General features: G+C 73.4%; 55 protein-coding genes and 1 pseudogene. 28 read left to right on the top strand and 28 right to left on the bottom strand.

The window, feature by feature from the left end:
- The first annotated feature begins 86 nt into the window (after positions 1–86).
- From ABFY03_RS12805 to ABFY03_RS12770, 8 genes are all read left to right on the top strand, one after another.
- Positions 87–905 carry a helix-turn-helix transcriptional regulator gene (locus ABFY03_RS12805; protein WP_386723579.1) on the top strand — a complete coding sequence of 273 codons (819 nt, stop codon included), beginning with the start codon at positions 87–89 and terminating at the stop codon, positions 903–905.
- Positions 906–932: 27 nt separating this feature from the next.
- On the top strand, positions 933–1,295 hold the full coding sequence (locus tag ABFY03_RS12800; RefSeq protein ID WP_031005048.1) for a cytidine deaminase: 363 nt from the start codon (positions 933–935) through the stop codon (positions 1,293–1,295).
- 199 nt (positions 1,296–1,494) lie between these two features.
- Positions 1,495–1,977: a hypothetical protein gene (locus ABFY03_RS12795; protein ID WP_346169941.1), complete on the top strand. Its 483-nt coding sequence runs from the start codon at positions 1,495–1,497 to the stop codon at positions 1,975–1,977.
- 235 nt (positions 1,978–2,212) lie between these two features.
- Positions 2,213–3,550, top strand: a complete 1,338-nt coding sequence (locus ABFY03_RS12790; RefSeq protein ID WP_319013911.1) for a beta-xylosidase — start codon at positions 2,213–2,215, stop codon at positions 3,548–3,550.
- A 90-nt stretch (positions 3,551–3,640) separates the two neighbouring features.
- The gene (locus ABFY03_RS12785; protein WP_319013912.1) at positions 3,641–4,585 is read left to right on the top strand and encodes a WxL protein peptidoglycan domain-containing protein; all 945 of its coding nucleotides are present in this window, start codon (positions 3,641–3,643) and stop codon (positions 4,583–4,585) included.
- A 41-nt stretch (positions 4,586–4,626) separates the two neighbouring features.
- Positions 4,627–5,586 (top strand): GTPase Era, encoded by a 960-nt coding sequence (gene era, locus ABFY03_RS12780; RefSeq protein ID WP_319013913.1) that lies wholly within the window; start codon positions 4,627–4,629, stop codon positions 5,584–5,586.
- Between the two features lie 2 nt (positions 5,587–5,588).
- Positions 5,589–5,981: a hypothetical protein gene (locus ABFY03_RS12775; RefSeq protein WP_319013914.1), complete on the top strand. Its 393-nt coding sequence runs from the start codon at positions 5,589–5,591 to the stop codon at positions 5,979–5,981.
- 394 nt (positions 5,982–6,375) lie between these two features.
- Positions 6,376–6,987 (top strand): hypothetical protein, encoded by a 612-nt coding sequence (locus ABFY03_RS12770; protein WP_346169940.1) that lies wholly within the window; start codon positions 6,376–6,378, stop codon positions 6,985–6,987.
- A 1-nt stretch (position 6,988) separates the two neighbouring features.
- Here the strand turns inward: ABFY03_RS12770 and ABFY03_RS12765 are convergent, their stop codons facing one another.
- Positions 6,989–7,237 carry a protealysin inhibitor emfourin gene (locus tag ABFY03_RS12765; protein ID WP_319013916.1) on the bottom strand — a complete coding sequence of 83 codons (249 nt, stop codon included), beginning with the start codon at positions 7,235–7,237 and terminating at the stop codon, positions 6,989–6,991.
- Between the two features lie 21 nt (positions 7,238–7,258).
- Complete coding sequence (locus tag ABFY03_RS12760; RefSeq protein WP_319013917.1) at positions 7,259–8,296, bottom strand: M4 family metallopeptidase; 1,038 nt, start codon at positions 8,294–8,296, stop codon at positions 7,259–7,261.
- Positions 8,297–8,590: 294 nt separating this feature from the next.
- Between ABFY03_RS12760 and leuA the strand changes: the two genes are divergently transcribed.
- Together leuA and ABFY03_RS12750 are read left to right on the top strand one after the other, a co-directional pair.
- Positions 8,591–10,354, top strand: coding sequence for a 2-isopropylmalate synthase (gene leuA / locus ABFY03_RS12755; protein ID WP_319013918.1), 1,764 nt, complete (start codon positions 8,591–8,593; stop codon positions 10,352–10,354).
- A gap of 327 nt (positions 10,355–10,681) precedes the next feature.
- Positions 10,682–11,374, top strand: coding sequence for a TerB family tellurite resistance protein (locus ABFY03_RS12750; protein WP_319013919.1), 693 nt, complete (start codon positions 10,682–10,684; stop codon positions 11,372–11,374).
- A 17-nt stretch (positions 11,375–11,391) separates the two neighbouring features.
- On the opposite strand, the gene ABFY03_RS12745 is transcribed toward ABFY03_RS12750, so the two are convergent.
- From ABFY03_RS12745 to ABFY03_RS12730, 4 genes are all read right to left on the bottom strand, one after another.
- A complete protein-coding gene (locus tag ABFY03_RS12745) occupies positions 11,392–12,852 on the bottom strand; it encodes a LuxR family transcriptional regulator (RefSeq protein ID WP_346169939.1) in 1,461 nt (486 codons plus the stop codon).
- 76 nt (positions 12,853–12,928) lie between these two features.
- Complete coding sequence (locus ABFY03_RS12740) at positions 12,929–14,296, bottom strand: FAD-dependent oxidoreductase (protein WP_346169938.1); 1,368 nt, start codon at positions 14,294–14,296, stop codon at positions 12,929–12,931.
- A gap of 125 nt (positions 14,297–14,421) precedes the next feature.
- The gene (locus tag ABFY03_RS12735; protein ID WP_346169937.1) at positions 14,422–15,240 is read right to left on the bottom strand and encodes a hypothetical protein; all 819 of its coding nucleotides are present in this window, start codon (positions 15,238–15,240) and stop codon (positions 14,422–14,424) included.
- Between the two features lie 33 nt (positions 15,241–15,273).
- On the bottom strand, positions 15,274–15,693 hold the full coding sequence (locus ABFY03_RS12730; RefSeq protein ID WP_319013923.1) for a hypothetical protein: 420 nt from the start codon (positions 15,691–15,693) through the stop codon (positions 15,274–15,276).
- Positions 15,694–16,340: 647 nt separating this feature from the next.
- On the opposite strand from ABFY03_RS12730, the gene ABFY03_RS12725 reads away from it, so the two are divergent.
- From ABFY03_RS12725 to ABFY03_RS12710, 4 genes are all read left to right on the top strand, one after another.
- Positions 16,341–16,556, top strand: a complete 216-nt coding sequence (locus ABFY03_RS12725) for a hypothetical protein (protein ID WP_319013924.1) — start codon at positions 16,341–16,343, stop codon at positions 16,554–16,556.
- 65 nt (positions 16,557–16,621) lie between these two features.
- Positions 16,622–17,371: a DNA repair protein RecO gene (gene recO, locus ABFY03_RS12720; RefSeq protein ID WP_031005024.1), complete on the top strand. Its 750-nt coding sequence runs from the start codon at positions 16,622–16,624 to the stop codon at positions 17,369–17,371.
- Between the two features lie 12 nt (positions 17,372–17,383).
- Positions 17,384–18,208 carry an isoprenyl transferase gene (locus ABFY03_RS12715; RefSeq protein ID WP_319013925.1) on the top strand — a complete coding sequence of 275 codons (825 nt, stop codon included), beginning with the start codon at positions 17,384–17,386 and terminating at the stop codon, positions 18,206–18,208.
- 43 nt (positions 18,209–18,251) lie between these two features.
- On the top strand, positions 18,252–18,803 hold the full coding sequence (locus ABFY03_RS12710; RefSeq protein WP_319013926.1) for a YcxB family protein: 552 nt from the start codon (positions 18,252–18,254) through the stop codon (positions 18,801–18,803).
- A 56-nt stretch (positions 18,804–18,859) separates the two neighbouring features.
- Here ABFY03_RS12710 and ABFY03_RS12705 read toward each other — a convergent pair whose 3' ends face one another.
- The 4 genes from ABFY03_RS12705 to ABFY03_RS12690 form a co-directional block, all read right to left on the bottom strand.
- Positions 18,860–19,270, bottom strand: a complete 411-nt coding sequence (locus ABFY03_RS12705; RefSeq protein ID WP_030494160.1) for a Fur family transcriptional regulator — start codon at positions 19,268–19,270, stop codon at positions 18,860–18,862.
- 72 nt (positions 19,271–19,342) lie between these two features.
- Positions 19,343–20,239 carry a metal ABC transporter permease gene (locus ABFY03_RS12700; RefSeq protein WP_319013927.1) on the bottom strand — a complete coding sequence of 299 codons (897 nt, stop codon included), beginning with the start codon at positions 20,237–20,239 and terminating at the stop codon, positions 19,343–19,345.
- Between the two features lies 1 nt (position 20,240).
- On the bottom strand, positions 20,241–21,005 hold the full coding sequence (locus ABFY03_RS12695; protein WP_319013928.1) for a metal ABC transporter ATP-binding protein: 765 nt from the start codon (positions 21,003–21,005) through the stop codon (positions 20,241–20,243).
- 26 nt (positions 21,006–21,031) lie between these two features.
- Positions 21,032–22,042, bottom strand: coding sequence for a metal ABC transporter substrate-binding protein (locus ABFY03_RS12690; protein WP_346169936.1), 1,011 nt, complete (start codon positions 22,040–22,042; stop codon positions 21,032–21,034).
- A gap of 165 nt (positions 22,043–22,207) precedes the next feature.
- Between ABFY03_RS12690 and ABFY03_RS12685 the strand changes: the two genes are divergently transcribed.
- Positions 22,208–23,590, top strand: a complete 1,383-nt coding sequence (locus tag ABFY03_RS12685) for a glycine--tRNA ligase (RefSeq protein WP_031005011.1) — start codon at positions 22,208–22,210, stop codon at positions 23,588–23,590.
- A 73-nt stretch (positions 23,591–23,663) separates the two neighbouring features.
- Here the strand turns inward: ABFY03_RS12685 and ABFY03_RS12680 are convergent, their stop codons facing one another.
- The 3 genes from ABFY03_RS12680 to ABFY03_RS12670 form a co-directional block, all read right to left on the bottom strand.
- On the bottom strand, positions 23,664–23,867 hold the full coding sequence (locus tag ABFY03_RS12680; RefSeq protein WP_346169935.1) for a hypothetical protein: 204 nt from the start codon (positions 23,865–23,867) through the stop codon (positions 23,664–23,666).
- 120 nt (positions 23,868–23,987) lie between these two features.
- Positions 23,988–24,581, bottom strand: coding sequence for a TetR/AcrR family transcriptional regulator (locus ABFY03_RS12675; RefSeq protein ID WP_346169934.1), 594 nt, complete (start codon positions 24,579–24,581; stop codon positions 23,988–23,990).
- Between the two features lie 17 nt (positions 24,582–24,598).
- On the bottom strand, positions 24,599–25,606 hold the full coding sequence (locus tag ABFY03_RS12670) for an aldo/keto reductase (protein WP_346169933.1): 1,008 nt from the start codon (positions 25,604–25,606) through the stop codon (positions 24,599–24,601).
- A 281-nt stretch (positions 25,607–25,887) separates the two neighbouring features.
- On the opposite strand from ABFY03_RS12670, the gene ABFY03_RS12665 reads away from it, so the two are divergent.
- Entirely contained in the window at positions 25,888–26,070 is a 183-nt protein-coding gene (locus tag ABFY03_RS12665) for a DUF6243 family protein (RefSeq protein ID WP_319013933.1), read from the top strand.
- 71 nt (positions 26,071–26,141) lie between these two features.
- Here the strand turns inward: ABFY03_RS12665 and ABFY03_RS12660 are convergent, their stop codons facing one another.
- Positions 26,142–27,626, bottom strand: a complete 1,485-nt coding sequence (locus tag ABFY03_RS12660) for an MFS transporter (RefSeq protein WP_386723573.1) — start codon at positions 27,624–27,626, stop codon at positions 26,142–26,144.
- A gap of 53 nt (positions 27,627–27,679) precedes the next feature.
- On the opposite strand from ABFY03_RS12660, the gene ABFY03_RS12655 reads away from it, so the two are divergent.
- The 4 genes from ABFY03_RS12655 to ABFY03_RS12640 all read left to right on the top strand — a co-directional run bounded on the left by ABFY03_RS12655 (position 27,680) and on the right by ABFY03_RS12640 (position 34,312).
- On the top strand, positions 27,680–28,552 hold the full coding sequence (locus ABFY03_RS12655; RefSeq protein ID WP_319013935.1) for an MmyB family transcriptional regulator: 873 nt from the start codon (positions 27,680–27,682) through the stop codon (positions 28,550–28,552).
- A 32-nt stretch (positions 28,553–28,584) separates the two neighbouring features.
- Positions 28,585–29,721 (top strand): tRNA dihydrouridine synthase DusB, encoded by a 1,137-nt coding sequence (gene dusB / locus ABFY03_RS12650; RefSeq protein ID WP_319013936.1) that lies wholly within the window; start codon positions 28,585–28,587, stop codon positions 29,719–29,721.
- Positions 29,722–30,079: 358 nt separating this feature from the next.
- A complete protein-coding gene (gene ppdK / locus ABFY03_RS12645) occupies positions 30,080–32,791 on the top strand; it encodes a pyruvate, phosphate dikinase (protein ID WP_319013937.1) in 2,712 nt (903 codons plus the stop codon).
- A gap of 492 nt (positions 32,792–33,283) precedes the next feature.
- On the top strand, positions 33,284–34,312 hold the full coding sequence (locus ABFY03_RS12640) for an ArsR/SmtB family transcription factor (RefSeq protein WP_346169931.1): 1,029 nt from the start codon (positions 33,284–33,286) through the stop codon (positions 34,310–34,312).
- Here the strand turns inward: ABFY03_RS12640 and ABFY03_RS12635 are convergent.
- Positions 34,282–35,442: an alkaline phosphatase PhoX gene (locus ABFY03_RS12635; RefSeq protein WP_319013939.1), complete on the bottom strand. Its 1,161-nt coding sequence runs from the start codon at positions 35,440–35,442 to the stop codon at positions 34,282–34,284. The genes ABFY03_RS12640 and ABFY03_RS12635 overlap by 31 nt on opposite strands.
- A 166-nt stretch (positions 35,443–35,608) precedes the next feature.
- Here ABFY03_RS12635 and ABFY03_RS12630 point away from each other — a divergent pair, with 166 nt between their 5' ends.
- The 3 genes from ABFY03_RS12630 to ABFY03_RS12620 all read left to right on the top strand — a co-directional run bounded on the left by ABFY03_RS12630 (position 35,609) and on the right by ABFY03_RS12620 (position 37,690).
- Positions 35,609–36,655: a hypothetical protein gene (locus tag ABFY03_RS12630; RefSeq protein ID WP_346169930.1), complete on the top strand. Its 1,047-nt coding sequence runs from the start codon at positions 35,609–35,611 to the stop codon at positions 36,653–36,655.
- 58 nt (positions 36,656–36,713) lie between these two features.
- Positions 36,714–37,181 carry a group III truncated hemoglobin gene (locus ABFY03_RS12625; RefSeq protein WP_346169929.1) on the top strand — a complete coding sequence of 156 codons (468 nt, stop codon included), beginning with the start codon at positions 36,714–36,716 and terminating at the stop codon, positions 37,179–37,181.
- A 95-nt stretch (positions 37,182–37,276) separates the two neighbouring features.
- The gene (locus tag ABFY03_RS12620) at positions 37,277–37,690 is read left to right on the top strand and encodes a VOC family protein (RefSeq protein ID WP_319013942.1); all 414 of its coding nucleotides are present in this window, start codon (positions 37,277–37,279) and stop codon (positions 37,688–37,690) included.
- A gap of 15 nt (positions 37,691–37,705) precedes the next feature.
- On the opposite strand, the gene ABFY03_RS12615 is transcribed toward ABFY03_RS12620, so the two are convergent.
- The 6 genes from ABFY03_RS12615 to ABFY03_RS12590 all read right to left on the bottom strand — a co-directional run bounded on the left by ABFY03_RS12615 (position 37,706) and on the right by ABFY03_RS12590 (position 44,613).
- Entirely contained in the window at positions 37,706–38,473 is a 768-nt protein-coding gene (locus ABFY03_RS12615) for an SDR family NAD(P)-dependent oxidoreductase (protein WP_346169928.1), read from the bottom strand.
- 23 nt (positions 38,474–38,496) lie between these two features.
- Positions 38,497–39,864 (bottom strand): MFS transporter, encoded by a 1,368-nt coding sequence (locus ABFY03_RS12610; protein WP_346169927.1) that lies wholly within the window; start codon positions 39,862–39,864, stop codon positions 38,497–38,499.
- 90 nt (positions 39,865–39,954) lie between these two features.
- Positions 39,955–40,539, bottom strand: a complete 585-nt coding sequence (locus ABFY03_RS12605; RefSeq protein ID WP_319013945.1) for a TetR/AcrR family transcriptional regulator — start codon at positions 40,537–40,539, stop codon at positions 39,955–39,957.
- A gap of 38 nt (positions 40,540–40,577) precedes the next feature.
- Positions 40,578–40,907: a nitrite reductase small subunit NirD gene (gene nirD / locus ABFY03_RS12600; protein WP_319013946.1), complete on the bottom strand. Its 330-nt coding sequence runs from the start codon at positions 40,905–40,907 to the stop codon at positions 40,578–40,580.
- Entirely contained in the window at positions 40,904–43,426 is a 2,523-nt protein-coding gene (gene nirB / locus ABFY03_RS12595; protein ID WP_346169926.1) for a nitrite reductase large subunit NirB, read from the bottom strand. The genes nirD and nirB overlap by 4 nt, the downstream gene beginning before the upstream one ends.
- Positions 43,423–44,613, bottom strand: coding sequence for an NAD(P)/FAD-dependent oxidoreductase (locus ABFY03_RS12590; RefSeq protein WP_319013948.1), 1,191 nt, complete (start codon positions 44,611–44,613; stop codon positions 43,423–43,425). The genes nirB and ABFY03_RS12590 overlap by 4 nt, the downstream gene beginning before the upstream one ends.
- 181 nt (positions 44,614–44,794) lie before the next feature.
- On the opposite strand from ABFY03_RS12590, the gene ABFY03_RS12585 reads away from it, so the two are divergent.
- The gene (locus ABFY03_RS12585; RefSeq protein WP_031004964.1) at positions 44,795–45,580 is read left to right on the top strand and encodes a sulfite exporter TauE/SafE family protein; all 786 of its coding nucleotides are present in this window, start codon (positions 44,795–44,797) and stop codon (positions 45,578–45,580) included.
- Positions 45,581–45,589: 9 nt separating this feature from the next.
- Here the strand turns inward: ABFY03_RS12585 and ABFY03_RS12580 are convergent, their stop codons facing one another.
- The 4 genes from ABFY03_RS12580 to ABFY03_RS12565 form a co-directional block, all read right to left on the bottom strand.
- A complete protein-coding gene (locus ABFY03_RS12580; RefSeq protein ID WP_319013949.1) occupies positions 45,590–46,210 on the bottom strand; it encodes a class F sortase in 621 nt (206 codons plus the stop codon).
- A 97-nt stretch (positions 46,211–46,307) separates the two neighbouring features.
- Positions 46,308–46,832: a hypothetical protein gene (locus ABFY03_RS12575; protein WP_319013950.1), complete on the bottom strand. Its 525-nt coding sequence runs from the start codon at positions 46,830–46,832 to the stop codon at positions 46,308–46,310.
- Positions 46,833–47,143: 311 nt separating this feature from the next.
- Positions 47,144–47,956, bottom strand: coding sequence for a sporulation protein (locus ABFY03_RS12570; RefSeq protein ID WP_319013951.1), 813 nt, complete (start codon positions 47,954–47,956; stop codon positions 47,144–47,146).
- A 9-nt stretch (positions 47,957–47,965) separates the two neighbouring features.
- Positions 47,966–48,778: an aminotransferase class IV gene (locus tag ABFY03_RS12565; RefSeq protein WP_319013952.1), complete on the bottom strand. Its 813-nt coding sequence runs from the start codon at positions 48,776–48,778 to the stop codon at positions 47,966–47,968.
- Between the two features lie 88 nt (positions 48,779–48,866).
- On the opposite strand from ABFY03_RS12565, the gene ABFY03_RS12560 reads away from it, so the two are divergent.
- The 3 genes and pseudogenes from ABFY03_RS12560 to ABFY03_RS12550 all read left to right on the top strand — a co-directional run bounded on the left by ABFY03_RS12560 (position 48,867) and on the right by ABFY03_RS12550 (position 50,294).
- Positions 48,867–49,475 carry an NADPH-dependent FMN reductase gene (locus tag ABFY03_RS12560; RefSeq protein ID WP_346169925.1) on the top strand — a complete coding sequence of 203 codons (609 nt, stop codon included), beginning with the start codon at positions 48,867–48,869 and terminating at the stop codon, positions 49,473–49,475.
- 99 nt (positions 49,476–49,574) lie between these two features.
- Positions 49,575–49,883: pseudogene (cutA, locus tag ABFY03_RS12555) on the top strand (divalent-cation tolerance protein CutA); the annotation flags it as partial.
- 48 nt (positions 49,884–49,931) lie between these two features.
- Positions 49,932–50,294 carry a gamma-glutamylcyclotransferase family protein gene (locus ABFY03_RS12550; RefSeq protein WP_319014042.1) on the top strand — a complete coding sequence of 121 codons (363 nt, stop codon included), beginning with the start codon at positions 49,932–49,934 and terminating at the stop codon, positions 50,292–50,294.
- A 3-nt stretch (positions 50,295–50,297) separates the two neighbouring features.
- Here the strand turns inward: ABFY03_RS12550 and ABFY03_RS12545 are convergent, their stop codons facing one another.
- From ABFY03_RS12545 to ABFY03_RS12535, 3 genes are all read right to left on the bottom strand, one after another.
- Entirely contained in the window at positions 50,298–52,385 is a 2,088-nt protein-coding gene (locus ABFY03_RS12545; protein ID WP_319013954.1) for a molybdopterin oxidoreductase family protein, read from the bottom strand.
- A gap of 73 nt (positions 52,386–52,458) precedes the next feature.
- On the bottom strand, positions 52,459–53,160 hold the full coding sequence (locus tag ABFY03_RS12540) for a SanA/YdcF family protein (protein WP_346169924.1): 702 nt from the start codon (positions 53,158–53,160) through the stop codon (positions 52,459–52,461).
- Positions 53,161–53,193: 33 nt separating this feature from the next.
- Positions 53,194–53,916: an aquaporin gene (locus ABFY03_RS12535; protein ID WP_346169923.1), complete on the bottom strand. Its 723-nt coding sequence runs from the start codon at positions 53,914–53,916 to the stop codon at positions 53,194–53,196.
- A gap of 75 nt (positions 53,917–53,991) precedes the next feature.
- On the opposite strand from ABFY03_RS12535, the gene ABFY03_RS12530 reads away from it, so the two are divergent.
- Positions 53,992–54,690: a hypothetical protein gene (locus tag ABFY03_RS12530; protein ID WP_319013957.1), complete on the top strand. Its 699-nt coding sequence runs from the start codon at positions 53,992–53,994 to the stop codon at positions 54,688–54,690.
- The last annotated feature ends 168 nt before the right edge of the window (positions 54,691–54,858 follow it).

The raw sequence follows: 54,858 nt of genomic DNA, 5'->3' as shown, positions 1-54,858 counted from the left end.
ACCAGGGGGAGGACGCTCACGTGGCGACGGCGAGCGAGAGCGAGGCGTCCAAGCGGCACCGGCTGGGCGAGCTGCGCGAGTTCCTGATGAGCCGTCGGGCCCGGGTCAGCCCGGCCGACGCGGGCCTGCCGGACGGCGGTCGGCGGCGGACGCCGGGACTGCGCCGCGAGGAGGTCGCGGTCCTCGCCGGGGTCGGGGTCAGCTGGTACCAGTGGCTGGAGCAGGGCCGGGACATCTCCGTCTCCCCGCAGGTGCTCGACTCGGTGGCGCGGGTGCTCCGGCTGAGCCCCGCCGAGCGGCGGCACCTGTACGTCCTGGCGGCGCTGAACCCGCCGGCCCTCGAACCCGCCCCGGAGGACCGGGACATGTGCCACGGGCTGCGCCGGCTGATCGAGGCGTGGATGCCGTTCCCGGCGCACATCATGGACGTGTACTGGAACACGGTGATCTACAACGAGGCGGCGGCCGCGGTGTTCGGGATGCGCCCGGACGTCAGCCGGAACTGCCTGATCGACTTCTTCACCGACGAGGTGTACCGGGGGCGGACGCGGGGCTGGGAGGAGCTGGCGCCGAAGGTGGTGGCGCAGTTCCGGTCGGCCTGCTCGGAGTGCCCGGACGACGACGGCTTCCGCGCGGTGGTCGAGGAGGCGAAGGCGGCGAGCGCCGAGTTCGCGGAGCTGTGGGAGCGCCGGGACATCCGTCCGGGCGGCCTGAACCGCAAGGAGATCGACCATCCGGTGGCCGGTCTCCTCGTCATGGAGGCCACCCAGCTGCGGGTGCCGGCCCGGCCGGACCTGGTGATCGTGATGCACACCCCGCTGCCGGAGACCGGCACCGCGGAGCGGCTGGAGCGGCTGGTCTCGCCGGAGGGCCGGCGGGGGGCGATGTACCCGCTGGCGGGCTGATCCGGCGCCCCGACCTATGCTCGGTCCATGACACTCAGCAGTGAGCACGGCGACCTCGGCGCCGAGGACCTGAAGATCATCACGCTGGCGCGGAGCGCCCGCGCCCGCAACGGCGTGCCCGAGGGCGCGGCGGTACGGGACGAGACCGGCCGCACCTATGTGGCGGGCACGGTGGAGCTGGAGTCGCTGAAGCTGAGCGCCCTGCGGACGGCCGTCGCGATGGCCGTGGCGAGCGGCGCGCAGTCGCTGGAGGCGGCGGCCGTGGTGTCCGCCGCCGAGGCCGCGTCGGACGAGGACCGGGCGGCCGTCCGGGACCTGGGCGGGCCGGAGACGCCGGTGCTGCTCGCGGGCCCGGACGGGCAGCTGCGTTCGGCCGTCACGGCGGGCTGAGCGGCGTACGCGCGGGGCGCGGGGTCCGGCCACGGCCGGGCCCTTGCGCGTTTGTGAAGGATCTCCGCGACTTCTCTTGCCTTCCCATGCCGACTGCGCGTCAATAGGCGGCGGACGGTCCGACGGGCCGTCAGATCTCCGCCATTCCACGCAGTGCCCGCACCCCTGCGTTCTCCATCGGAAGGGGTACGAACTCGCCATGAGAAGAAGCACCTTGGGGGCGGCCGGAACACTCGCCGCGGGCCTCGCCGCAGTCTCGCTCGCCTTCGCCCCCACGGCCTCCGCCGCCGTCTCGCCGGGCTCGGTCACGGCGTCGTACGACTGCGGCTCGTGGGGCGGCGGCCCCGCCACCCTCACCATGACCCACTCGGGGACCACCGCCCAGGTGTGGATCGACTCGCCCGTGACCTCGCCGATCTCGGTCGGCGCGGACACGATCAGCTCCACGCTGATCCTGGACAACACCACCGGTCCCGACCGGGTCTTCACCGGCAAGAAGAACCCGGCGATCCCGGCCGGCGGCGCCGCGAAGCTGGGCCCGCTGACCGCCACGAACGTGGTGGCCGGCGACCGCCTGAACTCGTACTTCGCCGGGGTCGCCCTCAAGCTGGTCATCTTCGGCGTCACGGTGAACTGCGACGCGGTCACGTCGCAGTCCCCGGGTCCGTTCGTCATCAGCTGATCCACCGGCTGACCCACCGCTGATCCACCGCTGATCCACCGCGCCCGTCACGACCGGTGCTGCCGAGGGCGGCACCGGTCCCCGGCATGCCCGCCGACATGCCGGAGAAGTCGGCAGATCGGCCGATCTTGACACGATCTGATGGGTCATCAGTCGATGGGTTCCGTCGTTCTTGACTTCTCTCGCCCCCCAGCCGTCAATGGCGCCCTCTCGACCCTCAGGAGGGGGCACTCACATGGCATTCACCCGAACCCGGGCGGCGGCCCGAAGACGGCGCTGGACCGCCGTCCTCGGCGCCACCGCCCTCGCGTTCGCGGCCGGCGGCGCGCTCGCCGCCCCGGCGCAGGCGTCCGGCACCGGGCAGTCGGTGGAATTCCCCACCCGCTGCGTCCCGCCGCCCATCGCCGGCATCCCGCCCATCGAGGGCGTCACCACCGCCGTGATCTCGGTCGACAACGCCAACCCCCAGGTCGGCGACACGGTCGCCGTGACCTACTCGATCACCAAGCCGGCCGCGTCCAACCCCGTGGACCTCGCGCTCCCGGCCGACATCCTCACCCCCACCGGCAAGGTCGTCCTCGGCGGCGCCCAGACCGGCACGGTCAGCGTCACCGGCCCCAAGAAGAACCCGCCGGTCCCCGGCAAGGGCGCCTTCCCGGGCTTCTCCATGACCGGCAGCTTCACGGTCACCGCCCCCGGCGCGATCACCCTCTCGCCGGGCGACTACAACATCCACACCAGCTACATCATGGAGCTGGACACCCCCTGCACGGTCCTCAACCCGCCCGCCCCCGTCTCCGAGACGGTCCAGGCCGGCGACCAGACCGTGCCCAACGAGCGGACCCTCGAACTCGGCGCCACCTCCGGCGCCCCCGGCGTCCGGGTGACCGTCACCGGCGCCAAGTTCACCCCGCTCACCGAGGTGACCGTGGCCGCCCGCGCCGGAGCCGCCGAGACCGCCGACCGGATGACCGTCACCACCGACAGCGCGGGCGGCTTCGTCGCCCGGCTCAAGGTGAACGACCTCGCCACCACCGGGATCGTGGCGTACGAGGGCGGCGGCTGGAACGCCGAGAAGGGCGCCGGCCCGATCGCGTACCAGGTCGTCGACGACACCCCGACCCCGCCGAACAGCCAGAAGATCACGGCCACCGTCCAGGCGGGCGAACTGTCCATGACCCAGGCCGGTGACGCCGTCGCGCTCTCCGCGGTCGACTTCGGCACGGGCGGCGCGGCCACCGGAGCCCTCCGGACGGTGACGGTCAAGGACTTCCGCGGCGGCCCCGCGGGCTGGTCCGTGACCGGCAAGGTCACCGACTTCACCGGCCCCGGCGGCGCCATCGGCGCGGACCGGCTCAGCTGGACCCCCGCCTGCGTCGCCAAGCCGGGCAGCCCCAGCGCCTGCACGGCCGGCTCCGCCGGACCCGTCGGCGCCGGCGCCACCCTCGCCTCCACGGCGAACGGCACGCTCACCGGCGGCGAGTTCACCCTCGACGCCCAGCTCGCACTGGACGTCCCGGCGTTCACCGCCCCGGGCAGCTACGCGGGCGTCCTGACGCTGACCCTGTCCTGACCGCGGCCGACGGGCCGGCCGGGCGCACCCCCGGCCGGCCCCGAGGCCGTCTCCCGTCCCTCCCGACCGCACCCCCGGGGGTTCCGCACCGTGCGACGCAAGCTGTACGTCCTCCTCCTGAGCGCCGCCCTGCTGCTCCTCGGGGCGCCGGCCGCCCAGGCCGCCGAGAACGGCGAGTGGGCCGTCTACCCGGCCGCCGCCCGCCTCGGCGAACGCCCCTACTTCTTCCTCACCGCCGACCCCGGCGCCACCCTGCGCGACAAGGTCACCGTCACCAACAAGACCGCCGCCCCGCTCACCTTCCGGCTCTACGGCGCCGACGCCTACAACACCGAGCGCGACGGCGGCTTCGCCCTGCGCACCCTGAAGGAGAAGCAGACCGGCGCCGGCGCCTGGATCAAGCCCGCGCGCACCAGGATCACCGTCCCGGCCCGCTCCGCCGTCACCGTCCCCTTCACCCTCACCGTCCCCGCCGACGCCGACCCGGGCGACCACCCCGGCGCCGTCGTCGCCCTCGACGAGCGGATCACCCCCGGCGGCGGCTCCGTCGCCATGGGGATCCAGCGGGCCGTCGGCGCCCGCGTCTACCTCAAGGTCAGCGGCCCGGCCGTGCCCGCGCTCGCCGTCGAGGACGTCACCCTGGAGCAGGACCGGCCGGTCGTCCCCGGCACCCGGGACTCCACCGCCGTCCTCTCCTACACCCTCCACAACCGGGGCAACGTCACCCTCGACCCCAAGGTCGTCCTCACCGCCGAGGGGCTCTTCGGCCGCACCCTGCTCGACCGCGACCTCGCCCAGGTGCCGTCCGAGCTGCTGCCCCGGCAGCGGATCCGGCTGACCGAGCGGTGGATCGGATCGCCGCAGCTCGACTGGGGCGAGCTGACCCTCGTCGCCACCGCCGAGGACGTCCGGGTGAGCGCCGGCGTCGGCTTCCTCGCCCTGCCCTGGCTCGCCGCCACCGTGCTGCTCCTGGGCGCCGCCGGAGGCTTCGCCGGATGGCGGATCCGGCGCCGCCGGACCCGCCCGGGACGGTGAGCCGGGCACTGAGTACGTGACGCGGCCCGTCATCGGGGACAATGGCCCCCATGAGCGTGCGCAGTGAAGAGACCGATGAGAACACCGCCCCCCACCGGGCGGGCTTCGCCTGCTTCGTCGGGCGCCCCAACGCGGGCAAGTCCACCCTCACGAACGCTCTGGTCGGCCAGAAGGTGGCGATCACCTCCAACCGGCCGCAGACCACCCGGCACACCGTGCGCGGCATCGTGCACCGCCCGGACGCGCAGCTGATCCTGGTCGACACCCCCGGCCTCCACAAGCCGCGCACCCTCCTCGGCGAGCGGCTCAACGACGTCGTCCGCACCACCTGGGCCGAGGTCGACGTGATCGGCTTCTGCCTGCCCGCCGACCAGAAGCTCGGCCCCGGCGACCGCTTCATCGCCAAGGAGCTCGCCGAGATCAAGAAGACCCCCAAGGTCGCCATCGTCACCAAGACCGACCTGGTCGACTCCAAGACCCTCGCCGAGCAGCTGATCGCCATCGACCAGCTCGGCCGCGAGCTCGGCATCGAGTGGGCCGAGATCGTGCCGGTCTCCGCCGTCGGCGACAAGCAGGTCCAGCTCGTCGCCGACCTGCTCATCCCGCTGCTGCCGAAGTCCCCGCCGCTCTACCCGGAGGGCGACCTCACGGACGAGCCGGAGCAGGTCATGGTCGCCGAGCTGATCCGCGAGGCCGCGCTCGAAGGCGTACGGGACGAGCTGCCGCACTCCATCGCGGTCGTCGTCGAGGAGATGATCCCCCGCGAGGGCCGCCCCGCCGACCGGCCGCTGCTCGACATCCACGCCAACGTGTACATCGAGCGCCCCAGCCAGAAGGGCATCATCATCGGCCCCAAGGGCAGCCGCCTGAAGGAGGTCGGGATGAAGTCCCGCAAGCACATCGAGGCCCTCCTCGGCACCCCGGTCTTCCTCGACCTGCACGTCAAGGTCGCCAAGGACTGGCAGCGCGACCCCAAGCAGCTCCGCCGCCTGGGCTTCTGACGGTGCTCGACGCCGCGACGGAACGCTTCGCCGACGCGGCGGCCGCCCTGCCGGCCGCCGCCCTCGCCACCGCCTGGGACCGCATGGTCGACGACCGGTCCCGGGGCGGCCGGGAGGCGAGTCGCGCGGCGCGGCCGTCGGCGGCTCAGGACTCGGCGCTGGTGTACCGGGTCCGCTCGGCGCTGCTGCCCCGAGCCGACGAGCTGAACGGTCACCTCGACGGGCTCCACTCCGACGCCAAGTCCGCGATCTGCATCGCCTCCCGCGCGGTCCTCAAGCGCGGCCGGCTCACCCCGGAGCAGTACGCCCTCCTCGTCGCCCCCTTCACCGACCTGGGCGTCCCGGCCCCGCCGCACCCGACCGTCGACCGTCCGGGGGACGGCGTGTCAGCATGACGCCGTGACGCAGATCAGCAAGGGGGAGGACCTGCCGGACCCCGGGCAGACAGGGCAGGCCGGACCCGTTCCGCTGGACATCCCGGGCGTCGGCAAGTCGTCGGGCGCGGGTACGGATACCGGCGCGGGTACGGATACCGGCGCGGGTACGACCCCGGGCTCGGGTACGGGCTCCGCCGTGGGCGGCGCACCGGCCGTCGGGGCCGGCTCACCGGGGGAGGACCGTGCGCGGCCCCCGCACCGCGTCGACCTCGCGGCAGGCGGATGGTGGACAGACCTGATCGCCGTCCCGCCCGCCTCCTCATCCTCGCCCGCCTCCTCTTCCTCCCCACCCGCTCCGTCCCCCGGGAGGACCGCGGTCGCCGGGATCCTCGGCGGGGAGTTCGAGGACATCGTGTACACCGGCAGGGGCGACGCGAAGTTCGCCATGGAGGAGACGGTCCCGCCCGGCTACGTCCTGGTCGACGTCGCCCGGAAGGGTTCCGGCATCTTCTGGATGGACTCCCTCGACTGGAACGGCAAGGAGGCCGTCCAACTCGCCAGGAGCTTCCCGCCCCACCGGGTCGACCGGCGGGTGATGTGGTGCGACAACCTGTACCCCCTGCGCTTCACCGTCGTGTGCCAGGACTCGGACGAGTGGGTGGTCGTGATCCGGCCCCTCAGCGCGGCGCGCATGCTCGGCGAGGCGGCCGCCGGGCAGGGCTCCGATGTCCTCCTCCACACCGGCCCCGCGGGCGAGCTGGTCTCCCGGATGCGCCCGGACGAGGGGACCGGGTGGCTGCGCATCGAGGGCCACAAGCCGCGCCGCCCCGGCGCCCCCGCCCCGTACCCGGCCGTCCTGGCGAGCGAGACGGGCCGACGCCCGAAGGAAGCGAAGCCGCTCCCCGAGGGGCCCCTGGTCCTGGGCGTCGTCATGGGGGACGGCGCGTGGGAGCTCGAAGTCGGGCCCGCCCGCCCCCCGGAGGAGCGGAAGTCCGGCTTCCTGGGCCGTCTCTTCGGGCGCTAGCTCACGCGCCCTCCTTGAGGACCCTCGTCACGAGGGTCCGCTGGGCGTCGGTGAGGTGCGGGTCCGCGCACCGCACCGTCCGTCCGTCGACGGTGATCTCGTACGCGAAGCCGTCCGGGACGACCCGGACGGCCTCCGGGGCCGCGAGGGCGGCGGAGGCCAGGGACTCCCACTCGGGACCCGAGACCTCCACCTCCGCCGACCGCTCGATGCCCGCGAAACCACCTGTGCGCCGCACTCGAATCCGCATGGGCCCTGTCTACCAGCCGGCTCAGTCGACCGGCAGGCCCACGGCCGCCCACGCCTTCGTGACCGCCTGGAGCTCCGCCGCGTCGCCGTACCGCGCCTTCGCCGCCGCCACCGTGGCCGCCGCGAACTCCGCGAAGCCGGTGTCCGGCGCCAGCGCGCCGCCCGTCATGACGTCGTACCAGATCAGCCCCGCGCGCTCCCAGGCGTTGCCGCCCAGCTCGGTCGCCAGCAGGTGGAAGGCGCGGTTGGGGATGCCGGAGTTGATGTGGACGCCGCCGTTGTCCCGGCTGGTGCGCACGTAGTCGTCCATGTGGCCGGGCTGCGGGTCCTTGCCGAGGACGTCGTCGTCGTACGCGGTTCCGGGCTCCTTCATGGAACGCAGCGCCACGCCCCGGTCGACGCCCGGGCCGAGCAGTCCGGCGCCGATCAGCCAGTCCGCCTCGGCGGCGCTCTGCCCGAGGGCGTACTGCTTGACGAGCGCGCCGAAGACGTCGGAGACGGACTCGTTGAGCGCGCCGGACTGGCCGTAGTACTCCAGGTTCGCCGTGTGCTGGGTGAAGCCGTGGGCGAGCTCGTGGCCGATGACGTCGACGGGCAGGGTGAAGTCGAGGAAGAGGTCGCCGTCGCCGTCGCCGAAGACCATCTGGCTGCCGTCCCAGAAGGCGTTGGCGTAGTCGACGCCGTAGTGGACGGTGGCGATCAGGGGCATGCCGCTCCCGTCCATCGAGTCCCGCCCGTAGACCTTCATGAAGAGGTCGAAGGTGGCGCCGAGACCCGCGTGGGCGCGGTTGACGGTCGCGTCCCCGACCGGTGCGTCGCCCTCGGCGCGGACCTCGCGCCCGGGCAGGGTCTCGGTGTGCTCGGCGTCGTGGACGGCGCGCCGCGGGGTCCCGGTGAGCGCGGACGCGGGCGCGGACTGCGCGGCCCGCAGGGTGGTCACCCGGCGGCGGGTGCGGAGGGCGGAGTCGGCCTGCAGGGTGCGCTGCGCGGACTCGCGGCCGTCCGCGGCCAGCTTCTCCAGGAGGTGGGGCGGCACGATCGTGCAGAAGGGTGAGGTCATACCCGGCAATGTGGCACTGTGCGACGTGACTGTCACGAGAAGTGACGGGGATTGCCGAAATGGAGTGATGAGTCACCTTTCGGGCTTGACGACACCGCCGTCCCGCATACTGGAACAGGACGTCCGCCTTCCCCGGGCCTGGGCTATGGTGACGCACATCATGCGTTTCGGGCTGCTTCTCCTTAGCTGCCGCGGCGAGGGCCTGTAGTCGTAGGCCGACCCCCTCCCCGCGGGTTTCGGTGTTGCGTTCGACAGTCGGCCGTCCCCCGTGAAGGACCCGAGGAGCCCTACGCAATGTCCCAGTCTCCCTTCGTCAGCCGTCCGACGCCGATCACCAACGCGACGCACACCCAGAAGCCGTCCGGCATGCCGATCCACAAGTACGGCCGGTACGAGGCCGTCGAGATCCCGGACCGCACCTGGCCCGAGCGGCGCATCACCAAGGCGCCCCGCTGGCTCTCCACCGACCTGCGCGACGGCAACCAGGCCCTGATCGACCCGATGTCCCCCGCCCGCAAGCGGGAGATGTTCGACCTGCTGGTACGCCTGGGCTACAAGGAGATCGAGGTCGGCTTCCCGTCCTCCGGAGAGACCGACTTCGCCTTCGTCCGCTCCATCATCGAAGAGGGCGCGATCCCGGACGACGTCACCATCTCCGTCCTGACCCAGGCCCGCGAGGACCTGATCGAGCGGACCGTGGAGTCCCTGAAGGGCGCCAAGCGCGCGACCGTCCACCTGTACAACGCCACCGCGCCGACCTTCCGCCGGGTCGTCTTCCGCGGCTCCAAGGACGACATCAAGCAGATCGCCGTCGACGGCACCCGCCTGGTGATGGAGTACGCCGAGAAGCTGCTGGGCCCGGAGACCACCTTCGGCTACCAGTACAGCCCGGAGATCTTCACCGACACCGAGCTGGACTTCGCCCTGGAGGTCTGCGAGGCCGTCTGCGACGTCTGGCAGCCCGGCCCCGGCCGCGAGATCATCCTCAACCTGCCCGCCACCGTGGAGCGTTCGACGCCGTCCACGCACGCGGACCGTTTCGAGTGGATGTCCCGCAACCTGACCCGCCGCGAGTACGTCTGCCTGTCGGTCCACCCGCACAACGACCGCGGCACCGCCGTCGCCGCCGCCGAGCTGGCCATCATGGCCGGCGCCGACCGCATCGAGGGCTGCCTGTTCGGGCAGGGCGAGCGGACCGGCAACGTCGACCTGGTCACCCTGGGCATGAACCTGTTCAGCCAGGGCGTCGACCCGCAGATCGACTTCTCGCAGATCGACGAGATCCGCCGCACCAGCGAGTACTGCAACCAGATGGAGGTCCACCCGCGCCACCCCTACGCGGGCGACCTGGTCTACACCGCCTTCTCCGGCTCCCACCAGGACGCCATCAAGAAGGGGTTCGACGCCATGGAGGCCGACGCGGCCGCGAAGGGCGTCACCGTCGACGACATCGAGTGGGCCGTCCCGTACCTGCCCATCGACCCCAAGGACGTCGGCCGCTCCTACGAGGCCGTCATCCGGGTCAACTCGCAGTCCGGCAAGGGCGGCATCGCCTACGTCCTGAAGAACGACCACAAGCTGGACCTGCCCCGCCGGATGCAGATCGAGTTCTCCCGGATCATCCAGGCCAAGACCGACGCCGAGGGCGGCGAGGTCACCCCGGCGCAGATCTGGTCCGTCTTCCAGGACGAGTACCTGCCCAACCCGGACAACGCCTGGGGCCGCATCCAGCTGCGCTCCGGCCAGTCCACCTCGGACACCGACGGCACCGACACCCTGCGCGTCGAGGCGGTCGTCGACGGCGTCGAGACCGTCCTGACCGGCGCCGGCAACGGCCCGATCTCCGCCTTCTTCGACGCCCTGCAGTCGGTCGGCGTGGACGCCCGCCTGCTGGACTACCAGGAGCACACCATGAGCGAGGGCGCCTCCGCGCAGGCCGCCTCGTACATCGAGTGCGCCATCGACGGACGGGTGCTGTGGGGCATCGGCATCGACGCCAACACCACCCGCGCCTCCCTGAAGGCGGTCGTCTCGGCGGTCAACCGCTCGGCCCGCTGACCTCGCGACCTCGCGTACGCACGGCGCCCCGCCCCTCCGAGAGGGGCGGGGCGCTTCCCGTGTCGCCCGCGACCACCCCGGAGGGTGATCTCGCCACGACCGGTTCGGCCATCGACCCCGCCGTCCTCGGGGCCGCCGCCGGCGCCCTGCCGCTCGGCGGAGGCTTCCTGGCCTTCGCGAAGTGCCGCCGCCGGGCCCGAAACCCCGGTGTCGTGTCTCGGCCAGATCCGGTGCGAAGTACGGACGAGGTGCTGACGCCACATCACGGATGTGGCTAACATCACGCCAACGCACCGGCAGTGCAGCCGGGCCGTTGAGGAGGTGCGCGTGCGTTCTGCCCGGAAAACACGTGGTGGGAAGCTGACCGTCTGCGGCATCCGCACTTCCTGGAACACCATCGGCGACGGAGAGTTCTTCTGCGAGGAGTGCGGCGGCGACCGCAACTACCGGCGGCGCACCGGCCGCCGCCGGTTCGCCGTCCTCGGCGTCCCGCTGCTGCCCCGGGGCTGTACCGGGCCGGTCGTGGAGTGCGCCTCCTGCCACACCCACTTCGGCACCGAGGTGCTGGAGCGGCCGACCACCGGCCGCTTCTCGGCGATGCTGCGGGACGCCGTCCACACCGTCGCCCTCGCCGTCCTGGCGGCCGGCGGCACCGGCTCCCGCGAGGTCCTGGACCGGGCCGTGCACGCCGTCCGGTCCGCCGGCTACGCCGACTGCACGGCCGTCCAGCTCGTCGACCTGGTCGAGGCGCTGGAGGCCGACACCGGGCGGTTCATGCCGGAGATCAACCCCGAGGGCACCCTCCTCGCCATCGAGATCCACGAGGCCGTCGCCCCCCTCACCCCGCACCTGGAGCCCGCCGGCCGGGAGTCGCTGCTCCTCCAGGCGGCCCGGATCGCGCTCGCCGACGGCGGCTACAGCCCGGCCGAGCAGGAGGTCCTGGGCACCGTCGGGACCGCCCTCGGCCTGCCGCCCGAGGACGTCCTGCGCCTGCTCGCCACGGCCCGGACGGTCTCCTGACCCGACGGAGTCCCGTCCTACGGGACGCCGTTCACCGTGTGCCCGCCGATGGCAGGCCCGCGGGCGTCCGGACCGGCACCGGCGCCGAGCCGTGCGAAGCCGTCCCGGGCGAGGGCCTGTTCCCGCCGGGCGGCCTCGTGGTCCCCGGCCGCCCGGGCGGCCGCCGCGAGCAGCGTCCGCACCCGCGCCGCCTCGTACGGCACCCGCAGCCGGAGCCAGCCGTCGAGGGCCCGCCGCAGCGCCGCCGGCGTCGCGTCGGGCTCCGTGACCAGGGCGACCGCGCCGGCCGCGGTGTCGGCGAGGGCGCGCAGCAGCGGCACGTCGCCGGCCAGCACGTCGAGTTCGGCCGCCGCGTCCGCCGCCTCCCGTACGGCTCCCGTGGCGAGGGCGACCTCGGTGGCGGCGGCCAGCAGCCGGGCCCGGGCCATGGGGCCGTGGCGGGCGTCCTGGCAGGCCAGCGCGAGCCGCAGCCCGGCCGCCGCCGTTTCCGCGCGGCCCTGCGCGAGCCGCAGCAGGGCGAGGCCGGGCTGGGGGAGCCGGCCCAGTTCGTGGGCGTGGGCGTAGGAGCGGGCGGCCTGGTCCAGGCGGCCCTGGCGGCGCTGGACGTCACCGACGGCGCAGTACGCGGCGGCGGCCGACTCCAGGCTGTCCGGCGGCACCTCCCGGCAGGCCCGCCGGGCCTCCTCCTCGGCCGCGGTCCACTCCCCGAGGAGGTCCAGGACCGCGACCCGGTGGGCCCGGATGATCCCGCGGAAGGGGTTCTCGCCGTCGCCCGTGGTGGCGCACCACTCCATCGCGGTACGGGTCCACTCGACGGCCCGTCCGAGGTCGGCCGCCTCCTCGCACCGGGTGAGGGCCAGCCCGTACAGCCGGCCGGTGCAGAGGACGCTCAGCTCGCCGGCGGCGGCCGCGCGCACGGCCTCGTCGAGGAGGGCGAGCCCCTCGGCGCGGTGGCCCCGGGCGAGCAGCGCGGTCGCGCCGGCCTGCCGGCCGAGCGCCCGCAGGTCGGGGCTGCCGGAGTCCTCGGCGAGGCGGGTCATCCGGGCGGCGGCGGCCAGGGCGGCGGGTCCGTCGCCGCGGGCGGTGGCCTCCTCGACGTCGGTCCAGGCGAGGAGGGACTGCTCGGGGCAGGGCGGCAGTTCGTCCAGGTGGTGGTGGGCGCGGTGCAGCCAGCCGGCCGCGACGGCGGGCCGGCCCAGGCCCGCGTACTCGTGGTGGAGCCACCAGGCGGCCGCGCCCGCGCCGCGGTGGTCGCCGGCGGCGACGTGGGCGGAGTGCGCCCGCAGCCGGGCCGCGACGGACTCGTCGAGGTGCCCGGACCACCAGGCGGCGTCGGAGAGCGCGTCGAGCTCGCCGGCGGTCAGCGCCCGGTCGGGGTGCCGGTCACGGGCGTGCAGCAGCGTGTACGCCTCGGCCCACCGCTCGTGGGCCACCGCGTCCCGGGCCCGGCCGGCGCGGTCGACGACGGGTGCGGACACGGCCCTCACCCCTTCCGGTCCTTCCAGCGTAGGACCGGGCGGGGGAGGGCCGCTCGTCGGCGGGGGTCCGCCGGGGTCAGTCGATCGCGCCGCTGGCGCGGAGCATGTCCTCGCGCTCGACGATCTTCACGCGCTCGCGGCCCTGCGGCTCGCCCAGCGCCTTCTCGGCGGCGTCGAGCGCGTACCAGCCCTCCCACGTCGTGTAGGTGAGGCCCTTGCCCTCCAGGAAGGCGACGACGGCGTCGGCCTCCGGGCTGGCCGGGGTGAGGAGCCGGCCGGCGGCGAAGTCCTCCAGGAGGTTCGCGACGGTCTCGTTGGCGTCGCCCTTGGTGTGGCCGATGAGGCCGACCGGGCCGCGGCGGATCCAGCCGGTGACGTAGGTGGAGGCCATGTGCTCGTCGCCCTCCATCACCCGGCCGCCCTGGTCCGGGACGGTGCCGCTGACGGTGTCCCAGGGGAGCTTGGGCAGCTCGTCGGAGAGGTAGCCGACGGCGCGGTAGACGGCCTGGACGTCCCAGTCGGTGGTGACGCCGGTGCCCTTCACGTTCCCGGTGCCGTCGAGTTCGGTGCGCTCGGTGCGCAGGCCGACGACCTCGCCGTTCTCGCCGAGGATCTCGACGGGGGACTCGAAGAAGTGCAGGAAGAGCTTGTGCGGGCGGTCGCCGACGTCGCGGATCGCCCAGTTCTCCAGGGTCTTGGCGACCATGTCGGTCTGCTTGTTCTTGCGCCGCTCGGCGATGGAGCCCTCGTCGTAGTCGATGTCCTCGGGGTTGACGATGACCTCGATGGTGGGCGAGTGGTCGAGCTCGCGCAGCTCCATGGGGCTGAACTTCGCCTGCGCCGGGCCGCGGCGGCCGAAGACGTGGATCTCGACGGCCTTGTTGGCCTTCAGGCCGTCGTGGACGTTGGCGGGGATCTCGGTCGGCAGCAGCTCCTCGGCGGTCTTGGCGAGGATGCGGGCGACGTCGAGGGCGACGTTGCCGACGCCGAGGACGGCGACCTTCTCGGCGGACAGGTCCCAGGTGCGCGGGACGTCCGGGTGGCCGTCGTACCAGGAGGCGAAGTCGGCGGCGCCGAAGGAGCCGTTCAGCTCGACGCCGGGGATCCTCAGCTCGCGGTCGAACATGGCGCCGGTGGAGAAGATCACCGCGTCGTAGAAGGACCGCAGGTCGTCGAGGTGGACGTCGGTGCCGTAGTTGACGTTGCCGAAGAGGCGGACCTGCGGCTTGTCGAGCACCTGGTGAAGGGCGGTGATGATGCCCTTGATCCGCGGGTGGTCGGGGGCGACGCCGTAGCGGATGAGGCCGAAGGGGGCCGGCATCCGCTCGAAGATGTCGATGGACACGCCCGGCTCGGTGGCGGTGTCGGACTTCAGCAGCGCGTCGGCGGCGTAGATGCCGGCGGGGCCGGCGCCGACGATCGCGACCCGGAGGGGGCGGGGCATGACTGGGTTCCCTTCGCATACGGGGTGCGGCGGAGCCGCCGACACTTAGGCCACCCTAATTAACCCCGAGCGGGAAGTGGTACCCGACCCTGGTCTATGCCCCCATAAGGCAGACTTATGACTTCTCAAAGGCCGCCTGAGGTGCTGAACGAGGTCACCGTCAGCGCCGCGAGTGCGACCGTGCCCGCGATCCCGCAGGCGAGCAGGAAACCGCCGCCGATCGTTCTCACCAGCCGGGTGAAGGGCGGCAAGGGCACGTCCACGTCCGCCGGGTCCCCCGGCGGGTAGTACGCGGTGATGGCCGCGCCGGCCCTGCCGTGCACGAAGATCCGGTAGTCGCCGGTCCCGTCGGGGTAGACGTACGCGCCCGGCGACGTTGCCCGGGTGGCGGTCACCGCGACACCGTGCCGCCGCAGCCATCGCTCGCGCAGGCCGTCCCCGACCCCGTACGTGCCGAATCCGAGCGCCAGCCCGCTGATGCCGCCCACCCCGATCTCCACGATGACGACGTCCCAGTGGCCCAGGGAGCCGGCGACCACCGCGAGCACGACCAGCGCGAGCAGATAGCCGAGGACGCCCCGCCGGACCCGGCGGGCGAACCGGTGGCGCCACCGCGGCGCCAGCGAGCGGATCGCGGCGAAGCGGGCGCCGTCGACGTCGTCCCTGTCCGTCCGGTTGGCGAGCAGGTCGTTGATCGTGTCGACGAGGAGGGCCGCCCCGTCCGGGTCGACGTCGTCGATCCGGTGGACCCGCGGGGTCGCCCCGGCCCTCGCCCGCAGTTCGATCAGGACCGTCCCGCCCTCGGCGCGGAGCCGGCCGAGTCCGTCGGCGGTGAAGACGATCTGTTCCGTCGGGAGATCGAGGACCAGTCCTTCGTTCTCGACGGACAGGACGATTCCGTCCCGGCCCACGAGGACCGGGAGGGAGGCGAGGGGTATCGGCATGAGCGTGATCGTAGAGCCGGGAGCGGGCGCAGGTCAGCCCCTGGTGGCGATCACCGCCAGGGCGATCAGCAGGACGGCCGCGGCCACGGCGGCCACGACCGGCTTCCAGGGGACGCCGCCGGCGCCGGCGGCGGGCTCCTGGGCGCGGGGCGCGCGGGTCGTGACGAGCGCGGCGCCGTCGGGCGCCGGGGTGCCGGGGAGGGCGGCGGTCACGGCGTCCGCGAAGGCGAGCGCGCCGGTCTCGTCGACGTCGGCGACCCGGTAGATCGTCGGCTCGTCGGCCCCGGACGCCGTCAGCACGATCGCGACCGACCGGCCCTCGGCGTGGACGAAGGAGATCGCCGCGAGCGGTATGTGGTGTTCCTTGTCCGGGCGGTGCAGGGTCACCGGCCCGCCCGCGAAGCGGAGAACCGATTCACCACCGCGCAGGACCAGAGAGGGGGTGGCCGTCATCGTCCGCATTCCTCCGCCGCCGTCGGTCGGTCCCGGGGCGCCGCCGGGCGACAGGGCGACGCTCCCGCGCCGATCGTAGGGGCACCGGCCCGCCCGGCACCACGTCCGGGCCCCGCGCGCGCCCCGGCGGGACCGTTCCGCGCGCCCCCTTCACGCGCCCCGGCGTGCGCCGGAGCGAAAACCGGGACCCCGGGAACAATTCCGTGACGGCCCGGCACGGCCGTTCGAGATTCCCCCGTATTTACGGGACTTCGCCGATTCCACGCGCGACCCGACGGCCGCGAATCGAATTATCCGCTCGAACATCCCGCCCCGGTGGCGTGCGGGAACACCCCGAACTCCCTTGGTGCGTCCCCCGATTCTACGGATCCCGGGTCACCCGGGAGTGGGGAAGCGGGAAATGGATTCAGAAAGGCATACGTTGGTGAAGGAAGACAGCAGGAGAGAACGACCACGGGGGAAGTCGGAGCGGCGCGGCACACGGAGCCGGAAATGCGCGGGAACGGCGCGGAGGAACCCCGCCCGGCACCGGCGTCCGGCCCCGCGGCTCCGTCGTCCCCGCGGCCGCTCGTTCGCAAAGGGACACCGCACGGCGGACCCGCCCGGCGCACCGCCCGGGCCCGGACCGCCGGGGAGGAGGGCCGGTCATGGCACTGCCGATCGGGGCGTACGTCGTGGAGATCCGCACCGGGCGGGTCGCGAGGGTGATGGGCCACGAGGGCCCCTACGTCCAGATCCGCCCGCTCGGCGGCGGACGCGAATGGGACGTGGCGCCCGAGGAGGTCCGCGAGGCCACCTCCGCCGAACGCCTCAGCGCCGCCACCGCCCACGCCAACGCCCGCAGCCGCGGCGAGGTCCCCTGAACCTCCCGGCCCCCGGATCACCCGGACGCGGCCGGGACCCTCCCCGCGTACGGGAGAATGGGTCCATGAGTCTGTTCCGCGACGACGGCATCGTGCTGCGCACCCAGAAGCTGGGCGAAGCGGATCGCATCATCACGATCCTCACCCGCGGGCACGGACGGGTGCGCGCCGTGGCGCGCGGAGTGCGGCGGACCAAGTCCAAGTTCGGCGCGCGCCTCGAACCCTTCTCCCACGTCGACGTGCAGTTCTTCGCCCGCGGCAGCGAGCTGGTCGGACGCGGGCTGCCGCTCTGCACCCAGAGCGAGACCATCGCCGCCTACGGCGGCGGCATCGTCACCGACTACGCCCGCTACACCGCCGGCACCGCGATGCTGGAGACGGCCGAGCGCTTCACCGACCACGAGGGCGAGCCGGCCGTGCAGCAGTACCTGCTGCTCGTCGGCGGACTGCGCACCCTCGCCCGGGGCGAGCACGCCCCCCACCTCATCCTCGACGCCTTCCTGCTCCGCTCCCTCGCCGTGAACGGCTACGCGCCCTCCTTCTCGGACTGCGCCAAATGCGGACTCGACGGCCCGAACCGGTTCTTCTCGGTCGCGGCGGGCGGCGTCATATGCGGCGACTGCCGGGTCCCCGGAAGCGTCGTACCCTCAGCGGAGGCCATCGGCCTGCTCAGCGCGCTGCTCACCGGCGACTGGGCGACGGCGGACGCGTGCGAGCCGCGTCACGTCAGGGAGGGCAGCGGACTGGTGTCCGCCTATCTGCACTGGCACCTGGAGCGCGGCCTGCGCTCCCTGCGGTACGTAGAAAAGAGCTAGGAGATCCATCGCATGGCCATCGCACGACTCCTCGGGCGCCAGCGCCGGGAGTACAGGACCCCCGAGCCGCACCCGTCCGGCGCCCGCCCGCCGAAGCTCCAGAGCGAGCTCGTGCCGCAGCACGTCGCGATCGTCATGGACGGCAACGGCCGCTGGGCGAAGGAGCGCGGTCTGCCGCGCACCGAGGGCCACAAGGTCGGCGCCGAGCAGGTCGTCGACGTGCTCCAGGGCGCGATCGAGATGGGCGTCGGCGCGATCTCGCTGTACGCCTTCTCCACCGAGAACTGGAAGCGCTCCCCCGAGGAGGTGCGCTTCCTGATGAACTTCAACCGCGACTTCATCCGCAAGACCCGCGACCAGCTCGACGAGCTCGGCATCCGGGTGCGCTGGGTGGGCCGCATGCCCAAGCTGTGGAAGTCGGTCGCCAAGGAGCTCCAGGTCGCCCAGGAGCAGACCAAGGACAACACGAAGCTCACGCTGTACTTCTGCATGAACTACGGCGGCCGCGCGGAGCTCACGGACGCGGCACAGGCGCTCGCGGAGGACGTGAAGGCGGGCCGGCTCGACCCGGCGAAGATCACCGAGAAGACCATCCAGAAGTACCTCTACTACCCGGACATGCCGGACGTGGACCTCTTCCTGCGGCCCAGCGGCGAGCAGCGCACCTCCAACTACCTGATCTGGCAGAGCGCCTACGCCGAGATGGTCTTCCAGGACGTGCTGTGGCCCGACTTCGACCGCCGCGACCTGTGGCGGGCCTGCGTCGAGTACGCCCAGCGCGACCGCCGCTTCGGCGGGGTCGACCCGGCGGACCTGGCCGTCCTCGACAAGGCGTGACCGCCCGCCGCACCGGGTGACCGGTGACGCTACGATCCGGCGCGTGAACGGGACCTCCGACGACCCCGCGCTCCAGGACCGGGTCGAGCTCGCCTACCCCGCCCTCCCCGCCGACGTGCGCGAGGCGGTACGCGTCGCCCTCGGGGCCGCCGCCTGGTGGCGGGGCCTGCGGTGGCTCGCGTACGGCTCGGCGGTCCTCGCCTTCCTGATCGCCGCCCTGGAGCTGCTGCTCCCGGGCGAGCCGGACGCGGGGACCGTCGCCGAGATGGCCGGGCTCGGCACCGCCGCGATCGTGGTGGTCCGGCTGATGAGCCGGGCCGTCGCCCGGGCCTTCCTCCGGGCCGCCCGGGCCCAGGGCGGGGACGCCCGGGTCGTCGTCGACGCCGAGGGCGGCCGGTGGACCTCCCGGGACACCGACACCGTCATCCGCTGGGCGATGCTGCCCCGGTACGTGGAGACGGACCGGCTCTTCGTCCTGCTCACCCCGCGCAGGGCCGGCACCGGCTTCGCCTACCTGCCCAAGCACGGCCTCGCCGACCCGGCCGACGCCGACCGGCTCCGGGCCCTCCTGGACCGGCACAGCAGCCGCGTCTGACATGCGGGTGGGGCCCGCGCCGGACGATCCGGTGCGGGCCCCACACGTATGTCAGGTCACTTCGCCGCGCACTCCGCGCAGGTGCCGAAGATCTCCACGGTGTGCGCCACGTTCACGAAGCCGTGCTCCGCCGCGACCGCCTCGGCCCACTGCTCCACCATCGGGCCCTCGACCTCGACGGCCTTGCCGCAGGCGCGGCAGACCAGATGGTGGTGGTGGTCGTCGGACGCGCAGCGGCGGTAGACCGTCTCTCCGTCGCTGGTGCGCAGCGCGTCCACCTCGCCCGCGTCCGCCAGGGACTGGAGGGTGCGGTAGACGGTGGTCAGGCCGACGGAGTCGCCGCGGTGCTTGAGCATGTCGTGCAGTTCCTGGGCGCTGCGGAACTCGTCCACCTCGCTCAGCGCTGCCGCCACCGCGGCCCGCTGCTTGGTGGAGCGGCCGCGTACGGGGGGTCCTGCCGTCGCCACGGGGGCCTCCTTGGATGCTTGTCTGCCCCCGCCATTCTGCCAGTCTCCCGTCCCCCCGGGTTCAGTCGCGGCTCACACCTTCACGTCGTCCGTGGTCCGCCGGCTGCCCGGGACGCAGCGGGCGTCGCAGTCCTCGTCGGCCTGCGCGGCGGCCTTCGCCCGCCGCTTCGCGAGCGGGGCGGCGAGGAGGGTGAGGACGACGAAGACCCCGATCGCGTACAGGACGATGGTCGCGCCGGGCGGGACGTCCTGGTAGTACGAGGTGACCGTGCCGGCCAGGGTGACCGTGATGCCGGTCGCCACCGCGAGGACGAAGGTCGCCCGGAAGGACTTCGACAGCTGCTGGGCCGCCGCGACGGGCACCACCATGAGCGCGCTGACCAGGAGCAGGCCGACGACCCGCATGGCGACCGTGACGGTCACGGCGGCGGTGACCGCGATCAGCAGGTTCAGGGCGCGCACGGGCAGGCCGGTGACCCGGGCGAACTCCTCGTCCTGGCTGACCGCGAAGAGCTGCCGGCGCAGGCCGACCGTGACCAGGACGACGAAGGCCGCCAGGACGCTGATCGCGGTGACGTCCTCGGTGGAGACCGTGGAGAGCGAGCCGAAGAGGTACGAGCTGAGGTTGGCGTTGGAGCCGGTCGGCGCCAGGTTGATCAGCAGGACGCCGCCCGCCATGCCGCCGTAGAAGAGCAGCGCGAGCGCGAGGTCGCCGCGGGTCTTCCCGTACGCCCGGATCAGCTCCATCGCGACCGAGCCGGCGACGGCGACGAGGGTGGCCATCCAGACCGGGCTGGAGTTCAGCAGGAAGCCGAGGCCCACGCCGGTCATGGCGACGTGCCCGATGCCGTCGCCCATCAGCGCCTGGCGGCGCTGCACGAGGTAGATGCCGACGGCGGGCGCGGTGATGCCGACGAGCACGGCCGCGAGCAGCGCCCGCTGCATGAAGGCGGGTTCGAGGAAGTCCATGTCAGGTCAGCAGTCCCGTGCGGAGCGGCTCGCCGGCCGCGTGCGGATGTACGTGGTCGTGGCCGGGCAGCGCGTGCTGCCCGAGGGCCTCCGGCGGCGGTCCGTCGTGGACGACGCAGCCGTCGCGGAGCACGATCGCGCGGTCGATGAGGGGCTCCAGCGGGCCCAGTTCGTGCAGGACGAGGAGGACCGACGTACCGCCGGCGACCTGCTCGCGCAGGGTCGAGGCGAGGATCTCCTGGCTGGCGAGGTCCACGCCGGCCATCGGCTCGTCCATGATCAGGAGCTCGGGCTCGGAGGCGAGCGCGCGGGCGATCAGGACGCGCTGGTGCTGGCCGCCGGAGAGCGCGGAGACGGAGTCGCCGGCGCGGTCGGCGAGGCCGACCAGCTCCATGGCCCGGTGGACGGCGGCCTTGTCGGCTTTGGTCGGCAGGCCGAAGCGGCGGCGGGCGAGCCGCCCGGAGGCGACGACCTCGCGGACGGTGGCGGGCACGCCGGAGGCGGCGGTGGTGCGCTGGGGCACGTAGCCGACCCGGGACCAGTCGCGGAACCGCTTCCGCTCGGTGCCGAACAGCTCGATCGTGCCGCCGGTCAGCGGGACCTGGCCGATGATCGCGCGGACGGCGGTGGACTTGCCGGAGCCGTTGGCGCCGAGCAGGGCGGCGACCTCACCGCGCCGGACGGTGAGGTCGACGCCCCGGAGGACGGGGCGGGCGCCGAGGGCCGCCGTGGCGCCACGGACGGAGATGACGGGCTCGTCGCTCACGAGTGCCTCCTGCGTGCGGGGGTGGATCACTTGGCGCCGAGGGCCTTCTTCAGCGCGGCGAGGTTCGACTGCATGACCTCGATGTAGTCATCGCCCCGGGACGCGTCCGTGATTCCCTCCAGCGGGTCGAGGACGTCGGTCTTGAGGCCGGTGTCCTGCGCGAGGGTCTTCGCGGTCTTGTCGCTGGCGAGGGTCTCGAAGAAGACGGTGGTGACCTTTTCGGCCTTCGCGACGTCCTGGAGCTCCTTGATCCGGGCGGGGCTCGGCTCGGACTCGGGGTCCATGCCGGAGATGCCCTCCTGGTCCAGGTGGTAGCGCTCGGCGAGGTAGCCGAAGGCGGAGTGGGTGGTGATGAAGGTCCTGGTAGCGGTGTTCTTCAGGCCGGTCTCGAACGCGGTGTCCAGCGCGCCGAGCTTCTTCACCAGGGCGGCGGTGTTCTTCTCGTAGTCCGCCGCGTGGTCCGGGTCGGCCTTCGCGAAGGCGGCGCCGACGCCCTTGGCGACCTCGGCGTACTTCACGGGGTCGAGCCAGATGTGGGGGTCGTTCCCGGCCTCTGAGCCGTGGTCGTGGCCCTCCTGGGACTCCTCGGCGGCGTGCTCCTCGCCCGCGTGGGCCTCCTCGTCCTCGTGGGCGTGGCCCTCGCCGGACTCGGTGCCGTGGGCTTCGAGGGTGGTGAGGGTGGCGGCGTCGATCGTGTGCGTGACGCCGGCCTGGGCGATGGCCTCGTCGACGGCGGGCTGGATGCCCTTGAGGTAGAGGAGCACGTCGGCGTCGGCGAGCTCGCCGATCTGGCGCGGCTTGAGCTCCAGGTCGTGCGGTTCGACGCCGGGCTTGGTCAGGGTCTGGACGGCCACGTGGCCGCCGCCTATCTGCTCGGCCAGGTACTGCATGGGGTAGAACGAGGCGACGACGTCCAGCTTGCCGTCCGTCCCCTTGTCGGCGGCCGAGGAGCTTCCGCCGCAGGCGGAGAGGGTGACGAGACCGAGGGTGACGGCTCCGGCGACGGCGGTGGCGGGTATCAGACGGCGTACGTTCATGACACTCATTTTCAACAAAACTGGAAACGGTTGTCAATTGCCCGACTTGTGGTACGGGCCACGCCGGCCGCCCGGCCGCCGGCCCCCGAACCGATTTGATACGGGGGGTGCGGGCGCCGGTAACCTGTGGCATTCGCACTTCGTCGTCGTAATGAAGAGAGCACCGTGGCCGCCGACAAGATCGACACCATCGTCAGCCTGAGCAAGCGCCGTGGCTTCGTTTTCCCCTGCAGTGAGATCTACGGCGGTCAGCGCGCCGCCTGGGACTACGGGCACCTGGGCGTCGAGCTCAAGGAGAACATCAAGCGCCAGTGGTGGCGTTACATGGTCACCTCGCGCGAGGACGTCGTCGGCATCGACTCGTCGGTCATCCTGGCGACCGAGGTCTGGGAGGCGTCCGGTCACGTCGCCACCTTCACCGACCCGCTGACCGAGTGCACCTCCTGCCACAAGCGCTTCCGCGCCGACCACCTGGAGGAGGCGTACGAGGAGAAGCACGGCCGTCTCCCCGAGAACGGCCTCGCCGACCTCAACTGCCCCAACTGCGGCAACAAGGGCACCTTCACCGAGCCGAAGAACTTCTCGGGTCTGCTCTCCACCCACCTCGGCCCGACCCAGGACTCCGGCTCCGTCGCGTACCTGCGTCCGGAGACCGCCCAGGGCATCTTCACCAACTTCGCCCAGGTGCAGACGACGGCGCGCAAGAAGCCCCCGTTCGGCATCGCGCAGATGGGCAAGTCCTTCCGGAACGAGATCACTCCGGGCAACTTCATCTTCCGGACCCGCGAGTTCGAGCAGATGGAGATGGAGTTCTTCGTCAAGCCGGGCGAGGACGAGCAGTGGCAGGAGTACTGGATGCAGCAGCGCTGGAACTGGTACACCGGCCTCGGTCTCCGCGAGGAGAACATGCGCTGGTACGAGCACCCGCAGGAGAAGCTCTCCCACTACTCCAAGCGCACCGCCGACATCGAGTACCGCTTCCAGTTCGGCGGCAGCGAGTGGGGCGAGCTGGAGGGCGTCGCCAACCGCACCGACTACGACCTGACGGCCCACTCCAAGGCGTCCGGCGCCAACCTGATGTACCACGAGCAGGAGTCCGGCGAGCGCTACACGCCGTACGTCATCGAGCCCGCCGCCGGTGTCGGCCGCACCATGCTCGCCTTCCTGCTCGACGCGTACACCGAGGACGAGGCCCCCAACGCCAAGGGCGTCATGGAGAAGCGCGTCGTGATGCGCCTCGACCACCGCCTGGCGCCGGTCAAGGCCGCGGTCCTGCCGCTCTCCCGCAACCCGCAGCTCTCCCCGAAGGCCAAGGGCCTCGCGGCGGACCTGCGGCAGAACTGGAACATCGACTTCGACGACGCCGGCGCCATCGGCCGCCGCTACCGCCGCCAGGACGAGATCGGCACCCCGTTCTGCATCACCGTCGACTTCGACACCCTCGACGACAACGCGGTGACCGTGCGCGAGCGCGACACCATGAAGCAGGAGCGCGTCTCCCTCGACCAGATCCAGGGCTACCTGGCCAGCCGCCTGATCGGCTGCTGACCTCCCCGCCTGTCGTACGGGAGAGCCCCCGGTCCGGAGCGTCGGACCGGGGGCTCTCCCGTCGGTACGGAGCTCAGGCGGTCGCTGCGGCCGCCGCCTCGGCCTCGGCCTGCCGGCGGGCCCCCTCGGCGGCCCGCCGCCTGCCGAACCAGGCCGTCCAGGCGCCGAGCGCGCCGAGCACGCAGTAGAGCATCACCGGGCTGACCACGACCATGGTGTCGGTCGGCGCAGCGTGCGCGAGCGCGATCCGCGCCAGCGCCTCCGCCATGTACGCCACGCCCTCCGGGGTGCCGTAGGTGGTGAACCTGCGCCCGAAAGAACATCAGCGGGCGCGGCGCGAGCAGGGTGACGAGGCAGAGCAGCCCGAACAGGCCGGTCACCGAGCACCAAGAAGCCCTCAGGCCCGCCGCAGGGCCCGGAGGACCAGGTCGACGACCGCCGTGAAGGCGGCGTCGACGCCCGGCCGGGACCAGTCGGCGGCGTGTGCCGGGTTGTGGAAGCGGTCGGTGGCGTGGAAGACGGCGCGGGCCGTGGCGGGGAGCTCCGGCTCGGGGGTGGCGAACAGGCCCGCGCGGCGGCCGTCCGCCAGGATCTCGGCGATCTGCTCGACCAGGTGCTCCTCGTGCCGGTCGACCACCGCGCTGTTCTCGCCGATCAGCACCTGGAAGGTGGCCATCAGCTCCGGGTCGCCGCCCGCCTTCTCGCGCTTGAGGGCGAAGAGGGCGGTGAGCCAGCCGGTGAGCCGCTCGTCGGCGGGCTCCGTGGCGGTGACGTACGGCCGGAGGGCGTCGATGGTCCGCCGCAGCCACCGCTCCGTGACCGCCTCGCGCAGCGCCGCCTTGGTGCGGAAGTGGCGGTAGACGCTGCCGTGGCTCACGCCGAGCACCCGGGCCACGTCCACCACCGTCGCCTTGGCGGGCCCGTACCGGCGCAGCACCTCCTCGGTGGCTTCGAGGATGCGCTCGGCGGTGAGGGATTCGGTGGCGGCCATGGGACTGACAGTACCCGTCAGTGCTCGCTGTCCAGGTGGGCCATCTGCGCGGCCGGGTAGCGGGCGCCGGCGGCGGCGCCGGCCGGGACGGCCTCCTCGATCGCGGCCAGGTCGGCGGCGTCGAGGGTGAGGTCCAGCGCACCGAGCGCCTCGGCGAGTCGGGCCCGGGTGCGCGCGCCGACCAGCGGCACGATGTCGTCGCCCTGCGCCAGGGCCCAGGCGATCGCGGTCTGCGCCACGGAGACGCCCTTGCCGTCGGCCACGGCCCGCAGCCGGTCCACCAGGTCGAGGTTGCGGTGCAGGTTCTCGCCCTGGAAGCGGGGGCTCATGCCGCGGAAGTCGCCCGGGGCGAGCGCCCGGTCGCGGGTGAAGTGGCCGCTGATCAGGCCGCGGGAGAGGACCCCGTACGCGGTGACGCCGATGCCCAGTTCGCGGGCGGTCGGCAGGATCTTCTCCTCGATGCCCCGGGAGATCAGCGAGTACTCGATCTGGAGGTCCGCGATCGGGGCGACGGCGGCGGCCCGGCGCAGGGTGTCGGCGCCGACCTCGGAGAGGCCGATGTGCCGTACGTGCCCGGCCTCCACCAGCTCGGCGATGGCGCCGACGGTCTCCTCGATCGGCACGTCGGGGTCGACGCGGGCGATCCGGTAGACGTCGATGTGGTCGGTGCCGAGCCGCTGGAGCGAGTACGCGGCGAAGTTCCGCACCGCGGCCGGCCGTCCGTCGTAGCCGGTGAAGCCGCCCTCGACGGTCCGCAGCGCGCCGAACTTCACGCTGGTCAGCGCCTGCTCGCGGCGGCCGGCCGGGGCGGTGCGCAGGGCCTCGGCGATGAGCAGCTCGTTGTGGCCCATCCCGTAGAAGTCGCCGGTGTCGAGGAGGGTCACGCCGGCCTCCAGGGCCGCGTGGATGGTCGCGATCGATTCGGCGCGGTCGGCGTCGCCGTACAGCGCGGACATGCCCATGCAGCCGAGGCCGAGGGCGGAGACGGCGGGGCCGGTGGTGCCGAGGGTGCGGGTGGGAAGCATGGCGGTCTCCTGGGGGAGGGAAGGGAGGGGTGCCCTCCAACTGGGTGCCCTACAACCATGGCATGACCGATGACAGATTTCAATATTTGTCATTCGATGGCGCAAGGCGACCCCGCGCAAGGCGACCCCTCCACCGGCCCGGAAAACCGGATGCACCCCGCCGAACCGCCCCGCTACCGTGCGGGGCATGCATGCACACCTCCCGATCTACGAGTGAGAGCGGTGCCGCTCCGGCGGACCACCGACGACCCACCGCACACCTCACCGAAGGGGAGAACCCCATGGCCAAGAGCCGCAACAACCTCCTCGGCGTCGGCGGACAGCGCAAGAAGCTGTCCCGCGCCGACCAGCAGGGCGCGAGCCGGAGCCGCGCCGCCGACCGCCGCTCCGCGGAGGACAAGAAGCAGGACCTCCTGAAGAAGATGCGCGAGCGCAACCAGAGCGCCGACACCTCCGAGGAGTAACCCGACACCGAAGGGCCCGGACCGCACCCCGCGGCCCGGGCCCTTCGCCGTCTCCGAGCCGTCCGGCCCGCTCAGCCCGCCGCCCGCGGCAGCCGGAGGGCGTACAGACCCGTCAGCAGCGCCAGCGCCAGCTGCACCAGCAGCGTCGTCGCCAGCGCGGTCCCCATCGGGCCCGACGCCGCCAGCGACAGGAAGAGCGAGCCCAGCGTCGCCACCCCCAGCGCCAGCGCCGACTGCTGCGTCGTCACCATCACCCCGCTGCCCACGCCCGCCCGGTCCGCCGGGACCTCGGCGAGCACCACCCGGAAGAGCACCGGCAGCTGGAGCCCCTGGCCGAGACCCGCCACCGCCATGCCCGGGGCCAGCGCCCACGGGGTGAGGTCGGGCCAGGAGGACCAGGCCGTCCACGCCATCATGCCCAGGCCGGCCGCCTGGAGCACCGCGCCCGCCGGGATCACCCGGGTGCCCCAGCGCGCCACCAGCCGCGGACCCGCCAGGGAGGCGGCGAAGAAGGCCAGGGCCATCGGCGCCAGGGCCGCCCCCGACGCGATCGGGCCCAGCGACAGGCCCTGCTGGAGCGCCACCGCGACCACCAGGATGAAGCCGCCGAAGCCGCCCGAGAGGGGCAGGACGAGAACGAGCCCCCGGCGGAGCGGGGTCAGGCGGAGGAGGGACGGCGGGACCAGCGGCGCGTCGCCCCCCAGCTCCGCGCGCCGCTCCGTGCGCCAGAACGCCGCCGCGAGGAGCGGGAACGCGGCGAGCGCGGCCCACGTCCACAGCGGCCACCCCGCGGCCCTGCCCTCCGTCAGCGGGGCGAGGAGCGACACCAGGGCCAGGGCCAGCAGGACCGTGCCCCGCACGTCCAGCGGCGCCGGAGCCGCCGCCCGGGTCTCCGGGACGGTGCGGAGCGCCAGCGGCAGGACGAGCAGCACCGCCGGCACGTTCACCAGGAAGACCGCCCGCCAGCCGAGCCCCGCCACGTCCGCCGCCACCAGCAGGCCGCCCAGGATCTGACCGGAGACGAAGGCGAGCCCGGTGGTCGCCCCGTACAGGCTCATCGCCCGCGCCCGCCGGGCGCCTGTCGTCGAGGAATGAAGGGTCGCGAGGACCTGCGGCAGCAGCAGCGCCGCCGCGGCACCCTGTGCCACCCGCGCCGCGACCAGGGCCCAGGCGCTCGGCGCGAGCCCGCAGAGCAGCGACGTCACGCCGAAGGCGACCAGGCCCGCCAGGAAGAGCCGTCGCCGCCCGAAGAGGTCGCCGAGCCGGCCGCCGAGCACCAGCAGCACCGCGTACGCCAGGCCGTATCCGGCCACGAACAGTTCGAGCAGCGCCTCGCCCGCCCCGAGGTCACGCCCGATGGACGGCAGGGCGACGTTGACGATGAAGAAGTCGACCAGGGGCAGCGCGGCCCCGAGGAGGACGGTGAACAGGCCCAGCGAGCCGAGGGCCGGCGGCGGGGCGGTAGGGGACGGGGGACGGCCGCGGGAGGGCCGGGTTGTCGTGGTCACCCTCCCGACTCTCCGCGCCCCGTCTGCCTGGTACCAGAGTCTCCTCATCCTGGTACCAGAACTGCCTGGCACCGGGGTCCGCCGACGGGCACGCTGGGACCATGAGCATCGTCGTGACGACCGGGCCCGAGGTCCGGCGGCGGGAACTCGCCGCCTTCCTGCGCAGCCGCCGCGAGCGCATCACCCCCGAGGAGGTCGGCCTGGTCCGCGGCCGCCGGCGCCGCACCCCCGGCCTGCGCCGCGAGGAGGTCGCCCAGCTCTCCGCCGTCGGCGTCACCTGGTACACCTGGATCGAGCAGGCCCGGGACATCCAGGTCTCCCCGCAGGTCCTCGACGCCCTCGCCGGCGCCCTCCTGCTCGACCCGACCGAGCGCGCCCACCTCTTCGCCCTCGCCGGACAGCCCGACCCGCGGCCCGGCCTGCCCAGCCCGGCCGTCACGCCCGCCGTACGGGCCATGCTCGACCAGCTGGAGCCCGTGCCCGCCGCGGTCCAGAACAGCCGCTTCGACATCCTCGCCCACAACCGCGTCTTCGGGCGGCTCTTCCGCGACCTCGACGCGCTGCCGCCCGAGGACCGCAACACGCTCTGGCTGGCCTGCACCGACCCGGAGTTCCGGGCCGCCGTCACCGACCCGGACCTGGTCTCCCGCCTCGCGGGCAAGCTGCGCGCCCGGATGGCCGGGTGCCTCGCCGAACCCGCCTGGAAGCGACTGGTCCAGCGGCTCGAAGCGGCCTCGCCCGAGTTCCGCGAGGTCTGGGCCCGGCACGACGTCGTCTCCTCCGAGAACATGGCCAAGGTCATCAGGAACCCGCTCGTCGGGCCGCTGAGCTTCGAGCACACCAACCTCTGGCTCCAGCCCGGCCCCGGACCCGTCCTCGTCACGTACGTGCCGCTGGACGAGGAGACCCGGGCCGGCTGCGCCCGGCTCCTGGAGCTGGTGGCGCGGGAGGGGCGGTCCCGGGCCGCCGCCTGAGTTCACCCGTCCGGGTACGGGACAATGGGGCCATGACCGCGTTCTCCCCCCTCTCCATCGGCCCGCACGTCGTGCAGCCCCCGGTGGTGCTCGCGCCCATGGCCGGCATCACCAACGCCCCCTTCCGGACCCTCTGCCGCGAGTTCTCCGGCGGCAAGGGGCTGTTCGTGAGCGAGATGATCACGACCCGGGCGCTGGTGGAGCGCAACGAGAAGACCATGCAGCTCATCCGGTTCGACGCGACGGAGCAGCCGCGCTCGATCCAGCTGTACGGGGTGGACCCGGTCACCGTCGGCAAGGCGGTGCGGATGATCGTCGACGAGGACCTCGCCGACCACATCGACCTGAACTTCGGCTGCCCGGTGCCCAAGGTGACCCGCAAGGGCGGCGGCTCCGCGCTGCCGTACAAGCGGCCGCTGCTGCGGGCGATCCTGCACGAGGCCGTCACCAACGCGGGCGACCTGCCGGTCACCATGAAGATGCGCAAGGGCATCGACGACGACCACATCACCTACCTGGACGCGGGCCGGATCGCGGTCGAGGAGGGGGTGACGGCGATCGCCCTGCACGGGCGGACGGCGGCGCAGCACTACGGCGGCACGGCCGACTGGGACGCGATCGCGCGGCTCAAGGAGCACGTGCCGGAGATCCCGGTGCTGGGCAACGGCGACATCTGGTCGGCGGACGACGCGGTGCGGATGATGCGCGAGACCGGCTGCGACGGCGTGGTCGTGGGCCGTGGCTGCCTGGGTCGGCCGTGGCTCTTCGCGGACCTGGTGGCGGGCCTGGAGGGCACCGGGGGGTACCGGACGCCGGGGCTGCGGGAGGTCGCGGAGGTGATGGTGCGGCACGCGGCGCTGCTCGGCGAGTGGATCGGCGACGAGTCGCGCGGTGTCATCGACTTCCGGAAGCACGTGGCCTGGTACCTGAAGGGCTTCTCGGTCGGTTCGGAGATGCGCAAGCGCCTCGCCGTCACCTCGTCCCTGGACGAGCTGCGCGCTCAGTTGAGCGAGCTGGACCTGGACCAGCCGTGGCCGGTGGGTGCGGACGGCCCCCGGGGCCGTACGTCCGGAAACAACCGTGTTGTCCTGCCCGACGGCTGGCTGAAGGACCCGTACGACTGCTCCGGAGTGAGCGAGGACGCCGAGCTGGACACGTCCGGGGGCTGAGATTTTCGGCCTTCCGGGGGAGTGATCCTCGCCACCCCTGAGGGGGGTGGTGCTCAGATGAGCAGGTTACAGGTCGATGCACTCCCTGAAGGGGTGGCACTGGGTGCCACCCCTTTTGCGTTCAAGAAGTGAACGCAAATGCGCAGAGAAGGCGCTCATGTGAGCGCGTTGTCCCCGGATTGGGTCAAGCGGGCTTCGGGGCGTGAATGCGGAAGCTTCGCGTCGGTAACTTTCGAAGTGGTGGCGGACGGGTGGTTAAGACCGTGTGACCGGTAGGCGTACCTCCCCAGAAGCCTTCGATCTGGGTATGTTCCTCGCCGTCAGGGCAGCCAACCGAGTCGTCGAGGAGTCGAGACCCGTGTCGGAAAACAATGATCAGAAGTTCGTGTACGACTTCACCGAGGGCAACAGGGACCTGAAGGACCTGCTCGGTGGCAAGGGGGCCAACCTCGCCGAGATGACCAACCTCGGTCTCCCGGTCCCTCCCGGCTTCACGATCACCACCGAGGCGTGCAAGGTCTACCTCGAGTCCGGCTCGGAGCCCGCCGCCCTGCGCGACGAGGTCTCGGCCCACCTCGACGCCCTCGAGCGCACGATGGGCAAGAAGCTCGGCCAGGCGGACGACCCGCTGCTCGTCTCGGTCCGCTCGGGCGCCAAGTTCTCCATGCCCGGGATGATGGACACGGTCCTCAACATCGGCCTCTCCGACGAGTCCGTCGTCGGCCTCGCCCGCCAGGCCGACAACGAGCGCTTCGCCTGGGACTCGTACCGCCGCCTCATCCAGATGTTCGGCAAGACCGTGCTGGGCGTGGACGGCGAGCACTTCGAGGACGCCCTCGACGAGGCCAAGTCCGCCAAGAAGGTCGCCAGCGACACCGACCTGGACGCCGAGGACCTCAAGAAGGTCGTCGAGCGGTTCAAGGAGATCGTGAAGGCCGACACCGGCCGCGACTTCCCGCAGGACCCGCGCGAGCAGATGGACCTCGCCATCGAGGCCGTCTTCAACTCCTGGAACACGGACCGCGCCAAGCTGTACCGCCGTCAGGAGCGCATCCCGGGCGACCTCGGCACCGCCGTCAACGTCTGCTCGATGGTCTTCGGCAACCTCGGCCCGGACTCCGGCACCGGCGTCGCCTTCACCCGCGACCCCGCCTCCGGCCACCAGGGCGTCTACGGCGACTACCTCCAGAACGCGCAGGGCGAGGACGTCGTCGCCGGCATCCGCAACACGGTGCCGCTGGCCGACCTGGAGTCGATCGACAAGAAGTCGTACGACCAGCTCATGCAGATCATGGAGACGCTGGAGACCCACTACAAGGATCTCTGCGACATCGAGTTCACCATCGAGCGCGGCCAGCTCTGGATGCTCCAGACCCGCGTCGGCAAGCGCACCGCCGGTGCCGCCTTCCGCATCGCGACCCAGCTGGTGGACCAGGGCCTGATCGACGAGGCAGAGGCGCTGCAGCGCGTCACCGGCGCCCAGCTCGCCCAGCTGATGTTCCCGAAGTTCGACGAGGACGCCAAGGTCGAGCAGATCGGCCGCGGCATCGCCGCCTCCCCGGGCGCGGCCGTGGGCAAGGCCGTCTTCGACTCGTACACGGCCGTCAAGTGGTCCCGCTCCGGCGAGAAGGTCATCCTGATCCGCCGCGAGACCAACCCGGACGACCTGGACGGCATGATCGCCGCCGAGGGCATCCTGACCTCGCGCGGCGGCAAGACCTCGCACGCCGCCGTCGTCGCCCGCGGCATGGGCAAGACCTGTGTCTGCGGCGCGGAGGAGCTGGAGGTCGACACCAAGCGCCGCCGGCTGACCACCGCCTCGGGCGTGGTCGTCGAGGAGGGCGACGTCGTCTCCATCGACGGCTCCACCGGCAAGGTGTACCTCGGTGAGGTACCCGTCGTGCCGTCCCCGGTCGTCGAGTACTTCGAGGGCCGCATGCACGCCGGCGCCGACGACGCCGACGAGCTGGTCCAGGCCGTCCACCGGATCATGGCCTACGCCGACCGCGTCCGCCGCCTGCGGGTCCGCGCCAACGCCGACAACGCCGAGGACGCCTCCCGTGCCCGCCGCTTCGGCGCCCAGGGCATCGGCCTCTGCCGCACCGAGCACATGTTCCTCGGCGAGCGCCGCCAGTACGTCGAGCGCCTGATCCTCGCCGACACCGACGCCGAGCGCGACGAGGCCCTCAAGGCCCTGCTGCCGCTCCAGAAGACCGACTTCGTCGAGCTCTTCGAGGCGATGGACGGCCTGCCGGTCACGGTCCGCCTGCTCGACCCGCCGCTGCACGAGTTCCTGCCCGACATCACCGAGCTGTCGGTGCGCGTCGCCCTCGCCGAGTCCCGCAAGGAGCCGCACGAGAACGACCTGCGCCTGCTCCAGGCCGTGCACCGGCTGCACGAGCAGAACCCGATGCTGGGTCTGCGCGGCGTGCGCCTCGGGCTCGTCATCCCCGGCCTGTTCACCATGCAGGTCCGGGCGATCGCCGAGGCCGCGGCCGCGCGGATCGAGGCCAAGGGCGACCCGCGCGCCGAGATCATGATCCCGCTCGTCGGCACCGTCCAGGAGCTGGAGATCGTCCGCGAGGACGCCGAGAAGGTCATCGCCGAGGTCGTCGCGGAGACCGGCGTGGAGCTGAAGCTGGCCCTCGGCACCATGATCGAGCTGCCCCGCGCGGCCGTCACCGCCGGCCAGATCGCCGAGGCCGCCGAGTTCTTCTCCTTCGGCACCAACGACCTCACGCAGACGGTCTGGGGCTTCTCCCGCGACGACGTGGAGGCCAGCTTCTTCACCGCCTACCTGGAGAAGGGCATCTTCGGCGTCAGCCCCTTCGAGACCATCGACAAGGACGGCGTCGGCTCGCTGGTCCGCTCCGCGGTCCAGGCCGGCCGGGCCACCCGCCCCGACATCAAGCTCGGCGTCTGCGGCGAGCACGGCGGCGACCCGGAGTCGGTGCACTTCTTCCACGAGGTCGGCCTCGACTACGTCTCCTGCTCGCCGTTCCGGATCCCGGTGGCGCGCCTGGAGGCGGGCCGCGCGGCGGCCGAGGCGAAGGGCAGCGACAGCCGCTGACCCGAGGGGCCCGCGGGCCCCGCGAAGCCCCCGGGGCCGTCGTCGGCCATCCCTTCCGAACCCTCACCGGCGGACGGCGGCCCCGGATCCGAAAGAGACGGGACGGACACCTTGTGCGGAGGTGTCCGTCCCGTCGTTTTCACGTCAGATTCATGCGCAATTACGTCCGCATTGAATTATTGGAAATTGAACGTCTGTGTTTGCGGATGTTTCGGCTGTGGCCCCCGGATCCCCACCCGGGGGCCACACCCTTTTTCGTGTCGGGCAGGTGAGCCGCAACCCTCGCCGACCGCCGCCGGACGGGCGAAGCCCCCCACGGTCTTCACCACGTCACCTCGGTCCTGAAGGTTTCCTGCCCGACCCGCACAGCATTTCCGGTGGGCGCTGTTCGCCGCGATGCTTTTCAACTGTGGCTGAAACACCCTGGTAACGTGCAGTGATGGCGTGCATACTCGACCGCGGGGTGGTTGCGAGTGCACAGGTGGGGACTTCATGCTTCGTATTCATTTCACCGCGGGCGATCTGGCGGGGGTGCGGATCGCCGCCCGTCCTGACGTCCTGTGGGAAACGATTCTCAGCTTTCACCGTTTAAGGGACCGGCGCGGCCCTGTGGTGTTCGGCGGATGGCGCGCGGAAACGCGGGCGCGGCTCGGCGGTGAGACCCGGCTGCTGGCCGCCCTCGTCCCGAGCCGCGGCTATTTCCCCGATTTCCTCACCCCGGCGGAGGGCCTCCACGGCCTCGACGACGGGCTCCAGGCGGTCCGCGCGACCACGCCCGGCCGGCTCCGCTCCGAGCTGTCCCTGCTGGCCGCCGACCGGACCGGCGGCCGCACCGTGCCGCACTCGCTGCGGGCCCTCGCCGACGGCGGCCCGGAGCCCTTCGACCGGCTGCTCGGGGCGCTGCGCAGCTACCACCGGGCGGCCGTGGAGCCGTACTGGCCGCACATCCAGGCCCGGGTGGAGGCGGACCGCGCGCGGCGCGGGCGGGCCGTCCTCGACGGCGGCGCGGAGGAGCTGCTGGACTCGCTGCCGCCGACGCTGACCTGGCGGGCGCCGGTCCTGGAGGCCGCCTACCCGGTCGACCGGGACGTGCACCTGGACGGGCGGGGGCTGCTGCTCCAGCCCTCGTACTTCTGCCGGGGCACGCCGGTGATGCTGCGGGATCCGGCGCTGCCGCCGGTGCTGGTCTACCCGGTGACCCACGGGGAGGCGCCGGCGGTCCGCCCGCCGGGCGCCTCCTCGCTGGCGAAGCTGGTGGGCCAGACCCGCGCGGAGGTCCTCCAGGCCATCGGGGACGGCGGGACGACGAGCGAGCTGGCGCGGCGGGCCGGGGTGTCGCTCGCCTCGGCGAGCCAGCACGCGGGCGTGCTGCGGGACGCGGGCCTGATAGCGACCCTGCGGCACGGGAACGCGGTGCTGCACACGCTGACGCCGCTGGGCGCCGCGCTCCTGTGCGGAGGCGGGGCCCAGCGGCGCGGGGAGGAGCGCTGTTACGCCCGGAACGGGCCGGTCACCTCGTAGGTGATGCCGCCGGAGGAGCTGCCGGTGGTGCCGCGCTGGCTGGAGAAGTACAGCCGGGAGCCGTCGGGGGAGAAGGCGGGGCCGCAGATCTCGGAGGAGGACTGGCCGGTGATCCGCAGGAACGGCGCCACGACGTCGTCCGGGGTGATCACGCAGATCTCCATGTTGCCGCCGTCCTCGGCGATGAACAGGTCGCCGGAGGAGGAGCCGGTGACGTTGTCCACGCCGGTGAGCGGGGCGGCGCCGCCGGGCACCAGCGAGTCGTCGTAGGCGAGCTCGTAGGTGCCGGCCGCGAGGTTGAGCTGCCAGAGGCGGTTGTCGCCCTTGGTGGTGAACCAGACGGTGTCGTTGGCGTAGTGGCAGCCCTCGCCGCCGTTGAAGACCTTGGCGCCGGAGACCTGGTAGCGGGTCGCGGTGGGGGAGCCGTCCGGGTCGGGGACGTTCTGCCAGGTGAAGGTGCCGGAGGCGGCCGTGCCGGCCTTGAGGACCTGGAGGGTGCCGGAGGAGAGGTTGCCCCAGGTGGTGGGGATGAACCGGTAGAAGCGGCCGTCCGACTCGTCCTCGGTCAGGTAGATCACCTTGCGGACCGGGTCGGCGGCGGCGGCCTCGTGCTTGAAGCGGCCCATGGCGTCCCGGCGGACGGCCGCGTTCACGCCGTACGGGTCGGTCTCGTAGACGTACCCGAGGCTGACCTCCTCGCAGGAGAGCCAGGTGTTCCACGGGGTCTTGCCGCCGGCGCAGTTCTGCCGGGTGTTCGACAGGACGCGGTAGGCGCTCGTGACGGTGCCGGACGAGTCGAAGCGCAGGGCGCTCGCGCCGCCGCCCGGGTTGATCTCCGAGTTGGAGACGTAGATCCAGCCGGTGCCGTCGGCGTAGCAGGCGCCGCCGTCGGGGGCGTTGTGCCAGGTGTACGAGGTGCCGGGGACGGTCTGTCCCGAGCGGGCGACGATCCGGCTGGTGAAGCCGGCGGGCAGCATGATGCCGTTCGCGTTCGCCGCGCCGAGCGCGCCGTAGGGGCCGGCGCCGGGCTGGGCGGGGGCCGCGTAGGCCGCGCCCCGCATCAGGGTGCCGCCGAAGGCGGCCGCCGACGTGCCGATGACCGCTCCACGCAGGAAACTGCGTCGCTCCACGTCTTCTCTCCAGGGGTGTGAGACCGCCCGCCGCACGGTCAGCGGCGGGGCCGCGCGAGGGGAATCTAGGAGGGCGGAGTTGACTGTGCATCAACAAACGGTGACGGGGAAGGGGCGGGCGCGGGGCGGGGGAGTCGGTGTCGGAGCCGGGCGCTAGGTTCACGCCATGACGATCACCGCACAGTTGCTCGGATCGGTACGGCTGCCGGGTGGGAGGGCCGTGGTCGACGACTTCCACGAGGCCCGCGCCGACGGGACCCGGCGACTTCTTCTGCGACGGGGTGCCGGCCTGGAGGTCCACGACGTGGCGGCGCTGTGCGCCGGGGAGGTCTCGCCGCTCGCCGTGGTCCCCGTGCCCTGGCCCGGCTGGGACGCGGGCGTGCACTCGGCCGCTCCCGACGGCTCCTTCGTCGTCTTCTCGGGGCAGCGGTCGGTCCGGGCCGTGGCCGTCGGCGGGGGCACGCTGTGGGAGTACCGGCACGGCTGCTGGGGCCCCGAGCTCGGCCACGAGCACAGCGGCGACGACCAGCAGGTGTGTCCCGGCAGCGAGCACGGGTCCGTCCGGGTCTCGGACGACGGCCGGCTGGTCTGGGCGCACGTGGTCGCCGCGGACGCGGACTACCAGGAGCTCTGGGTCGTCCTCGACGCGCGCGACGGCCGCGAGCTGGCCCGCGTCCCGCTGACCGACAGCTACGCCTCGGGATCCCACCACCAGTCGCTGCCCGACGGCGTGCACATGGCGCTCTGCGTCGGCATGGGTCAGGACGGGATCCTGCTGTACTGGGCCCGCCGGGACGGCGAGGGCGTCGTCGTGCGGGACCTCAACGAGGGCCTGGACCGGATCCTGCTCGACGTCCACCCCGAGAACGGCCGGTTTCTGACGGTCGAGCACTACGGCGCCGACCTCCAGCTCCACGACCTGGACGGCACCCTGCTCGCCGAGGCGGAGCCCGCCGGTCCCGGCCCGGACCGCTGGGACTGGTGCGCCGGCTTCGTCGACGCGGACACCGTCCTCGCCTCCACCGGCCACGAGTACGGCGACGACGACCCCGTACGCCACTCGCTCCTGGACGCGAAGACCCTGGAGCACCTGGGGCAGCTCGACTACCCCGGCCCCGTCACCGGCTACGTCCGCCCCCTCGGCGACGGCACCTGGCTCACCCACGACCGGGCGAGCGACACCCTCAGCCGCTGGACCCGGGCGGCGCCCTGAGCGCGGGCGGGACCTTCGGCACTGCCGGGCGGGGGGTTCCGCCCGGCAGACTGGGCGCATGCGCGAGACCCGGGAGCTCACCGACATCGGCGGCCGCGACGACCTCGACGTGCTGCTGCGCCGCTTCTACGCGGCCGCCTTCGCCGACCCCCTGATCGGCCCGTTCTTCACCGAGGTCGCCGGCACCGACCTGGAGGTCCACCTCCCGCGCATCGCCGACTTCTGGGAGCGGGCCCTGTTCCGCACCACCGCGTACGCCCGGGACGCGTTCGCCCCGCACGCGGCGCTGCACTCCGCCCGGGCCCTGACCCCCGCCCACTTCGGGCGCTGGGTGCAGCTCTGGCACGCCACGGTCGACGGCCTGCACCGGGGGCCGCTGGCGGACCGGGCCAAGGCGATGGGGGAGCGGATCGCCGTCTCGATGATGAAGCGGCTCGGCGGCCCCGGCACGGAGGCCGTGGCGGCGGCCGGCGGGACCGGCGGTTTCGTCCCGCTGGCGGCGCTCACCCTGCGCTCGGCCGCCTGATCGAAAAAACTTCTCCGGGGAGCGATGAGTCCGGCCCGGGCGGCCCGTCTTACCTCTCGACAGCACCGCACGACGGAGAAGAGAGAGAGCACACCATGGCCCCGCAGATGATCTTCGTGAACCTGCCCGTGAAGGACCTCGACGTCAGCAAGGCCTTCTACGAGAAGCTCGGGTACACGATCAACCCGCAGTTCAGCGATGAGACCGCGGCCTGTGTGGTGATCAGCGACACCATCTTCGTCATGCTGCTCACCGAGGAGAAGTTCGGCACGTTCACCGCCCCCGGCAAGACGATCGCCGACGCCTCCGCCACCACCCAGGTGCTGCTCACGCTGAGCGCCGAGAGCCGTGAGAAGACCGACGAGCTGGCCGACCGGGCGCTGGAGGTGGGCGGCGGTCCGGCGAAGGAGCCGATGGACATGGGCTTCATGTACGGCCGCTCCTTCGCCGACCCGGACGGCCACCACTGGGAGGTCTTCTGGATGGACCCGGCCGCCACGCAGGGCTGACCCCCGGGAGGGGGCTCAGGCGGAGACGCCGCCGTCGACCACCAGGTCCGTGCCGACGGCGGAGCCCGCCGCGTCCGACGCGAGGTAGAGGACGGCCGCCGCGACCTCGGCGGCCGAGGAGATCCGGCCGAGCGGCGACTGCTCCTTCATCCGGACCTCCCGCTCGGCCTCCGTCTCGCCGGGCAGCAGCGACATCGTGGACTCCGCGGCGCCGGGGCTGACCGCGTTGATCCGCACCCCGTCGGCGATGTGGTCGCGGGCCGCGGCGCGGGTGAGCGCCGAGACGGCCGCCTTGGAGACCTGGTAGCCGAAGACGCCGGGGATCCGGACGTGCGGGCCCAGGTTGGACGAGATGTTGACGATCGCGCCGCCGCCGTGCGCCCGCATGTGGGCGACCTCGGCCTGGAGGGCGTTCAGCACGCCGGTGACGTTGGTGTCGAGCAGGGCCTGCCAGTCGTCGAGGGGGAAGTCGGCGGCGCTGTGGCCGCCCCGGAAGATCCCCGCGTTGTTCACGGCGACGTCGAGCCCGCCGTACGTCTCCACCGTGCGGCGGACCAGCTCGCGGGTGGAGGCGCGGCTCGTGACGTCGGCGGTGACGGCGGTCGCGGTCCCGCCCTCGGCCTCGATCAGGGCCACGGTGGCGTCGAGGGCGGCGGCGGTGCGGCCGGCGGCCACCACCCGCGCGCCCTCGGCGGCGAAGGCGCGGGCGATCTCCCGGCCGAGGCCGGAGCCGGCACCGGTGACGAGGACGGTGCGGCCGGTGAAGCGGGCGGAGACGGACATGGGAACTCCCCTGGGATCGTGGGTCACTTGGCGAGACGGACGGTGAGAAGGGCGAGGGCGGCGAAGAGCCCGGCCGCCGCGGCGAGCGGCGCGGCGGAGCCGCCGAGGGTGAGCAGTGCGGCGAAGACCACGGTCGGCCCGAGCTCCATCGCCGTGTTCAGGACGCCGCCGGCGAGTCCGGCCCGGCCGGCCGGGACCCGCTCGGTGGCGAGGACGGCGGCGCCCGCGAAGGAGAGCGCCCCGCCGGCGGGCAGCAGGAGCAGCCCGGGCAGCAGCCCGTACGCGTACGGGACGGTCGGGTCGCCCGAGCCGGCCGCGAGCAGCGCGAGCCCGGCGCCCGCCGTGCCGAGTCCGGCGGCGGTGACCCGGCCGGGCCCGTACCGGCCGATCAGCGGCCCCGCGAGCCGGCCGGCGCCGAGCAGCGCGGCGGCGAAGGGCACGAAGGCGGCCGAGGTGAGCGCCGCCGAGTAGCCGCGCTCCCGCTGGAGGTCGAGCGAGAGCAGGACGAAGGCGGTGGCCGTGCCGGCGGAGGTGAGCGCGACCCCGGCGAGCCCGAGGAGGCGGCGCCGGTCCCGCAGGAAGTCGGGCGGGAGCAGCGGGTCGGCGGCCCGGCGTTCGGCGCGGGCGAAGCCGGCCAGCAGCGCGAGCCCGCCGAGCAGCGGGACGAGGACGGGCGCGGAGCCCCACGGGTGGGCGTCGGTCAGCACCAGGCCGGTGCTGGCGAGCACGATCCCGGCGGTGGCGAGCAGCGCGCCCGGCAGGTCGAGGGCGCGGTCGGCGCCGGGCGGGGTGGCGGGCAGCAGCCGGGGCGCGAGGAGCAGCGCGGCGAGCGCCACGACGACCGGCACGGCGAAGGAGGCACGCCAGGAGGCGGCGGCCGTGATGGCGCCGGAGAGCAGGTTCCCGGCGGTGGCGCCGAGGACGGAGAGGCCGCCCCAGGTGCCCATCGCCCGTCCGTACGCGGCGGGTTCGGGGTACAGGGCGCGCAGCGCGCCCATCGCGGCCGGGGCGACGAGCGCGGCGCCGGCGCCCTGGGCGAAGCGGGCGCCGAGCAGCCCGGCGTAACCGGTGGCGAGCGGGGCGAGCGCGGAGGCGGCGGCGAAGAGGAGCAGCCCGGCGGTGAGCGCCCGCCGGGCGCCGTACCGGTCGGCGAGCCGTCCGCCGAGCAGCAGGAGCCCCGCGAAGGTCAGTCCGTACGCGGCGCTGAGCAGCATCAACTGCCCCTGGTCCAGGCCGAGTTCGGCGGCGATCCGGGGGAGCGGCACGGCGAGCGCGGCGAGCGTGAAGATGAGCGTCGCCTGCACGGTCCCGAGCAGCGCGAACCCCCGGCGGGCACCCCCGTGGCCCGCCGTGGGCGTGCTCGGTGCCGCCGTTCCCTCGTACGTCGTCATGCCGTCCCCCCGTCATCTGTACTTGACCGTACATTCCAGAATGAGCCCCGAGAAAAGGGCACCCTCGCAGGGCGCCCGTCCGGCGGCCGCTCAGTCGAGCAGCCGCAGGGCCTCCTCCGCCGCGTCCCGGACCCTGGCCGGGTCCGTCGACGCCTTGCCGACCACCCGGATCCCCTGCAGCAGCACCAGGAGCATCCGGGAGAGGGTCCGCGGATCGCGGCCCTCCGGCAGTTCCCCCTGGGCGCGGGCCCGGGTGAGCGCCGCGTGGAGCAGGGTCTCGATCTGCTCCCAGCTCAGCTCGACCCGGTGGGCCACCAGAGGATCGCGCGGGGCCAGCTCCGCCGCCGAGTTGGTGACGAAACAGCCGTTCAGGCGCTCGTGCTCCGCCGTCGCCTCGGCGGCGAAGCGGCGGACGAGCGCCCGCACGGCCGGCAGCGCCGGGCCCGGCGCGGACAGTTCCTCGACGAGCCTCGGGTCCCGGGTCTCCAGGTAGCGGTCCATGGCCTTCAGGTACAGCTCGTGCTTGTTGCCGAAGGTCGCGTAGATGCTGGCCCGGCCGATGCCGAGGTGCTCCACGAGGTCCGCCATCGACGTCGCCTCGTAGCCGCGCGCCCAGAACAGGTCGAGCGCCGCCTGGAGCGCGGCCTCGGGATCGAATTCCTTGGTCCTGGCCACGCCCCGGACGCTACCCCTTTCTGGAACGACCGGTCAAGTTAGACCGTGCGTACGGGATAGACCGCCACCGCCACCTCGTCGTCGTCCAGGCACCGCCCGGTCTCCAGGTCGAAGCGCTGCTTCAGGAGCGGCGAGGCCACGTACGGACGCCCGCCCGCCGTCCCGATCAGCCCCCGGGACAGCACCTGCGCCCCGGTGAACGGATCGCGGTTGTCGATCGCGTACGCCCGCCCCGCCCGGTCCCGGAAGACCGCGGCCTGCCGGCCGTCCGGCAGCAGTGCCGCCAGGCCGCGGCCCGGGGTCAGCCGGGCCTCGTCGCAGACCGTCATCCAGGAGTCGGGGGCGGGGCTGAGCTGCACACTTGTCATCGGGACAGGGCTCCTTCCAGGGTGCCGATCGTCAGGATCGTGAGGTCCGGCTTGATCTGGTCCCGCTCCGGCACGAACCGCACCGTCGGGTCCGGCGTCTCGGGCGCGTTCACGAAGGAGACGAAGCGCCGCAGCCGCTCCGGGTCGTCGAGGGTCTGCGCCCACTCGTCCTGGTAGTCGGCGACGTGCGCCGCCATCAGCGCCTCCAGCTCGTCGCAGAGGCCCAGCGAGTCCTTCACGATCACGTCCCGCAGGTGGTCGAGGCCGCCCTCCAGGCGCTCCAGCCACACGGAGGTCCGCTCCAGGCGGTCCGCCGTCCGGATGTAGAACATCAGGAACCGGTCGATGAGCCGGACCAGTTCGGCGTCCGACAGGTCCTGCGCGAGCAGGTCCGCGTGGCGCGGGGTCGCGCCGCCGTTGCCGCCGACGTACAGGTTCCAGCCGTTCGCCGTGGCGATCACGCCGAAGTCCTTCGACTGGGCCTCGGCGCACTCGCGGGCGCAGCCGGAGACCGCCGACTTCAGCTTGTGCGGGGCGCGCAGGCCGCGGTAGCGCAGCTCCAGCTGGATCGCCATCTTCACCGAGTCCTGCACGCCGTAGCGGCACCAGGTCTGCCCCACGCAGGACTTCACCGTGCGCAGCGCCTTGCCGTAGGCGTGCCCGGACTCGAATCCGGCGTCCACGAGCCGGGTCCAGATCGCCGGCAGCTGGTCGACGCGGGCGCCGAAGAGGTCGATCCGCTGCCCGCCGGTGATCTTCGTGTAGAGGCCGTAGTCGCGGGCCACCTCGCCGATCACGATCAGCTTCTCCGGGGTGATCTCGCCGCCGGGGATGCGGGGGACCACCGAATAGGAGCCGTTGCGCTGGAGGTTGGCCAGGTGGTGGTCGTTGGTGTCCTGCAGCGCGGCCTGCTCGCCGTCGAGGATGTAGCCGTTGTTGAGCGACGCCAGGATCGAGCCGACGGTCGGCTTGCACACCTCGCAGCCCTCGCCGCCCTTCGCGGACTCCCGCCCGTGCGAGTCGAGGAGCGCGGCGAAGGAGGTCACCCGCAGGGTGCGGGCGATCTCGTACAGCTCGCTGCGCGTGTAGGAGAAGCAGCCGCAGAGCCCCTTGTCGGCCGCCTTCGGCAGCAGCTTCTCGATCACCTTCACGCAACTGCCGCAGCCCGTACCGGCCTTGGTGCACTTCTTCACCTCGGGCAGCGAGGTGCACTGGGTGATGGCGTGCTTGGTCACGTTGTGGCAGGAGCAGATGACGGCGTCGTCCGGCAGCGCCGACGGGCCGAGCGCCACCGGCGCGCCCGCCCCCGCCGGGAGCACCAGCTGCTCGGGGGAGACGGGGGGCCTGGTGCCGGTCAGCGGGCGCAGCAGCCCGTACGACTCGGCGTCGCCGACCAGGACGCCGCCGAGGAGCCGGCCCTCGGCGTCCACCACCAGCTTCTTGTAGACGCCGGCGCGGGAGTCCGCGTAGACGACGTCGAGGCAGCCCTCGGCGGTGCCGTGGGCGTCGCCGAAGGAGGCCACGTCGACGCCGAGCAGCTTCAGCTTGGTGGAGAGGTCGGCGCCGGTGAAGCCGGTGTCGTCGCCCGCCTCGTCGGCGAGGACCGCGGCGACCGTCTGCGCCATCTCGTAGCCCGGCGCGACCAGGCCGTAGACCCGCCCGTCGGAGGCGAGCGCGCACTCGCCGATCGCGAAGACCGCCGGGTCGGAGGTGCGGCAGTGCTCGTCGACGGCGATGCCGCCGCGCTCGCCCACGTCGAGCCCGCAGTCGCGGGCCAGCTGGTCCCGGGGGCGCACGCCGGCCGAGAAGACCACCAGGTCGGTGGCGAGTTCGGTGCCGTCCGACAGCCGCATGCCGGTCACGGACCCGTCGGCGGTCACGACCTCCTGGGTGCCCGTGCCGGTGTGCACGGTCAGCCCCATCTGCTCGATCGTCCGCAGCAGCGCGGCGCCGCCGCCCTCGTCGACCTGCACCGGCATCAGCCGCGGCGCGAACTCGACGATGTGGGTGTCGAGCCCGAGGCCCTTGAGCGCGCCGGCCGCCTCCAGGCCGAGCAGACCGCCGCCGACCACCGCGCCGGTCGTCGCCGTCTTGGCGTACTCCTCGATCGCGAGCAGGTCCTCGATGGTGCGGTAGACGAAGCAGCCGGCGGCGTCCTTGCCGGGGACCGGCGGGACGAAGGGGTACGAGCCGGTGGCGAGCACCAGGTGGTCGTAGGCGACGACCCGCCCCGACCGGGCGGTCACCGTCCGCGCCGCGCGGTCCACGGCCACGACGGGCTCGTCCGTGTACAGCTCGATGCCGTGCCGCTCCATGAAGCCGTCCTCGACCATCGACAGGTCGTCGGGCGTCTTCCCGGAGAAGTACGAGGTCAGCTGGACCCGGTCGTACGCCGGGCGGGGCTCCTCGCAGAGCACCACGATCCGGGCCCGCTCGGTGACGCCCCGGTCGGCGAGCGCCTCCAGGAACCGCTGGCCAACCATTCCGTGGCCGACCAGGACGATGGTGGGGGTGGTCATGAGGAGCCTCCGTCGTGGGTGAGCAGGTGCAGCAGGGGGGCCTCCGGCAGGGCTTCGTCGCCCTCCCAGGCCCGGGCGAGCGCGCCGACCGCGGCCAGATCGCCGAGGAGGACGCCCCCGACGAGCCGGTTGTCGCGGACGACGACCTTGCGGTACGCGCCCCGGGTCGCGTCGGCCAGCTGGACGACGTCGTCGCCCGGCAGGGGCGTGGCCTCGCCGAAGGCGGCGAGGTCCAGCGGCCGGGCCCCGCCGAGGGTGAGCCGGGTCAGCGCCCGGGTGCCGGTGTAGCGGGGCCCGGCGGTGCCGGACAGCACGTCGGCGAGGACGTCGGCCTGCTCCAGCGCCGGGCCGGCCAGGCCGTAGACCCGGCCGTCGTGCTCGGCGCAGTCGCCGATCGCGTGGATGTACGGGTCCGAGGTCCGCAGCTCGTCGTCGACGACGATGCCGGTCCGCACGTCGAGCCCGGCCTCGCGGGCCAGCGCGACCCGGGGGCGCACCCCGCAGGCCAGGACCACGACCTGGGCGTCCAGGACGAAGCCGTCGGCCAGCTCGACCGCCGTCACCGCCCCGTCCCGCTGCCGCAGCCCGCTGACCCGGCACTCGGTGTGGGTCTCGACGCCGAGCCCGTCCAGGTGCTCCCGCAGCAGCGCGGAGGCGTGCGGGTCCAGGTGCCGTTCCATCAGGGCCTCGCCCTGCTGGGTGAGGACCACCTCGGCGCCCAGCGCGGCCAGCGCCCGCGCCGCGGACACGCCGAGCAGCCCGCCGCCGATGACGACCGCCCGGATGCCCGGGCGCACGGCCTCCCGCAGGGCGAGGCAGTCGTCGAGGGTGCGGAAGGAGTGCACGCCCTCGGGGAGCTCCGCCCCGCGCAGTCCGCGCAGCGGCGGCAGCACCGGGTTGGAGCCGGTGGCGAGGACCAGCCGGTCGTAGCCGACCAGCGAGCCGTCGGCGCACTCGACCGTGCGGGCCGCCCGGTCGATGCCCACCACCCGCACCCCGCGGCGCGCCGGCTCGCGGGGCTCGGGCAGGGCGACGACCTCGGGGGCGTACCGTCCGGCGAGGACGTCGGCGAGCAGCACCCGGTTGTACGGTGCGTGCGGCTCCTCGCCGAGGAGGGTGACCGGCAGGCGCTGGGCGAGGCGGAGGCCCGCCGTTCCGCCTCCGACCACCACGATCCGTGTACTCATACCCGGAAGGGTGCGGCGCCGGTGTTTCCCGGTGGCATCCCGTCTGTTTCCCGTACGGAACGCTGATCTCCGCCGGGTCCGGGGCGGGCTGTGAGGCGACGGGCCGCCGCAAGCTCAGAGCTTCCTCAACGATCACGGGATCGATGGACGGGCCAACGATCTCCTCCCTAGGGTCGCTGCCATGCCTGACATCACCCTGACCACGCTGGTCCTGCTCTGTCTCGCCGCGCTCGTCGCGGGCTGGATCGACGCCGTGGTCGGGGGAGGCGGGCTGCTGCTCCTGCCGGCGCTGCTGATCGCCTTCCCGACCGCCCCGAACGGCTATGTCCTCGGCACCAACAAGGCGGTCGCGATCGTCGGCACCACGGGCGCGGCGATCACCTACGCCCGCAAGACGAGGGTGCCGGTGTGGACGGCGGTACGGGTCGGGCTCGCGGCCCTCGTGGGCTCCTCGTTCGGCGCCCTCTTCGTGACCATGATCAGCCGGGAGGTGCTCCGGCCGCTGATCATCGTGGTCCTCGTGGCGGTGGCGGCCTTCGTCATCCTGAAGCCCTCCTTCGGAGTGCGGCCCGAGGGAGAGGACCGGGCGCCGCTCACCCGGGCCCGGATCGTCACCGCGATCGTCCTGGTCGGCGGCGGGATCGGCTTCTACGACGGCCTGTTCGGACCCGGCACCGGCACCTTCCTGGTGCTGGCCCTGACCGCCGTCCTCCACCTCGACCTGGTGACGGCCTCCGCCACCGCCAAGATCGTCAACGTCTGCACCAACGCGGGCGCCCTCGTCACCTTCGCGCTGAGCGGCACGGTCTACTGGCAGCTGGCCGCCCTGATGGCGGCCTTCAACCTGGCCGGCGGGACGATCGGCGCCCGGATGGCGCTGAGCAAGGGCTCGGAGTTCGTCCGCGGGGTGCTGCTCGTGGTGGTCCTCTCCATGGTCGCGAAGCTCGCCTACGACCAGTGGGGCTGACCGGCCGGCTCAGCGCACCCCGATGAGGTGCCCGAAGGCGACCACGTTCCCCTGGTAGCCGCCGCTCTTCGCGGAGAAGCCGCCGCCGCAGGTGATCACCCGGAGTTCGGCGCGGTCGGTCGCCCCGTACACCTTCTCGTCGGGGAAGGCGTCGTTGTCGTAGACCTCGACGGCGTCGACGGTGAAGACCGCGGTCTTCCCGTCCTCCCGGTCGATCTCGATCCGGTGGCCCTTCCGCAGGGCGCCCAGCGTGTAGAAGACGGCCGGGCCGCCGGCGTTGTCGACGTGGCCGGCGACGATCGCGGTGCCCTTGGCGCCGGGCGTGACGCCGTCGGCGTACCAGCCGGCCAGATTGCGGTCCTCGGCCGGCGGCACCTCCAGGGAGCCGTTCGGGGCCAGGCCGAGCCGGGTCATCGGGGCGTCCACGTCCGTCTCCGGGATGCGCAGCCGCACCGGCGGGGAGGAGGGCAGCGGGTCGGCGGCGGCGTCGGTGTGCACGCTCGGCCCGGCGGCGAACGCCTGGGCGGCGGACGGCACGGGCGGGGTGACGTCCTGCGAGCCGTTCTGGACGAGCCAGAGGCCGACGCAGGCGGCCACCGCCAGGCCCCAGCCCTTGCTCCTGTTGCTCACGTCGGTTCCTCGGGGTCGCTGCGGCGGGGGACGGCGAGGGTCCCGCCCCCGGCCGGCCGTGTGCGGGAGCCGGGCGGGGGCGGGACGGGCGGTGTGATCAGTGGCCCTGGGCGCCGCTCGCCCGGCGCCGCATGAGCCACACACCGCCGACGGCAGCCGCGGCCAGCACCGCCGCGCCCGCCGTGACCTGGGCGGTGTCGGGGCCGATGCTGCCGCCGACACCGGTCTTGACGTGACCGCTGGGCTCGCGGTGCTTCACGGTCAGCTCGCCGCGGGCGGTCCGGCCGTTGTCGCAGGCGACGGCGATCCAGTGGGTGCCCGGCTTGGCGTGCTGGGGCAGCGTGAACTGTCCGACCACGACCTCCTTGTGGGTGCTCGGGCTCAGCTGGAACTCCCCGGCGCCGACCGAGTTCGCGTCCCCGACCCCGTGCCCGTTCTTGCCGCAGGCCAGGGTGTTCACGGTGACGGTGGTGCCGGGCGAGGCGGTGGAGGGGTAGATCTCCAGCGTCTGGGGGCGGCCGTCGTTCTCGTTCTCGTTCGCGTACGCCGTCGGCGCGGCGAACGCGCCGAGCGCGACGACCGTCAGCGCGGTTCCGGTGAGCAGGCGGGCAGTGGGGCGCATGGTGGGGTTCCTCCGGGGCGCGCGGTCGTTCGGTCTTCCGTAGGACCGAGGTAACGACCCCGGCGCGCCCCCCGCCTGCTGATGGTGCGTCAGGATTGCTCCGTCCGATACGGCGCGTCGACTGGAATCGAGTCGTTTCCGCAGGTCAGAGCCGGTTACGAGGCGTCAGCTGACGTGTCGTGCCGAACGGGTGAGCGGGCCCGGGAGGGGGCCCCGGCGGAGGGGGCCCGGAGGAGGGTCCGGAGGGGAGGGCCTGGAGGGAGGGGGCCCGGAGAGCAGGGCCCGCGCAGGGGGCCGTCCCGCCCCGGCCGTCAGTCCTCGTCCTCCTCGCTGCCCTTGCCGTGCTTCAGCCGGGCGAGGCTCTCCAGCCACTGGCGGGCGTCGGCGCCGAAGTCGCGGCTGCCGACCTCGTGGTGCGCGGCCACGAAGCGCAGGGCCTTCGGTTGGTTGTCCCAGTAGTGATCGCCGCCCTCCCGGAACCGGCGCAGGAAGATCTCGGAGCCGACCGCGTTGGTGTGGAAGGCCAGCTCCACCCGGGGCGGGCGTCCCTCCCCGCCGCGCCGGTCGACGAGCCGGAAGCCCTGCCACACGTAGAGGTGGTACTCGGGGCGCGGGGGCGAGGACTCGTGGACCCGGGAGCTCTCGAGGGCGTACCCGTCGGCCGCGAAGGCGTCGAGGACCGCCTCGTGGAGCGGCAGCGTCTCCACCCGCACCGGGTCCAGGTCGGTCGCCGCCTTGACGCCGGGCGCGTGGACCTCGGTCCGGACGCCGATCGAGACGCCGAGCCGCTCGCCGCGCGTCTCGTTCGGCGGCGTCTCCCACTTCAGGCGCTCGGAGAACGGGACGCGCCTCTCTTCGCCCTTCTTCAGCTCGAACCAGCCGCTGGCGGTGGGGTAGCAGAGGGTCGTGCCGTCGTTCTCGCCGTCGCCGTCGCCCTTGTGCGTGAGGGACACGTTGACGGCCATCCGCATGCGTATCGACTCGATCTTCAGGTCGCGTTCCGGCGCGCGGACCACGACCTCGCCGCGCAGCTTCCCGCCGGGGCGGACCGGCTCGTCGGGAAGGATCGTGTCGATCTCCAGTGCCGGGCCGCCGTCGTTGCCGAAGAGTCTCTTGAACACCATGGCCGCAGGCTAATCGGCGGAACCCGTCCCGTCACCGGAAACGATCTTCTCGCCCGGCACCTCCGCGTAGGCGCCCAGGACCCGCTCCATCAGCGCCTCGTCCACCGGGTACGCCACCCCGTCGACCGCCGTCACCGGCGCGATCGACCGCGCGTTGGCGGTGAACGCCGCCCGGAAGGAGGGCAGTTCGGTCAGCGCGACCGGGCGGTGGACCGACGGCAGGCGCGGAGCGAGCAGCGCCATGGTGATCCCGGTGAGCTGCGGCGCCGTCGGCCACACCACCGAAGTGCCGTCCCAGAAGGCGACGTTGGCGACCGCGCCCTCGGCGACCTCGCCCGCCGGGGAGGTCAGCAGCGCCTCGTCGAAGCCGGCCCGGCGGGCCGCGTCCCCGTGGTACCGCTGCCCGAAGCCGCCCAGGTGCTTCAGGTGCGCCGCCGGACGCAGATAGCCGACGGCCGTCAGCCGCTGCGGGGCGCCGGGGCCGTCGGGCGCGGCCTCCCGGACGGTGACCGCCACCAGGAACCGGGACCCGCCCTCGTACACGTACACCCGCGCCGAGCAGTCCCGCCGGCCCGACGCCCCGACGGCCCGCGCCAGGAGCTCCCGGACCCGTCCGCCGGGCAGCGGCCCGCCGAACAGCTCCCGGGTGGCCCGGTCGAGGCGGTCGAGGTGCAGGCCCAGGCCCTTCACCCGGCCGTCCCGCACCTGCATCGCGGTGAAGTGGCCGTAGCCGCCCATCACGGCGGCGAGCGGCCCGGGATCGGCCACCGGGACCCCGTCGATCTCGATGTGCACGGGGGCGGGGGAGGGCGAAGTCGTCATGGGCTCACGGTAGTCCCGGCGACCGCGCGGAAGATTCCTCCCGTCCGCGCTTGACCTCGACCAAACTTGAGGTACCACTCTTCTCGGCATGGACATCACGAACTCCGCCGCCCAGGCCGCCGCCCCCCTGACCCTCGCCCTCGTCGTCGCCAGCGACCGCGAAGGCCGCTTCGCCCCCGTCGTCGCCGACTGGTTCCGCACCCGGGTCGCCGAGCGCTCCGACTTCGACCTCACCGTCCTCGACCTCGCCGAGATCACCCTCCCCACCTCCCTCTCCTACGATCCCGACCCCGACGTCCGCGCCGAACTCGCCCGCGTCACCCCCGTCCTGGAGGCCGCCGACGCCTACGTCGTCCTCACCCCCGAGTACAACCACTCCTTCCCGGCCTCCCTGAAGAACCTCATCGACCGCCACTACACCGAGTGGCGCGCCAAGCCGGTCGGCTTCGTCTCCTACGGCGGCATCTCCGGCGGCATCCGGGCCGTCGAGCAACTGCGCCAGGTCTACGCCGAGATGCACGCCGTCACCGTCCGCGACGGCGTCGTCCTGCCCAACGCCCACGGCCTGTTCGACGAGGACGGCACCTTCAAGGACCCGACCGGCCCCGAGAACGGCGCCAAGCTCATGCTCGACCAGCTCGCCTGGTGGGGACGCGCCCTCAAGGACGCCAAGTCGGTCCGCCCGTACGCCGCCTGAGACCCGCCCGCGCCCCGCGGACGGACCGGCGGCGGCCGGGGCCGGGGGAACGGCCTACGCCCGGCTGCACGCGGACCGGTCCGCCCGTACGGTGGAGGGGTGATCGTCACCGTCCGCACCACCACCGACGCCCGCGCCAAGGCCGACGCCCTGGCGCGCGGCGCCGTCGAGGCCCGGCTCGCCGCCTGCGCGCAGATCTCGGGGCCCGTCACCTCCGTCTACCACTGGCGGGGGGCGATCGAGACCACCGAGGAGTGGGAGGTGGTCTTCAAGACCACCGAGGCCCGCTACCAGGCCCTGGAGGCCCACCTCACCGCCGCCCACGACTACGAGACGCCGGAGATCCTCGCCACCCGGGTGACCCGGGTGGCCGAGCGGTACGCCCGCTGGGTCGAGGACGAGACGGCGGGCGCCGTCGAGCCGGAGACCACGGCCCGGGAGGAGCGGCCGTTCTTCGTGTACGGGACGCTGCGCCCGGGCGGGTACAACCACGACCGCTTCCTCGCCGGCCGGATCGGCACCGAGGCGGCCGCCGTGCTGCCCGGCGCGGTCCTGCACGACGGCCCCGGTTACCCGTACGTCGTCCCGCAGGCCGGCGGCCGGGTGATCGGCTCGCTGCTCACGCCCTCGTCCGGCGACTACGGCGAGCTGTTCGGCCTGCTCGACCGGCTGGAGCTGCCCGTCGGCTACGAGCGGGTGGCCATGGACGTGGTCCGGACGGACGACGGGGCGCAGGTGTCCGCCTGGGTGTTCGTGGCGGCACCGGACGCGCCCCTCGGCCCGGTCATCGAGAGCGGCGACTGGTTCGACCGGCCCTGACCCTCACCCGGCGACCCGTTCCAGGCGGACCGCGCACACCTTGAACTCGGGCATCCGGGAGACCGGGTCGAGCGCCGGGTTCACCAGCGTGTTCGCTCTGCCCTCCCCGTACCAGTGGAAGGGCATGAAGACGGTGTCCGGGCGGATCGCGCCGGTGATCCGGGCCGGCGCCACCGCCCGCCCGCGCCGCGACACGACGGCGACCGGCTCTCCCTCCGCGACCCCGAGCCGGTCCGCGAGCCGCGGGTGCAGCTCCACGAAGGGGCCGGGCGCGGCGGCGTTCAGCTCCGCCACCCGCCGGGTCTGCGCCCCGGACTGGTACTGGGAGACCACCCGGCCGGTGGTGAGCACCACCGGGTAGTCGGCGTCGGTCTCCTCGGCGGCCGGCCGGTGCGTCACCGGCACGAACCGGGCCCGCCCGTCCGCGGTCGCGAAGCGGTCGAGGAAGAGCCGGGGGGTGCCCCCGTGGCTCTCCCCGGGGCAGGGCCAGAAGACGCCCTGCTCCTCCTCGATCCGCCGGTAGCTGATGCCGGAGTAGTCGGCGGGCCCGCCGGCGGAGGCGCGGCGCAGCTCCTCGAAGACCTCCTCCGGGTCGGTGGGGAAGCCCTTCTCCCAGCCGAGCAGCCCGGCGAGCGCGTGCAGCACCTCCAGATCGCTGCGCACCCCCTCGGGCGGGGTGAGGGCGCGCCGGCGCAGCAGCACCCGCCCCTCCAGGTTGGTCATGGTGCCGGTCTCCTCGGCCCACTGGGTCACCGGCAGGACGACGTCGGCGAGCGCGGCGGTCTCCGAGAGCACCACGTCGGCGACGGCGAGGAAGTCGAGCGACCGCAGCCGCTCCTCGACGTGGGCGGCGTGCGGGGCGGAGACGACCGGGTTGGAGCCCATCAGCAGCAGCGACCGCACCTCCCCGCCGAGCGCGTCGAGGAGTTCGTACGCGCTCCGCCCCGGCCCCGGCAGGGTCTCGGGGGCGACGCCCCACACGCCGGCGACGTGGGCGCGGGCGGCGGGGTCGTCGAGCTTGCGGTAGCCGGGCAGCTGGTCGGCCTTCTGGCCGTGCTCGCGGCCGCCCTGGCCGTTGCCCTGGCCGGTGAGGCAGCCGTAGCCGGAGAGCGGCCGGCCGGCCCTCCCGGTGGCGAGGCAGAGGTTGATCCAGGCGCCGACGGTGTCGGTGCCCTTGGACTGCTGCTCGGGGCCGCGCGCGGTGAGCACCATGGAGTTCTCGGCGTCGCAGAAGAGGCCGACCGCGGCGCGCAGGTCCGGCACCGGGACGCCGGTGATCCGCTCGACGTGCTCGGGCCAGTGGGCCATCGCCCCGGCCCGGGCCTCCGCCCAGCCGGTGGTGCGCTCCGCGACGAACTCCTCGTCGACCCGGCCCTCGGCGACCACCAGGTGCAGCAGGCCGAGGGCGAGCGCGAGGTCGGTGCCGGGGCGGGGGGCGAGGTGCAGGTCGGCCTGGTCGGCGGTGCGGGTGCGGCGCGGGTCGACGACGATCAGCTTGCCGCCGTTCTCCCGCAGCTCGGTGAGGTAGCGCAGCGCCGGCGGCATGGTCTCGGCCAGGTTGGAGCCGACGAGGATCACGCAGCCGGTCCTCGGGATGTCCTCCAGCGGGAACGGCAGCCCCCGGTCGAGGCCGAAGGCCCGCTGGTGGGCGGCGGCCGCCGAGGACATGCAGAAGCGCCCGTTGTAGTCGATCTGCGAGGTGGCGAGGACCAGCCGGGCGAACTTGCCGAGCGTGTACGCCTTCTCGTTGGTGAGTCCGCCGCCGCCGAAGACCCCCACCGCGTCGGGGCCGTGGTCGGCGCGGGTCCGGCGCAGTCCTTCGGCGACGGCGGAGAGCGCCTCCTCCCAGGAGGCCGGCTCGAGCGCCCCGGAGTCAGGGCGGCGGACCAGGGGCTCGGTGAGCCTGACCCGGGAGGAGAGTACGGAGGGGGCGGTGCGGCCCTTGCCGCACAGGGCGCCCCGGTTGACCGGGAAGTCGGTCCGCTCGACCACCTCGGCGGGCAGTTCCGCCGTGCCGGTCGGGCGGAGCCGCATCCCGCACTGCAGGGCGCAGTAGGGGCAGTGGGTGGGGACCGCGGTGGCGTCGGACATGCCGCCCAGCGTGCGTCGTCCTTGTTACGGGCGGGGGCGTCCCGTATTACGGGCGCGGTGCTCTCCGCTCAGGTCACGGGGTCGCGCCGGGTGAGGCGGGGGCGGTGGGGGCGCCGCCCGCCAGGGCCTCGCCGACGCCGGTCTCGCGCGGCCCGAGGAAGCGCGGGTCGGGGCGGACGGCCGCGTCGAGCGCGGCCTTGCCGGCGGCGAAGAGCTCCCGGGTGGTGCCGTAGTACCAGGTGGTGTCGTGGGGTTCGGCGACCCCGACGCCGTACGAGGCCACCCCGGCCCGCTCGCACAGGGCGACGGCCCGCTTGATGTGGAAGTCCTGGGTGACGAGGACGGCCCGGTCGACGCCGAAGACCTTGCGGGCCCGCACGCAGCTGTCCCAGGTGTCGAAGCCGGCGTAGTCGCTGACGACCTTCCCGTCCGGGACGCCCCGGGCCGCCAGGTAGGCGCGCATGGCGCTGGGCTCGTCGTACGAGGTCCGGCTGTTGTCGCCGGTGACGAGGAGGACCTTCACCTTGCCGGTGCGGTACAGCTCGGCGGCGGTGTCGAGCCGGTGGGCGAGGTACGGGGTCGGGCGCCCCTTCCAGAGGCCGGCGCCGAAGACCACGGCGACGTCCCGGGCGGGCACGTCGGCGGTCGTCCGCAGCTTGCCGGCGGCGGCCGTGTGCATCCAGGTGGCGGGCGCCAGGGCGACGACGGCGGCCGCCATCAGGGCCTGGACGGCGCGGCGGCGGGCCCGGACGGTGCGGGGGTACCGGACCTGCATCGGCTGTGCCTCCGGGGGTCGGGGAGAGGGCGGTCACCCCGTTCGACGCGCGGGCGCGGCCTCCGGTTCGGCGGCGCCCCGCCGAGTGCCGTACAGCACACCCGCCAGGCCCATCCCGAGCAGCATCCCGAGCAGCTGCGCGGCGGCGTAGGCGGGCACCGAGGCGGGGGCGATGCCGGTGAACGAGTCGGTGAGGGAGCGGCCGACGGTGGCCGCCGGGTTGGCGAAGGAGCCGGAGGAGGTGAACCAGATCGCCGCGCCGATGTAGCCGGCGACCGCGACCGGCGCCAGCTGGGGCCGCCCGATGTGCCGCAGGCCCTGCACGACGAGGACGAGCCCGGCGGTGGCGACCGCCTCGCCGAGCAGCAGATGGAGCGCGGCGCGCGGCTCTGTCGACCAGGAGCCGGGCGGGCGGCCGAACATCGCCTCGGCGAGCAGCGCCCCGGCGACGGCGCCGGCCACCTGGGCGGCGACATAGGCGAGGACCTCCCCGCCGCCCCGCTCGCGGCGGCGGGTCCACCACTCGGAGAGCGTGACGACCGGGTTGAAGTGGGCGCCGGAGAGCGGCCCGAGGAGCGCGATGAGCAGCCCGAGGCCGAGGGCGGAGGCGGCGGCGTTGGCGAGCAGCCGGACCCCGACGTCCTGGCTGAGGGAGTCGGCGCGGATGCCGGAGCCGACGATCACGGCGACGAGGGCGGCGGTGCCGGTGAACTCGGCGGCGGCGCGCCGGGGGAGCGACGCGGGGGACATTCTCATAGTGGAAAAGATATTCCGTGATTCGGAACCAAAAAAGAGGGGAGGGGAGGGGTGCGCGTTCCGTACGATCCGGCGGTGATCAACGACGACCTGCTGACCGCCGCGGTACGGAACAACGCCGGGTGGTGCGCGAGCATGTGCCGGGCCCACGGCCTCACCACCGCCACCGGCCCCCGGGCCTGGACCAGTCCCCGGCGCACCCCGCTCTACTACCCCGACGCCGTCTCCCTCGCCGGGGACGCCACCGCCGCCGACGTCCTCGCGGGCATCGACCTGACCGCGCCCGGCGCCTCCGTCAAGGACTCCTACGCCCGCCTCGACCTCGCGCCCGACGGCTTCCGGCCGCTCTTCGACGCCACCTGGATCGGCCGCCGGGCCGGGACCCCGGCCGGCCCCGGCCCCGCCTGGACCCGCGCCGCCACCCCCGAGGCGCTCGCCGCCTGGGCCGACGCCTGGAGCGGCGGCGACGCCGACGAGACCGCCCTCTTCCACCCCGCCCTCCTCGACGACCCGGCCGTCACCGTCCTCACCGTCCCCGGCCCCGACGGGCGGATCCTCGGCGGCGCCGTCCTCTCCACCGCCGCCGGCGCCACCGGCGTCTCCAACCTGTTCGCCGCCGACGGCACCGACCCGGCGCTCGTCTGGACCGCCGTGCTGGCCGCCGCCGACCCCGCCCTCCCCGTCGTCGGCTACGAGTCCGGCGACGACCTGACCGCCGCCCTCGCCGCCGGCTTCGACCGGCTCGGCCCCCTCCGCGTCTGGCTCGCCGCCTGACAGGCGCCCCCACGCGCGCGTGAGCCCGGCGAAACACCGGCGTGCGGGTCATGGACACCAGACGTGACCACCGCGCAACGGGCAGGCAACGTGCCCCCGCCAGGATCGGTCCATGACGGAGCCGGACAGCACGTTCGCGGACGCCACCGCCCTGCTGGGGCGGATCGT

It is taken from the genome of Streptomyces roseofulvus (assembly GCF_039534915.1).
In the GTDB taxonomy this organism is placed as follows: domain Bacteria; phylum Actinomycetota; class Actinomycetes; order Streptomycetales; family Streptomycetaceae; genus Streptomyces; species Streptomyces roseofulvus.
Note: the sequence above shows the minus strand (reverse complement) of the source record. Positions and strands in the feature narration are given on the sequence as shown.

What these genes read in the sequence shown, in the direction of transcription:
- ABFY03_RS12805 (WP_386723579.1), top strand. Translation starts at nt 87, where the DNA reads ATGAGCCGTCGGGCCCGGGTCAGCCCGGCCGACGCGGGCCTGCCGGAC.
- ABFY03_RS12800 (WP_031005048.1), top strand. Translation starts at nt 933, where the DNA reads ATGACACTCAGCAGTGAGCACGGCGACCTCGGCGCCGAGGACCTGAAG.
- ABFY03_RS12795 (WP_346169941.1), top strand. Translation starts at nt 1,495, where the DNA reads ATGAGAAGAAGCACCTTGGGGGCGGCCGGAACACTCGCCGCGGGCCTC.
- ABFY03_RS12790 (WP_319013911.1), top strand. Translation starts at nt 2,213, where the DNA reads ATGGCATTCACCCGAACCCGGGCGGCGGCCCGAAGACGGCGCTGGACC.
- era (WP_319013913.1), top strand. Translation starts at nt 4,627, where the DNA reads ATGGCCCCCATGAGCGTGCGCAGTGAAGAGACCGATGAGAACACCGCC.
- ABFY03_RS12765 (WP_319013916.1), bottom strand. Translation starts at nt 7,237, where the DNA reads ATGCGGATTCGAGTGCGGCGCACAGGTGGTTTCGCGGGCATCGAGCGG.
- ABFY03_RS12760 (WP_319013917.1), bottom strand. Translation starts at nt 8,296, where the DNA reads ATGACCTCACCCTTCTGCACGATCGTGCCGCCCCACCTCCTGGAGAAG.
- leuA (WP_319013918.1), top strand. Translation starts at nt 8,591, where the DNA reads ATGTCCCAGTCTCCCTTCGTCAGCCGTCCGACGCCGATCACCAACGCG.
- ABFY03_RS12740 (WP_346169938.1), bottom strand. Translation starts at nt 14,296, where the DNA reads ATGCCCCGCCCCCTCCGGGTCGCGATCGTCGGCGCCGGCCCCGCCGGC.
- ABFY03_RS12735 (WP_346169937.1), bottom strand. Translation starts at nt 15,240, where the DNA reads ATGCCGATACCCCTCGCCTCCCTCCCGGTCCTCGTGGGCCGGGACGGA.
- ABFY03_RS12730 (WP_319013923.1), bottom strand. Translation starts at nt 15,693, where the DNA reads ATGACGGCCACCCCCTCTCTGGTCCTGCGCGGTGGTGAATCGGTTCTC.
- ABFY03_RS12725 (WP_319013924.1), top strand. Translation starts at nt 16,341, where the DNA reads ATGGCACTGCCGATCGGGGCGTACGTCGTGGAGATCCGCACCGGGCGG.
- recO (WP_031005024.1), top strand. Translation starts at nt 16,622, where the DNA reads ATGAGTCTGTTCCGCGACGACGGCATCGTGCTGCGCACCCAGAAGCTG.
- ABFY03_RS12715 (WP_319013925.1), top strand. Translation starts at nt 17,384, where the DNA reads ATGGCCATCGCACGACTCCTCGGGCGCCAGCGCCGGGAGTACAGGACC.
- ABFY03_RS12700 (WP_319013927.1), bottom strand. Translation starts at nt 20,239, where the DNA reads ATGGACTTCCTCGAACCCGCCTTCATGCAGCGGGCGCTGCTCGCGGCC.
- ABFY03_RS12690 (WP_346169936.1), bottom strand. Translation starts at nt 22,042, where the DNA reads ATGAACGTACGCCGTCTGATACCCGCCACCGCCGTCGCCGGAGCCGTC.
- ABFY03_RS12675 (WP_346169934.1), bottom strand. Translation starts at nt 24,581, where the DNA reads ATGGCCGCCACCGAATCCCTCACCGCCGAGCGCATCCTCGAAGCCACC.
- ABFY03_RS12670 (WP_346169933.1), bottom strand. Translation starts at nt 25,606, where the DNA reads ATGCTTCCCACCCGCACCCTCGGCACCACCGGCCCCGCCGTCTCCGCC.
- ABFY03_RS12665 (WP_319013933.1), top strand. Translation starts at nt 25,888, where the DNA reads ATGGCCAAGAGCCGCAACAACCTCCTCGGCGTCGGCGGACAGCGCAAG.
- ABFY03_RS12660 (WP_386723573.1), bottom strand. Translation starts at nt 27,626, where the DNA reads ATGAGGAGACTCTGGTACCAGGCAGACGGGGCGCGGAGAGTCGGGAGG.
- ABFY03_RS12655 (WP_319013935.1), top strand. Translation starts at nt 27,680, where the DNA reads ATGAGCATCGTCGTGACGACCGGGCCCGAGGTCCGGCGGCGGGAACTC.
- dusB (WP_319013936.1), top strand. Translation starts at nt 28,585, where the DNA reads ATGACCGCGTTCTCCCCCCTCTCCATCGGCCCGCACGTCGTGCAGCCC.
- ABFY03_RS12640 (WP_346169931.1), top strand. Translation starts at nt 33,284, where the DNA reads ATGCTTCGTATTCATTTCACCGCGGGCGATCTGGCGGGGGTGCGGATC.
- ABFY03_RS12630 (WP_346169930.1), top strand. Translation starts at nt 35,609, where the DNA reads ATGACGATCACCGCACAGTTGCTCGGATCGGTACGGCTGCCGGGTGGG.
- ABFY03_RS12625 (WP_346169929.1), top strand. Translation starts at nt 36,714, where the DNA reads ATGCGCGAGACCCGGGAGCTCACCGACATCGGCGGCCGCGACGACCTC.
- ABFY03_RS12620 (WP_319013942.1), top strand. Translation starts at nt 37,277, where the DNA reads ATGGCCCCGCAGATGATCTTCGTGAACCTGCCCGTGAAGGACCTCGAC.
- ABFY03_RS12615 (WP_346169928.1), bottom strand. Translation starts at nt 38,473, where the DNA reads ATGTCCGTCTCCGCCCGCTTCACCGGCCGCACCGTCCTCGTCACCGGT.
- ABFY03_RS12610 (WP_346169927.1), bottom strand. Translation starts at nt 39,864, where the DNA reads ATGACGACGTACGAGGGAACGGCGGCACCGAGCACGCCCACGGCGGGC.
- nirD (WP_319013946.1), bottom strand. Translation starts at nt 40,907, where the DNA reads ATGACAAGTGTGCAGCTCAGCCCCGCCCCCGACTCCTGGATGACGGTC.
- nirB (WP_346169926.1), bottom strand. Translation starts at nt 43,426, where the DNA reads ATGACCACCCCCACCATCGTCCTGGTCGGCCACGGAATGGTTGGCCAG.
- ABFY03_RS12590 (WP_319013948.1), bottom strand. Translation starts at nt 44,613, where the DNA reads ATGAGTACACGGATCGTGGTGGTCGGAGGCGGAACGGCGGGCCTCCGC.
- ABFY03_RS12585 (WP_031004964.1), top strand. Translation starts at nt 44,795, where the DNA reads ATGCCTGACATCACCCTGACCACGCTGGTCCTGCTCTGTCTCGCCGCG.
- ABFY03_RS12575 (WP_319013950.1), bottom strand. Translation starts at nt 46,832, where the DNA reads ATGCGCCCCACTGCCCGCCTGCTCACCGGAACCGCGCTGACGGTCGTC.
- ABFY03_RS12570 (WP_319013951.1), bottom strand. Translation starts at nt 47,956, where the DNA reads ATGGTGTTCAAGAGACTCTTCGGCAACGACGGCGGCCCGGCACTGGAG.
- ABFY03_RS12565 (WP_319013952.1), bottom strand. Translation starts at nt 48,778, where the DNA reads ATGACGACTTCGCCCTCCCCCGCCCCCGTGCACATCGAGATCGACGGG.
- ABFY03_RS12560 (WP_346169925.1), top strand. Translation starts at nt 48,867, where the DNA reads ATGGACATCACGAACTCCGCCGCCCAGGCCGCCGCCCCCCTGACCCTC.
- ABFY03_RS12545 (WP_319013954.1), bottom strand. Translation starts at nt 52,385, where the DNA reads ATGTCCGACGCCACCGCGGTCCCCACCCACTGCCCCTACTGCGCCCTG.
- ABFY03_RS12540 (WP_346169924.1), bottom strand. Translation starts at nt 53,160, where the DNA reads ATGCAGGTCCGGTACCCCCGCACCGTCCGGGCCCGCCGCCGCGCCGTC.
- ABFY03_RS12535 (WP_346169923.1), bottom strand. Translation starts at nt 53,916, where the DNA reads ATGAGAATGTCCCCCGCGTCGCTCCCCCGGCGCGCCGCCGCCGAGTTC.